Here is a 55,080-nt window from a genome sequence, read left to right as displayed (position 1 = left end):
CCGGGACTCGCTGTGGGCATCGGAGATGTCCATGCCGGTGGATCCGTCGCTCGCCCTGGGCACCTTACAGACGCTGGCAGACCGCCAGGGGACCGTGGTGGATCCGATCAGTGAGGAGGAACCGGGCAAGATCCTGCACGAGGTCAGGCTCGATGTTTCCAGCGGGTTGTCCTTGGGCGGGAAGCACATTTATTACGGCAGCGTCGACGCCACCCCGCTTTTCGTGACGATCCTTGGAACGGTGAGCCGCTGGGGCTTCGCCAAGGACACCATCGCTGCCCTCCTCCCCCATGCCGACCGGGCACTGGACTGGATCCGCAACTATGGGGACAAGGATGGAGACGGCTTTGTCGAGTATGAGCGGCTCAACCCCCGCGGCCTGATCAATCAGGGCTGGAAGGACTCCTGGGACGGCATCAATTTCGCCGACGGCCGCTTGGCCGAGGGACCCATCGCGCTCTGCGAGGTGCAAGCCTACGTCTATGACGCATACATGGCGCGCTCCTGGATAGCCTACGACGCCGGCGATGAGGCTTTGGCAACCCGGCTGGCCGATGAGGCAGCGCAGTTGAAGAGGCGCTTCAACGAACAGTTCTGGCTGCCAGAGCGCGGCTACTACGCCATTGCCCTTGACGGCAAGAAACGCCCCGTCGATGCGTGCGCGTCCAATATGGGCCATTGCCTCTGGGTAGGCCTCGTAGATAAAGACAAGGCACCGCTGGTGGCCGAACGGCTGCTTTCCCCGGAAATGTTCAGCGGCTGGGGTGTACGGACCTTGGCCAGCGATATGGGTGCCTACAATCCGGCGAGCTATCACAACGGGTCGGTTTGGCCCCACGACAACGCGGTCATTGTTGCCGGGCTCATGCGCTACGGCTTTGTGGAAGAGGCTCAGCGGATTTCCACTGCCCTGTTTGAGGCAGCCGATTATTCAGGCGGACGTTTGCCGGAACTGTTCTGCGGCTTCAGCCGGGAGCAGTTCGCTGAGCCTGTGCCCTATCCCACCGCGTGTTCCCCCCAGGCGTGGGCGGCCACAACACCCATCCAGCTCGTAACAAGCCTGATGCGCTACGACACGCATGTCTCGCGTGGCGGATTCTGGCTGGATCCGGCGCTCCCGGATTCCTATGGGGATTTGCACATTTCCAATGCCCCGATCGGCGGCGGCCGAGTCACCATCGACATCAATGATTCGGTACCCTCAGTCCAGGGATTGCCTGATGGAATGGTTTTCCATCAGGGTCATCGGCCCTGGCTGACTGAACTCGTGGAAGAGGCCGGGCTGGGATCGAAGGCAACCAAGATGTCCGGCGCCGGCCAGCAGGCCAGTAAACGGGTCTGAGCGATGCCGCTTTCCGCGATCGACGTCCGGCCGGCGACAAGGTTCGAGGACGTCAAAACAGTGGTGGGGCCCAAACGGCCGGACGCCAACGTGTGCTGGTGCCTGAGCTACCGCCTTCCCTCGAAGCAGAACATCGAGCTTCACGGGACGGCCCGGGGCGACCTGGTGAAGGAACTGGTGCGGGAGGACCCGCCGCCCGGAGTTCTGGCTTACGACGGCGGTGAAGTGGTGGGCTGGGCGGCTGTCCACCCGCGCTCGGACACGAGCTTTGCCCGCAACCGCCGGATTCCGCACGTCGACGACCTGGACGTGTGGTCCGTATGGTGTATCCGGGTCCGGCCCGGGCACCGCGGCACCGGAATCTCACACCATCTCTTGAAGGGCGCCGTAGACCTGGCCCGGAGTTACGGGGCGCCGGCCGTCGAGGGGTACCCGGTGGATAACAATGGCAGCAAAGTGGACCTGACCATGGCGTATGTCGGCACACGCAAGCTCTTTGAACGGGCCGGGTTTACCAAGGTGGCCGATACGGGTTCGGTGCTCAATGGATTCCCGCGCGTCTTGATGCGCCTTGACCTGCGCCGAGAGTGACCTGAGCCGGTCAGCGCCGGTCAGCGCTGATCAGCGCTTCTTCCGCCAGTGTTTCGGCCAGTCCTTGTCCACCAGCCACATCGCCAGGAGAAGCGAGTCAGCGGTCATAAGGAACGCAATGAGATACGCCCACCCTGTCATCCAACCCACGGCAATCTCCTGACCTGGTTAGCCCCAGCCACTCGATTGAGCTCAAGTGTGGCATGGAAAAGGCCAGGATGGAATGGTGCACTTCAGGCAGTTCAAGGCCGCTGCCCGGCGGCAGCTAGGCAGGACGCAGGACGCCGCTGCCGGCCGCGTGGAAAAGCGCTGACAGACGGCCGTGCGCTTTGGTTTCCAGGTTGAGCCGGTGGGTAAGCTTTTCCACCCTGTCGGAGAGCTCGGCACCGACCATCAGGCGGTCCCCGGGCCAGCTGGAGGACTCCTTGGAGTCAGCCAAGGCCTCGGCCAGCGCCTTCGCTGCGGCCCGGACTTTAAGAGCGTGGAAATACAAGCGGAGAAGTGCCCGGCTTTTGTCCACGCCCGCACACAGGAGCTCCCGCGTCCGTGACGGACGGCGCGCCGGTTCGAGCCCGCTGCTGAAATGTCCCATGTGGCTTCCCCGCCTTCCTCAAGCCGTCCAACGTCCGGGCCGGATTCAGGAGGCGCCCGGCCTGGATGTTGCTGCCTGATTCGAGTGTCACGGGCATTCCTCAACGTCTGCCCAAGCCAATGCCAAGATTTGCGCAAGATCAGCCATGCCGTCAGCCGCACCGGAAAAGTCTCCCGAAATGAAGACCGGCGTCCAGCCCACGCTCCTGCGCGCCAGGGTCAGCGCGTTCCATGCCAAGCCCCCGTTCGGCCCGATGGAACCGGGAACGCCCGACGACGATTCAGAGTCGGCCGCGGGCTGGCGCTGATCCAGGCGCTCGTCACCACGGTGACCTTTGAACGCCAGGACGGCACCAATACGTGGGTCCTAACCAGGACGTCCCAGGACTAAGGGTTTCCCCGTCGTCGTCCTTTAGCTCTCCAGCGGCTCCGGCGGGGTGAGCCCTAGGAAGGGCTCCAGGCGCGACTCGAATTCGCTGCTAGCGGCTCCGTTCGGGTTCTTCTCGTTCCCCAAACTTCCGGCGAGGCCGTGGCTCTTCCGCGATGTTACCGGGCCGGCCCGTCTATTGCTCCTGTAGTCTCTTGACACCACCGGCGCCGTCGACTTCAATATTACGTATGCTGAAATAACAGTTCCATGATGCGGAAGCTTCGAGTTGCGCGGGACCATATCCTGCCTGCTGAAGCCGCCGGATAGCCGGTCCTCCGCATAGCCGTCACCATGGATGCCAGCACCTGCAACGAGGAACCAGCCAGCATGAAGCTTGCCGAATTCAACAGCGCGGACACGGCTGCGGCCGCCGCCGCGCTGAGACCCTGCATCGACGTCCGGCGCTGGGTTGAGGCCATCACCAACGCCCGCCCTTTCGCCTCCCGGGCAGCACTCCTGGGCTTTGCCGCAGACGCCGCGTCGCCCTTCACGGCAGCCGAGGTTGAAGCAGCCCTGGCGCACCACCCCCGGATCGGTGAGCGGCCGGAGGCCAACACCGCCGAAGCCTCTATGTCCCGCTCGGAGCAGTCGGGCGTGGATCCCTCGGACAACGGGACCGCCGCTGCACTGGCTGCCGGCAACCGTGCCTACGAGGAGAAGTTCGGCAGGGTGTTCCTGATCCGCGCTGCCGGACGGACGGCAGCCGAAATCCTGGCCGCGCTCCACACCCGGCTCGCCAACTCACCGGCCGAAGAAGACGCCATTGTCGCCCAGCAGTTGCGTGAAATCGCCGTGTTGCGGCTCGAAGGAGTGATCAGCGAATGAGCGTTTCCCACGTCACCACCCATGTCCTGGACACCGGGGCCGGACGCCCGGCTGCGGGAGTCGCCGTCGTCCTTTTCCATCAGGATGGCGACACCTGGCACCAGCTCGCCGGCTCCGTTACCGATGCCGACGGCCGGGCGAAGGACCTTGGGCCCGAGCAGCTTGCGCCCGGGCGCTACCGGCTCAACTTCGGCACCGGTGACTACTACGCCGCCCTGGGCACGGCCACGTTCTTCCCTGAGGTTGACCTGGTCTTTGAGGTGACGGGCGTGGAGCACTACCACGTGCCGCTGCTGCTCAGCCCGTTCGCCTACTCCACCTACCGCGGCAGCTAATTCCTGCGAGTTTTTGTCCACTTCTGGCGACTTCGGAGCCCGTTTGGGGTCATTATGTGGACAAAAACTCAAGGGAAGTAGGCTTGATGGCATGGCTTTTGAAGAAACCCCCGCTGAACGCCGCGAGGTCACCGTCCGCCGGGCACCCAAATATGTGCCCTTCCTCATCCTCGGTGGCCTGGTGGGCGTCGTGGTGGCTGCACTTGTAGCGTACGGACTCCCCGGCGATGAGACCTTTGACCGCGGCTCGGTATTCGGGTTTTTCATGGTGATGTTCGGTGCCGGCGGTGCTCTTTTGGGCGCCGTAGCGGCCCTCCTCCTGGACCGGCGGAGCGTCAAGCGCCAGCAGCGCGCCATCGTGGAGGCCGTCCCCGACTCGGAGCCGGACGACGGCACAGCGCCGTAGGCACAAGCGCCGGCACAGTCACAAACGCCGCCGCGGAAAAGTCTTACCCCATGTCGTGAGATAATCGACCAGTGGCACGCGGCGATGGAAAACTTTCTCATGATCTTCTCCCTGGCGAAAAAGGCCCTCAGGACGCTTGTGGCGTTTTTGGGGTCTGGGCACCAGGTGAAGAAGTAGCAAAACTCACCTATTACGGGCTGTATGCACTGCAGCACCGCGGTCAGGAGTCGGCTGGTATTGCCACCAGCGACGGCAAGCGGATCAACGTCTACAAGGACATGGGGCTCGTTTCCCAGGTCTTCGACGAGACCACGCTGAACACCCTGACCGGGCACCTGGCGGTGGGACACTGCCGCTACTCCACCACCGGAGCCAGCCACTGGGCCAACGCACAGCCCACCCTCGGAGCCACGAGCACCGGAACCGTGGCCCTGGCGCACAACGGCAACCTGACCAACACGGCCGAGCTCAACGCCATGATCCTGGAGCGCAACGGCGGCCAGCTCAGCGGCGAAATGAAGCAGGGCAACACCTCAGACACTGCCCTGGTCACGGCGCTCCTGGAAGGCGAAGAGGGCAAGACCCTCGAACAGACCGCCACCGAGCTCCTGCCGAAGATCAAAGGCGGATTCTGCTTCGTCTTTATGGACGAAGGCACCCTCTACGCTGCCCGCGACACCTATGGCATCCGCCCGCTGGTCCTTGGCCGGCTGGAGCGCGGCTGGGTGGTCGCCTCCGAGCAGTCCGCCCTGGCCACCGTGGGTGCCAGCTTCATCCGCGAAATCGAGCCCGGCGAATTCATCGCCATCGACGAGGAAGGCGTGCGTTCGCAGCGCTTTGCTGAGCCGACGCCGGCCGGCTGCGTTTTCGAGTACGTTTACCTCGCGCGCCCGGACGCTGCCATCGCCGGCCGCTCCGTGTACGAGTCCCGGGTGGAGATGGGCCGGCAGCTGGCCCGCGAAAACACCCAGGAAGCGGACATCGTCATCCCCGTCCCGGAGTCCGGCACCCCTGCCGCCGTCGGCTACGCCGAGGAATCCGGCATCCCGTTCGCGCACGGCTTCGTCAAGAACTCCTACGTTGGCCGCACGTTCATCCAGCCGTCGCAGACACTCCGGCAGCTGGGCATCCGGCTCAAACTGAACGCCCTTGAGTCCGTGATCCGCGGCAAGCGCGTAGTGGTGGTGGACGACTCCATCGTCCGCGGAAACACCCAGCGGGCGATCGTCCGGATGCTCCGCGAGGCCGGCGCCGCCGCCGTCCACGTCAAGATCTCGTCCCCGCCCGTCCAGTGGCCGTGCTTTTACGGCATCGACTTCGCCTCCCGCGCGGAACTGATCGCCAACGGCGCTACGATCGAGGAAATCTCCCAGGCCATCGGTGCCGACTCCCTGGCCTACATCTCCGAAGACGGCATGATCGGCGCCACCCAGCAGCCCCGCGAACGCCTCTGCACCGCCTGCTTCACGGGCAAGTACCCCATCGAGCTCCCGGCCTCGGACAAGCTGGGCAAGAACCTGCTGGAGCGCACCGACCTCGGCGGCCTCACGCCGTCGCCCTCCGCCTTCCCCGGCGCCACGGCCGCACTGGCTGTTTCCTCCGTCGACGACGGTGCGGACCCGGCCGAGAAGTCCGGGGCCACGGGCTGCGACCCGGGCCCGGATGCCGAATTCGAGAACCTGCTCACCGAAGCCGACCTCGTGCCAGACGTACACGCCGCCACCACCGGCGCTGACAAGAAAGAGTCCGTATGACTTCCGCAACCCCCGCCGCCGGTAACGCTTCAAAGAGTCCCGCGGGCATCACCTATGCCTCCGCCGGTGTTGACGTCGAAGCCGGCGACCGCGCCGTCGAGCTGATGAAGGGTGCCGTGAAGGCCACCCACAACTCCTCCGTGATCGGAGGGGTCGGCGGGTTCGCCGGGCTGTACGACGTTTCCAGGCTGCTGACTTACAAGCGCCCGCTGCTGGCCACGTCCACCGACGGCGTGGGCACCAAGGTTGCCATCGCCCAGGCCATGGACATCCACGACACCATCGGCTTTGACCTCGTCGGCATGGTGGTGGACGACATCGTGGTGGTCGGCGCAGAGCCGCTCTACATGACCGACTACATCGCCTGCGGCAAGGTTGTCCCCGAGCGCATCGCGGACATCGTCCGCGGCATCGCCGCAGCCTGCTCCGTGGCCGGCACCGCCCTGGTGGGCGGCGAAACCGCCGAGCACCCGGGCCTGCTGGGCGAACACGAATACGACGTCGCCGGTGCCGCCACCGGTGTGGTCGAAGCCTCAGAACTGCTGGGCCCGGACCGCGTCCGCGCCGGCGATGTGGTGATCGGCATGGCCTCCTCCGGCCTGCATTCCAACGGCTACTCCCTGGTCCGCCGCGTCATCAACCACGCAGGCTGGGCCCTGGACCGCCAGGTTTCCGAACTGGGCCGCACCCTGGGCGAGGAACTGCTGGAGCCCACCCGCGTCTACGCCGCTGACTGCCTGGACCTGGCCCGCGCCTTCCCCGTCAGCGGCTCCGCCGGAGGTGCAGCCGTGCACGGCTTCAGCCACGTCACGGGCGGCGGCCTTGCCGCCAACCTGGCCCGCGTGCTTCCGCAGGGCCTGGTGGCCACCGTGGACCGTGCCACGTGGGAGCTGCCAGCCATCTTCAAACTGGTCTCCGAGCTGGGCAACGTCCCGCTGGCTGACCTGGAGCGCACCCTGAACCTCGGCGTCGGCATGGTGGCCATCGTCTCCGCCGAGGCCGCCGACGCCGCCGTGGCCCGCCTTAACGACCGCGGCCTGCCGTCCTGGATCATGGGCACCGTCACGGCCGACTCGGACTCCATCCTCAAGTCCGGCCCGGACTACGTCCAGGGCGCCAAGGGCGTCGACGGCGGCGCTGTCCGCCTGGTCAACGCGTACACCTAAACCCTCAACGGGTGCTCCACTGCCGCCCTTTTGAATCCTGAAAACGGCGGTTGGGGCACGCAGGCAGGGTTTCTTGGCCGAGCTTGCGAGCGAGGAGCCGGCCAGCAGCGCTCGATGGCTCTTAAGGGGGTCCCGAGCCCCTTGAGGGCTCCCCTAGAGCTGGGCCGGCGACGCTTGCCGTGCTGCGTTGGCATCGGTCCGGGTCCGCCCGTCCACGCGCGAACTGGTTCCCAGCCCTGCCAGTGCAACGGCCAGCACGGAGGCCAGGACGAGCGCGAGGGCCGGGGCGAGGACAGTCCACGGAGCGCGCTCCACGTAGTTGATGCCTTCAGCCAGGATTAGCCCCCACTCCGGAGTGGGCTGCTGGGGTCCAAGGCCCAGGAATCCCAAGGCCGCAAGCGCCAGCGCTATCCCGGGAAGTCTCAGCATCGCGTGGCGGAAGACGGGGCCCACTACGACGGGCAGGATGTAACGGACCAGCACCCCGCCCCGGCCGACGCCCAGCACCGGAAGGATCTGCACATAGGGCTGCGCTCTTGCTTCCTGCGCCAGGGCTGCCGTGTGGGCGGCAAGGGGCGCCCAGCTCACCGCCGCCACTGCGAGGGCCGCACCCTGTGCGGATGGTCCGATAAGGGCTGCGACAACCAGCCCGGCGAGGATGGGCGGGGCAGCATTGGTGACTTCCAGCGGACCCGTTGCCGCCAAAGGGAACAAACCAATAGCGACTCCCACGACCAGACAGACCAGAACCACCAGCAGCGCTGTCCCCAGCGTAGTGACCGCTCCATGCCCCACGCGGGCCAGGATGTCCCTCCCGCTCGCGTCAGCCCCGAAGGGTAGCGTCCAGCCAGGTGGGGCCAGCCGGGGGTGCGCGGACAGGAAGGGATCCCGGAGAAGGCCCGCTCCGATGATGAGCAGCAAGGCAGCGGCAGTCACAGCGGGCACGGCCAGATCACGGCGGGTCCGGAACCCCTGCGCTGCCGGAACGGGGACGGTTCCAAAGCGGATGGCCGGCCCGATCAGGAAGTACCTCAGACCCGCCGTTACGGTTCCCACCGCAACGGCCAGCCCCATCAGGGCCAGCATTCCTGCCTGCAGCGTCGGAATATCCTGGGCGCTGGCAGCGCCGAGGACGGCGCGGCCCAGGCCAGGGATGGCATACACCTTCTCAACGGCCACCGCACCACCGGTAAGACCGATCAGCACAAGCCCGATCTGGGGCAATACTGACGGCAGGGCCCGGCGGAATACCGCGCAAGTGATCTTCAACCTGCCGGCCCCGGCCATCGCCCAGCTGCCCACCCACCTCTCAGCAAACGCTGCGCGAAGGGAATCCGACAGGAGCAGCCCGATCAGCCCGCCCCCCGGGATGCCGAGGGACAGTGCCGGCAGGACGGCATGCTGCAGGCCCAGCCAACCGTAAGGCGGAAACCAACCCAGCCAGATGCTGCCCGCCACCAGCAGGACGGCGGCGAGAAGGAATTCCGGTACAGCCGTCAGCGCCGCCGCGAAGGCGCCGGATGCCGGTCTCTGCCGTCGCCGATGACCTGCGATCACGGCCGGGACGCAGATCGACAACGCAATCAGGACAGCGATGGTGATGGCGAATCCCATCAACGTGATGGAGACGCCCAGGGCAGCTCCGATGCCGGGACCCACCGGCGTATTGGTGATCCAGGAATTTCCAAAGTCGCCTGCCAGCACGTCCTGCAGCCACGAAAGGAAGATCCTCACGGGACCCTGGTCAAGGCCAAGTTCCTCGCGGATTGTTGCCAGCGACTCGGGTGTTGCTTCCCTGTCTGCATAGCGGGCACGGAGGATGGTGTACTCCGCCCCCCTGCCTGAAAGCCACGGCAGCAGGCCGACCAGGAGGACAAGGGCGAGAAGGGCAATGACCCGCGAGGCTGTGACCTTGATGAAGGCAGGTCCCATGCGCATTAGCCGGAGATGCCTGTCCGGCTGGTAACGAGAGCCCGTTCACGGGGATCCCGTTCCGCGCCGCGGACTTCGGCAGACTCGCCCTGGATGACACGCTCATGCAGCAGCGGAATTGCCGCATCCCGCGCAAGAATGAGGCTCTCGACGGCGCCAATGGCGGCCCTGCGCTCCGCACCCGCCGGGATCGCGGCGGCCTTGGTGAGCGCCGCATCAACATCCGGGTCGCAGAACTGCGAGATATTGAAGGAACCGGCGCAGGAAAAGTCGCTGTAGAGGTACGCCACCGGGTCTCCGGAATCGAGCACCGTTGCGCGTGAGAGGATAAACGCATCAAATTTGCCGTCCAGCGCATCGGCCTCAATATGCTGGTACTCGCGGACTTCCTGTTCCACGACGAACCCGGCAGTCTCCAACTGCTGTTCGAGCTGGACGGCAACTTCCGGAAGCTCTGCCCGGTCCGTGAACGTGCCCAGCCTGATGGGGGTCCCCTTGACCGCAGTGGCCGCCACGCGGCCCGCAAGGGCGGCGGTGTAGGCGTCATTGCCCCGTTCGTCTGCGGCCCAGGGCAGTGCCGGTCCAAGCAGCCCTTCCGCCCGGTCCGCCCGCCCTTCATAGACCCGGTCCACGATGGTCCCCCGGTCGACCGCCTCACGGGCTGAGGCGCGCAAGGCAGGATCTGCAAAGGGCCCTGAGGCGGTGTTCAGATACAGCGTATTGGTCCGCGGCATGGGAACTTCGTGGATCAGCTCCGGATCGATCTGCGCCGCCTGTCCCACCGGAATGGACTCAACAATGTCGGCGGTCCCGGTCCGGAGGGCTGCTGCCCGTGCAGTTCCGTCCGGCACGAACTGCACGTCAATCCCGTCCGCTTCGGCTTTCTCGCCCCAGTAACCGTCAAAGCGGTCCAGGCGTGCCGACGACGTTCCCTCCACGGACACGAGCTTGAAGGGTCCCGTCCCCGTATTGACAGGGTCCACCACTCCGCCCTCCTTGTAGGCTGCGGCAGCGAGGATGGCGAGCTGCGGGCTTGATAACCGCTGGGGCAGCAGGGGATCCGGCGTCTGTGTTGCCACAACTACCGCACCCGGCCCGTCCACGCGGACTGAAAGCTCCACCCCGTCCAGGATCCTGGGCTTGGGGCTCGCCTTGGCGGCGGCGGTGATAGAGGCAGCAACTTCGGCGGATGTCAGCAACGTCCCGTCGTGGAAGGTGACGCCGCTGCGGAGCTCAAACCTCCAGCTGGTCGCATCAAGCTGCTGCCAGGCGGTGGAAAGCGCAGGTTCCGCGTCACCCAGTTCGTTGAGCACCACCAGCGTTTCGGCCGTCTTCCAGCGTGAGAGCTTAAAGGCATCGTCGCTCAACGGCGTCAGCCCCGAGCGCGGCGGCTGCATCATGGCCAGCTTTATGCGTTCCGCGCCAGAACCAACGCTTCCGGCTCCCTCGTCGGCGCCGGCCGCGAAACAGCCCGTGAGGCCCGCCACCAGGACCAAAGCTGCGGCGCTGGCCGCAACGCTTCTAAATCGAACTTCTACCAACGGATGTACCTGATCTTTCTGTTGAATCGCTAATTCTGTACGGGCTTCCAGGACCCAATGAGCCAGGGCCTATTGAGCCTTAGGCGCCTATTGATGCTGCGCTGGCCTGGAGAAGGGCGGCTGTTGCCTGGTGGGCGGGATGGGCCAGTACTTGCGGCGTTGCCCCGTGCTCCACAACTTCTCCTTCGGAAAGAACGGAGGTCCGCCCGCACATCCCGGTGGCCGTGGACAGATCGTGCGTAACCAGGACAAGCCCAAGCCCCTCCCGGTGGACCAGGCTGTCCAGCAGCGAAACCACCGCATTCCGCAGCGGCAGGTCGAGCCCGCTCACCGGTTCGTCCGCCAAGAGGAACTTCGGCGACACCACCAGTGCTCTTGCTATCGCAACGCGCTGGTTCTGTCCGCCGGAGAGTTCTCCCGGCCTGCATTCCAGCAGTTCAGCAGGAACCTCGACCCGTTCAAGGACCTGCCTGATCAACTTTTTATGGTCTCCAGGCACGGCGAGCTGCCTCAAGGGCTCCGCCAGCAGCTGGGATACACGCATCCTGGGGTCCAGGCTGCCACCGGGGTTCTGTGGGATGTATTGAACCGCCCGCCGGTACCACCGAAGCCCGGAAGCCCGGCCTGGCACAACCGCCTGCCCGCCCAGGGTCACCGTCCCTGCCGACGGCCTGGCCAGAGCGAGCATAATCCGCAGGAGGGTGGACTTGCCCGAGCCTGAACTGCCCACCAGCGCCACGCTTTCCCCGGCTGAGACCTGCAAGGTTACATTCCGGAGAACCTGGGGTGGTTGCGGGCCGCGGACGCTGCGTCGGGGATAGGCGAAGGAGACGCCACTGGCCAGGAGCGCTCCGGTCACGCGGCAGCTTCCAGATTCCGGACGAAGGGCCCTGCGGCTGCCTCTACCAGGCGCTGGGAATAGGGGTGTTGAGGGCGTCGCAGCAGGTCCGTCATGGGAGCCTCCTCCACGACGCGGCCGGACTCCATCACCAACGCCCGGCTGCAAAGGGTGGCGGCCGCCGTCAGGTCGTGTGTGATGAAGAGGAGCCCGCGCCCCTCAGATCCCCAGCTGCGGAGCGCCTCCAGCACCCTGTGTTGGTTGACCGGATCCAGGGCGGTAGTTGGTTCGTCGGCGATAAGGAAGGGGCTCCGGCAGGCCAAGGCCATGGCGATGCAGACCCGCTGGATCTGGCCCCCGGACAGCTCACCGGTATAGCGCTTCAGGATCTGGCCGGGCTCCCGCATTCCCACCCGAGCCAGCAGCCGTGCGGCTTCGGCCTGGGCTTCAGGCCGGGGTCGGCCGGCCCGGCGCAAAGGGATGACCAGCTGCTGTCCAACGGGAACCAAGGGATTAAGGGCCGTCGAGGGGTCCTGCTGGATCATCGCCACAGTGTTGCCGGCGGGCCGTCCGTGCCGGCCCGCCTCAACCCCGCTGTAACTTACGCGGCCCGTAAGGCAGAAACCTGCCGGGAGTTCACCGGCAAGCGCTCCGGCGGTCAAGGACTTTCCCGACCCCGACGCGCCCAAGAGGGCTACGCGTTCGCCGGCTTCAACGGAAAAGCCAGCGTGATGGACGAGGGTCCGGTTACCGCTTGTGACCGTAAGGTCTTTCACCATAAGTGCGGGAGCGGGCATGCGGAATTCTTTTCACTGGTAGGCAGACAGTCGACGCACCAATGCTATCAATAATCATTCGCGATAAGGAATCCGCGAACACACTAGACCTCCAGCAGGCTGAACACGCCTCCCTGGGGATCCCTCAGGGTCGCCGTGGCCCCGGGAGCATCGGGGTCGGAAACGTCGGGTTCGATCAGCACTTCCGCGCCGGCCGCCACCGCCCTGCGCACGGTCTCGGCGACGTCCGTGGCTCCGAAGTAGATCTGCCAGCCGGCTTCCTCCTCTGCCGCGGCGATCCCGGCCACCTCCGCACCGCTCACCATCAGCGTGGTGTACGTGCCGCCGTCGTCCTGCGGATACTCGGTGACCTCGTGGCCGAAGAGCTGCTGGAAAAATCCGACGGCGGACTGCGGCTCGGGCGTGAGCAGTTCCGCCCACGACAGCGCGCCGGGCTCGTTGTACCTCCCGGCACCAATGTGCGTACCGGGCTGCCACACGCCCGTGGTGCCGCCGCCCGGCGGGCCGATGAAAACCATCACTCCGGTGTCAGCGACCTGCTCCGGGCCGAACTGGACGGCGCCGCCCAGGTGCGTGGCCTCCTCAGCTATCGCCTTCGCGTCGTCGGCCGCGAGGTAGATGTTCCACTGCGCCTCGGTGCCGAGGGACTCCTGGTGCGGGTTCTGCGGAGCGATGGTGGCTACAAGATCCTGGCCCAGGAAGGCCTTGGCATAACTTCGGCCGTCCGGAGTGGGCAGGTCCTCGAACCTCCATCCAAAGACTGCACCATAGAAGTCTTTGGCTGCCGCAACATCGCAGGTCTGGACGTCCGCCCAGCACGGCTCGCCGTGCCGGTACGTGGGTGCACTGGAGTTTGGGGGCATCGGGGCTTCCTTACGCAGCGGCATTGCGCGAACGTACAGTTGGGGCCCCTGGGAACGGGGCCACAAGTGTACGTTCGCGCCTCATCACCACCAGTCAACACCAAAAAGCCCGTTGGCTGCGCCGGATGTCCGGTACAGCCAACGGGCTCAATAAGTAAGATCAGCCCAGTATGGCCGAGGTCAACGCTGTATAGCTAAGTCAGCCCTGGGTCCGTCCGGGTCCTGGGTGCTGCAAAAGAAGCGCTGTACTGACGGATAAGTTACGACATCCGATCGTACTGCGGCGTCACCAGCCCGGGGCCTTGCGGCAACAACGGCTTGCGACAACTAGCCGATCCGACGGCTGTCTACGTCGTCGTCGTCTTCTTCCAAATCGTCCGCGTACTTATCCACATAAGCCGAATAATCCGGTTCGACCGGTTCATTCGCGAAACGGCTCGTGGCACGACTGCCCGGACCCGTCAGCTCACGCTGAAGTGCCGAGTAGTCAGTGTTCGGGGAGTAGTACTTAATATCCCGAGCCTGCTTGGTAGCTTTTGCCTTTTGACGGCCGCGCCCCATGGCGTGACCCCCTTTTGTACTTGGACCGGAGGTGGTCACCTTGGCTATCGGTGAGGCCCCGGAATGTTTGGTCAATTTGTCGTACACCTAGATTACATGCTTTCGGCACCACCTGCTTGCCAGCGAACACCCCTGACGGCATGTCGGGTAACGCTGATCGCCCCGGACAACACGTTTCCCACGTTTTTTGTTCGGTAGAGTCACTTTATCAACTGCTGAACACCGGCCACGGACCGGGGGCTATCAACCAAGGGAACGCAGGAGGGTGCAGCCCAGTGAACCAAAAGGACGAGGCAACAGGACCCGGGGGCGGAGGCCAGGATTTCGCTGCCGGCCGGACCGTGCGCCCGCCCAAACCGGCCGCGCCGCCCACGGCGGGGTTGCCCCTGGTTCAGCCGCCGGGCCCGCCGCCAGCGCAGCCTCCCCGGAGGCCTCGGAGCGTGGGCCAGATCGTCCTCAAGGCGGTGTTTGTGCTGGTGCTGGTCGGCGTGGTGGGGTCCCTCGTCTGGTGGGCTCTGTGGCTCGGCGGCTTCGGACAGAACAGCGGGAGTTCCGGCTCGGACGGCGCAGGAGTCATCGAAATTTCGCCGACAGCCCCGGCCAGCGCGCTGCCGCTGCCGCGCGAAGGCGTGCCACCCGCGGACTTCCAAGTCGGTGACTGCTTCAAGGACTTTGACCCTGAAGCACTGAAGTCTTCCGTTGTAGCCTGCGATACGGGCCACTCGGCCCAGTTGGTGGCCGTCTACCGCTATCCCGCCGAAGGCTCCTATCCGGGCGCCGAAACCCTCAAAGCCAAGGCGCTGGAGGCCTGCCAGGCAGCGAAGCTCGCCCCGGCGGCCAATGACTTCACCTTGAACTACGAGCGGGCCTATCCCAGCAGCACCAGCTGGGAATCCGGTGACCGGCGCGTGGACTGCTACGTCACAGCACCCGGCGGGAACGTCATCACGGCTTCCGTCCTGCCGTAGCGGACACTGGGCGAGCCGGTCATCCTCAGGCCCGCCGGCGCTTGAATCGGCCCAGAGCCCCGAAGCAACCGGACAAAACTGGACCGCCAGGAGGACAATAAGGGTACTGGTCGGCACAGCCACTCAGAGATGCACCCTGAGGACAGGTCCCGCCGCATACTTCCTACTACAACGGTGCACGATATGGCGCAGGTCAAGGCCCAGATTTTGGAGACTACTCGGCCCCTGACGGCGAGGGAGAGCGAAGTCGCAGTCCTCCTCTCCGAGGGTCTGGGCAGCGCCGAAATTGCCGCTCGGCTTAACATCGCGCCTAGTTCGGCAAAGTGGTATCTGCGTCAGGTCTTCCATAAGCTCGGGGTGCACACGCGCGAGGATGCAGCGCTACGGGCACGTCAATTGGCCCTGTCGGACCCGGCAGACGCACCCGTCGGGCCTGAGCCCCGTCCTCCCGGCGCCGCTCCCCGGCCCCTGACAAGCTTTGTCGGTCGGGAGCGGGAGACGCTTGAACTGTTGAGCTGGCTGGACGAGGGGGCAACCCGCCTGCTCACCGTCGCCGGGACCGCGGGTTCCGGAAAGACACGCCTGGCGCTCACTGTGGCGGCGAAGGCCGGTGAAGGTTCGCGTCGGCCTGTCTACTGGACCGATCTCACTGCCACCGCCAGCCCGCAACTCATTGGATCAACCATCGCATCAGCACTTGGCGTCTTCATCAAACCCGGCCAAAGCGAGACCGCGGCAATTGCTGAACATATCGGAAGTACACCGGCATTGCTGGTGCTGGACAACTGTGAGCACATGGCCCGTGACTGCGCCAAAGCCAGTGTGGGCCTACTGGCCGACTGTGGGGCTCTGCACATCCTCGTCACCAGCCGGGTGCCATTGCCTGTGGAGGCATCCAGAATTTGGCTGCTTGACCCTCTCCCGGTACCGGCTTCCGAAGAACTTCCGCTTGAGGAGATCGCCGCGTCTGAGTCCGTCAGGCTCTTCACCGAACGGGCGTCTCTGGCGCTTCCGGGGTTCGCCGTAACCCGGCAAAACGCCGCCGCCGTGGCACGCGTGTGCCGTAGGCTGGACGGCCTGCCTCTCGCCATCGAGCTGGCCGCGAGCCGGGTGAGGCTTCTGACGACGGCGCAACTTGCTGAGCGCCTGGAGGACGCCCTGGGACTCCTGACCGGAGCCGGGTCAGTTGGCGCACAGAGACATGCCACACTTCGTGCGGCCCTGGACTGGAGCCACGGGCTCCTCTCGCCATCTGGGCAGGCACTGTTCAGGCGGCTCTCCGTCTTTGCGGGCGGCTGGGCGCTGGAAGACGCGGAGGCCGTCTGTCCGGGCGGGATGTTGGAACCGGCGGACATCCTCCCCGCCCTCTCCGAACTGGTGGATCAGTCTCTGGTGGCGGTGGAACGGCCGAGTGGCGGCACGCGGCGATTCCGGCTGCTCGAAGTCATCCGCCAGTACGCTGACGAGCGGTTGAGGTCGGCCGAAGAAAGATCCTTGCTGCGCAGATCCCACTCAGCCCGGTTCGCTGCCGTTGCCATGGAGGCACGCGGAGAACTGACCGGCCCAAAGCAGCCCGCGTGGACCCAGCGGCTGGAGCAGGACAAGGGCAACCTTAGGGCAGCCCTGGCATGGGGCCTGGACGCGCCCGAAGGGCTTGAGTCCGGAGCCGAGATCACTTGCACCCTAGCCCAGGTGTGGCAATTGCGCGGTGAATTCGCAGAAGGGCTGATGTGGCACCGGCGATACATCGCACGCAGCCATGCCCTTCCGCGCCGAGTCCAGGCAAATCTCCACGAATCGACAGGTTTCCTCGCTGTCCATGCCGGACTGGGCGACGAGGCGCGATCCCATTGGGAGCAGGCTGCGGCCATTTTCGCTGAGGTTGATGATCCGGCGGCTGTGGGACGGCAGCTGCACTATCTGGCCCATGCAACCATGGGCATCGACGCGCCCCGGGCCGCAGTCCTGGCTGCTCGGGGGCTGGCGCTGGAACAGGAGGCAGGTGACCAGTGGTGGACGTCAGCGTGCCTCTTCGCGTTGGGAGACGCCTCGTTCATCCTGGGAGACGTTGACAAGGCGGCCGACTGCTATTCGAAAAGCCAGGTACTCGCCCGCCGGCTCGGCCACGCATTCGCCATTGCCCGGCGCTTCGTCAGGCTGGGACAGGTGGCCAGGACACGAGGAGACCTGGAAGGAGCCCGTCGCCATCTTGGCGAATCAATGCGGGTGGCCCAGACCGGAAGCGATGATTGGGGCGTCACGATGGCATTGGCCGCCTGGGCTTCCATGGCCGCATCTGTCGGCTCGCCCCGTACGTCGGCGATGCTGCTTGGCGCCGCGCAAGGACGGCTCGACCAGTACGGAGCGGTGCTCTGGGCGCTTGACCGGGCCGAGTTCGCCCGCACCGCGTCCACAGTCGGTGCTCTGTTGGGAGAAGACGCCTTCCGTGGCTGCCTCGCGGCTGGCCGGACCCTGACTCCGCAGGAGATCGATTCCCTGGTGAATGAGCTGCTGGAACCGCAGCGGCCGGAAGCCTTGGCAGGATACGCCGTTTCGCCGGCCATTCGCCTCACACCACGCGAAGCCCAGGTGCTCCACCTCATTGCCGGAGGCATGAGCAACCAATCCATCGCCCAGGATCTGGGGCTCAGCGTGCGCACGGTCGAAAGGCATACCGCCAACCTTTACATGAAGATTGGAGTGGAGGGCCCGGCAGCCCGCACAGCTGCGGCCAACTACGCGTTCCGCCACGGTCTCGGGCCCGAACAGGACAAATTGGCGATCCCCCGCCAAAGCCCTCCCCTACGCCGCTGAATTCCCCCTCCCAACTGGGTGCGCGCACGGAGTTTGGCCGTCCCGCATGAACCTAGTCTGTGCTTATCCGGAGCATCCCGGATAAGCACAGAAAGGACCAATCCACATGACAACTGACCAGAACAAGGAAGTGGTACGCAGGTTCTTCAGGGCCTTTGAGGACCAGGACGAAACCGCGATGACCAGCGTCCTTTCGCCCGACCTCCAGGCGTACGTGCACGGGAACGCCGAACCGGTGGACCGCGACACGATGCTGCAGGCGATCAAAGGCTGGAACACCGTGTTCAGCGGTACCAGCTTCACCCTGGAGGACCAGGTCGCCGAAGGGGACCTGGTCGCCTGCCGGGTGACCATGCACGCGGTGCACAGCGGCGGCGAGTTCCAGGGAATCGCCCCGACCGGCGCCCCCATCACCAGCGAGAGCCTGACCCTGGAGCGGGTGGTGGATGGCCTCATCGTGGAACGCCGGGTGGCGACGAACTGGGAGGACATCAGGCAGCAACTGACCGCCGTGTCCTCCCAGCCACAGGCCGCAGGTTAGCCCAACGCAGCTACTCCTTCCGCCGGACCACCAGGCCCGTGCCGTCGGGCGCACCACGGTCGGGAGCACCGCCATCGGGAGCGGACAGTGCCTCCAGGCCCGCGATGGTGAGTTCGTCGACGTCGGCCGCCGTATCCACCAGCACGGTGTCGCCGTCGGCAATGTCGCCGGACAGGATGGCCTTGGCCAGGCGGTCGCCGATCTCCCGCTGCACCAGCCGGCGCAGCGGCCTGGCACCGTAGGCCGGGTCGAAGCCGGACATGGCCAGCCAGGCGCGGGCACCCTCGGTCACCTCGAGGGTGAGCCGGCGCTCGTACAGCCGCCTGCCGAGCTCGGCCACCTGCAGTTCCACGATCCGGGCCAGCTCATCCACGGACAAGGCGTCGAACAGCACCACCTCGTCCAGCCGGTTCAGGAACTCCGGCTTGAAGGAGGCGTTCACCGTGGCCATCACGGCGCTCCGCTTGGCCTGGGCGTCCAGGCCCTGGTCCACCAGGAACTGGCTGCCCAGGTTGGAGGTCAGGACCAGGATGGCGTTGCGGAAGTCCACGGTGCGGCCCTGGCCGTCGGTGAGTCGGCCGTCGTCGAGCACCTGCAGGAGGATGTCGAAGACCTCCGGATGGGCCTTCTCCACCTCGTCCAGGAGGATCACCGAGTATGGCCGGCGGCGGACGGCTTCAGTCAGCTGGCCACCCTCCTCGTAGCCAACGTACCCCGGAGGCGCACCCACGAGCCGCGCCACCGAGTGCTTCTCGCCGTACTCGGACATGTCGATCCGCACCATGGCGCGCTCGTCGTCGAACAGGAAATCCGCCAGTGCTTTGGCGAGCTCCGTCTTGCCTACGCCCGTGGGGCCCAGGAACAGGAACGAACCCGTGGGACGGTGGGGATCGCTGATGCCGGCCCTGGCGCGCCGGACGGCGTCGGACACGGCCGCCACGGCCTTGGACTGGCCGATCAGCCGCCTGCCGAGCTCCTCCTCCATGTGAAGCAGCTTCTGGCTTTCGCCCTGCAGCATGCGCCCGGCGGGGATTCCGGTCCACGCCGAAATCACCTCGGCGATGTCATCCGCCGTGACCTGTTCCGCCACCATCTGGGCCGGCTTGTCCGTCACCTCGGCCTCGGCTGCGGCGGCGGCATTCAGCTCGCGTTCCAGCGCAGGGATCTCCCCGTAGAGCACCCGCGACGCAGTCTCCAGGTCTCCTTCGCGCTGGGCCTTGTCGGCGGTGGAGCGGAGTTCGTCGAGCTTGGCCTTCAGGTCACCCACCCGGTTGAGGCCTGCCTTCTCGGCTTCCCAGCGCGCGTTGAGGGCATCCAATTCCTCGGTCTTGTCCGCTTTATCGGCGCGGAGGGCAGCCAGGCGCTCCACCGAGGCGGCGTCCTTCTCGTTGGCGAGGGCCAGTTCCTCCATGGTGAGCCGGTCCACGGCGCGGCGAAGCTGGTCGATCTCCTCCGGCGCGGAGTCGATCTCCATCCGCAGCCGGGACGCGGCTTCATCCACCAGGTCGATCGCTTTGTCCGGCAGCTGGCGGCCGGAGATGTAGCGGTTGGACAGCGTGGCGGCGGCCACCAGCGCGGAGTCGGCGATGGTGACTTTGTGGTGGGCTTCGTAGCGTTCCTTCAGGCCGCGGAGAATGCCGATGGTGTCCTCAACACTCGGCTCGCCCACGTACACCTGCTGGAACCGGCGCTCCAGGGCGGGGTCCTTCTCGATGTTCTCGCGGTATTCATCCAGCGTGGTGGCACCGATCAGGCGCAGCTCTCCGCGCGCCAGCATGGGCTTGAGCATGTTGCCGGCATCCATGGAGGATTCCCCAGTGGCCCCGGCGCCCACCACTGTATGGATCTCGTCAATGAACGTGACGATCTGGCCTTCCGAGTTCTTGATCTCCTCCAGGACAGCCTTGAGCCGTTCCTCGAATTCGCCGCGGTACTTGGCGCCGGCGACCATGGACGCGAGGTCCAGGGCGATCAGGGTCTTGCCGCGCAGGCTTTCGGGGACGTCTCCGGCCACGATCCGCTGCGCCAGGCCCTCCACGACGGCGGTCTTGCCCACGCCGGGTTCGCCGATGATCACCGGGTTGTTTTTGGTGCGGCGGCTCAGCACCTGGATGATGCGCCGGATCTCGGTGTCGCGCCCGATGACCGGGTCCAGCTTGCCGGAGCGGGCCATCGCCGTCAGGTCGGCGCCGAACTTCTCCAGTGACTGGAAGGTGTTTTCCGGGTCCGGGCTGGTGACTTTACGGTCCCCGCGGACACCCGGCAGGGCGGCGAGCAGCGCCTCATGGGAGGCACCGGCGTCGCGCATTAACCGCCCGACGGCGTCACTCCCCGCCGAGAGCCCCAGCAGCAGGACTTCGGTGGAGACGAACGTATCTCCCAGCCTGTCAGCCTCATTCTTGGCGTTCTGGATGGCCTGCAGCGCCGGCCGCGAAAGCTGGGCCTGCTGCGTGGACCCTCCCGACGTTGCGGGCAACGCTTTGATGGCGCTGCTCGCCTGGACGCTCACTGCGTCCGGATCTGCGCCGGTGGCACGGAGAAGTGCGACGGCGACGCCCTCCCGCTGATCCATCAGCGCCTTGAGCAGGTGGGCGGGTTCCACCTGCGGATTCCCTGCCGTGGAGGCGTTCATGGCCGCAGCCGAAAGAGCCTCCTGGCTCTTGGTGGTGAATTTGACGTCCAAAGAGAGCTCCTTCCGGGGTTTCGCATTTTGCTAACTTGAGTCTACTGCGCTCAACTTTGCCGCATGCTGCTCCGGCATGATTTTTTGCCCACAGCGAACTGAGGGGCTTTTCGACGTTCAGGGTTCCACAAATGGTTACCCCTGCACTGTATCCCCGCGACAGTGGCCACCCCTAGGATCGTGGTGTGACCGGGGACCACGGTTCCGCCGGCGCACTCGAGCGGAGGATGCCATGAAGAATTTCGTTGTTCTGTACCTCGGACCGAAGGCTGCCCAGGAACAAATGCTGGAGAGCACGCCCGAGGCGGCCCAGGAGGGCATGAAGGCCTGGATGGAGTGGGCGGACCGCGCCGGCAGCGGCATCGTTGACATGGGAAGCCCTCTGGGCGAAGGCCGGGAAATCTCCGCCGCGGGAACCTCTACCCCCAACAGCACCAGCCACATTGGCGGGTACGGCATCCTCCAGGCGGAAGACCTGGACGGCGCCCAGGCGCTTTTGGACGGCCACCCGCACCTCATGATGCCCGGGGCCAGCATCCAGGTTTACGAATCTTTGGACCTGCCCGGAATGTAGTGCGGCCCCAGGCTTTAAACATCCCGGGCGGGTGACTCCCCCAAAGAGCCACCCGCCCGAGGGCCTGCTTACGCCGATTGGCTCAGATCAGTGGTTGGACCGGCATGGATGCGCTGCGATCCACCCACAACTTTACTGGCCGGCGTGATGCTTGTCACGGAAAATGACAAATCAGTCAATGTGCTTCACGTGGAGTTTTTGTCCAGGTAATGACAGTTCGACGGCCCGGAAACCGCCATAAGTGGACAAAAACTCAGGGGTAGCCGGCGGCAGGCGCCTGCTCCACGTAGTTGATGACCAGGAACTCACCCGCCGGGACAAGTTCCACATACCAGCGCGTGGGCTTGTCCCAGTCCTCCCAGTTGCCGCCAGGGCCGGCCGCAGCGGGCGTGAAGACGGCATCGAACTTCAGGAACGTGCCGTTGTCCGTGGAACTCGAGTCGATCTCCTTCAACAGTTCAAAGGTGCCGCGTTGTGCCGCGCCGGGCTCCTCCGCCCGTATGCCCTGCAGGGTTTGGGCATTCATCCGTTCGACGGTGCGGAAGTACTGCTGCCAGGCCACGTCGCTGTGGGTGGTGAAAATGGTGGTGGCGTAGGCCTCGCTGTTTGCTGCGGCCAGGCTGTCCACACATTCCCCAGGGACCGTCCCGCCCGCCTGCCACGAGGACAACACCTCGGACCCGGCGTTGAGCCACGCCCCGTACGCATTCAGCACACCACCGATTGTTTCCCTGGGCGTGCCCTGGGGAATCCTGACAGGGCGAACGTCCTCCTGCCCCAGGAACGGGCAGTTGGCGGGAAGCAGTGAGATGGGGGCGGCCGGAACCGGCGGCGGCGGGTGTGATGGAAAGAGACTGCACCCGGCCAGTCCCGCCGCGAGCAAAAGCCCGGCGCCCGCCGTCGTTATTTCCCTGATTCGTCTCTTCACTGCACTCCCCCATCCGCGGCCGGGCAGCTGATCCGGCGCTGACCAGCCTAGCCAAGGCAGCCGCGTGCAGGTTCAGCCCAGGGGATGATTTCAGGCCGGGTAGATGGAGACAGCGGCGGCTTTGACCACGAAATACACTTCCATCCCGGGGATGAGGCCCAGGTCCGCCGCCGCTTCCGGCGTGACGTCGGCGCTCAACCGCCCGCCGTCGCCGGCCCGGACCCTGATCCGGTCGCCGTACGGTTCAAGGTCAGTCACCGTAACGGCAAAGGAGTTCCGCGGACTGCCGTGCGCCTCGGCGAGAAAGACGGAAACGGCCGACGGCGGGAAGACCGCCACGCCGGGCTGGCCGGCGGGCAGCTGCCCGGGCAGTTCGTCGTGCTGGCCGTAAATCTCCAGGTCGCCGGCCACCAGCCCATGGCCGGCAAGGGTGCCGGGGACGAGGTTCAGCCCGGCCAGCCCGGCGGCGAAGCGGCTCTTTGGCAGCTGCAGGACCTCGCGCGTGGGACCCTGCTCAGCAATCCGGCCGCCCTCAAGGATCACCACCCGGTCTGCCAGCATCAGGGCGTCCAGGACGTCGTGGGTGATAATGATGGCTCGGCGGCCGACCAGCACGCGCTTGAGCAGCCGCCGGAGCAGCGGGGCGGCATGGATATCCAGCGCTGACATGGGTTCGTCGAGGAGCAGGAGCCCGGGGTCTGTGGCGAGCGCCCGGGCCACGGCCACGCGCTGGGCCTGCCCGCCGGACAGCTGCGCGGGACGGCGGGCCTGCAGTTCCGCAGCGTCCACTTCGGCCAGCCACCGCAGGGCTGAGTTTCCGGCCGCGCGCTTGGATACACCGGCACTGCGCGGGCCGAAAGCCACATTCTCCAGGACACTCAGGTGCGGAAAAAGCAGCGGTTCCTGGGCCAACAGGGCGGTGCCGCGGCGGTGCGGAGCGATCCACGTACCGCGCCCGGCGGCCAGGTTGAACAGTGTCTTGCCGTCCAGCTCAGCCTTGCCTGAGTCCGGATGCAGCAGGCCGGCGATGACGTTCAGGAGGGTGGATTTGCCCGCGCCGTTGGGGCCCATGACGGCCACGGTTTCGCCAGGTCCCACCGTCAGGGAGAGGTCGAAGCCGCGGGCGGCCACGGCTGCCTGGACCGTAAAGGTCACGGGACACCACCCCCGGCGACGGGCGCCGCCGTCGGGCTTTCCCTGTCTCCCGAGGCGCCTTCCGGGACACGGCCAGCGGGACGCGGCCTGCGGTAGGCCAGTGCCACCACGGCTGCCGCAACGGCCACCAGGACCAGGGAAAGGGCGACGGCGGCATCGGCGTCTGTCTCCCGCTGCAGGTAGATTTCCAAAGGCAGGGTCCGGGTCACCCCCTGCAGGCTTCCGGCGAACGTGAGGGTGGCGCCGAATTCGCCCAGGCTGCGGGCAAACGACAGTACCGCCCCTGATGCAAGACCGGGCAAAACGAGCGGGATGGTGACACGGCGCAGCACTGTGGTGGGCCGGGCACCAAGCGTTGCGGCCACCGCTTCGTAGCGGTTCCCGGCCGTGCGCAGGGCGCCCTCGAGGCTGACCACGAGGAACGGCAGTGCCACAAAGGTCTGGGCGAGGATTACGGCCGACGTCGAGAATGCGATCTGGATTCCGGCGACTTCCAGCGTCCTGCCCAGGAGCCCTTGCCGGCCGAAGGTGTACAGGAGCGCGATGCCGCCCACCACCGGCGGCAGGACCAGCGGGAGCAGCACGAAGGAGCGGAGCAGGCCCTGGCCGGGGAAGCGCCCGCGGGCCAGGACCAGCGCCAGCGGCACACCCAGGACGAGGCACAGCGCCGTGCTGGCCGCCGATGTGCGCAGGCTCAGGCCGAGGGCGGTCAAGGAGGATTCCGACGTGACCAGCGGGATGAACTGCGGCCAGTTGACCTTGGCCACCATCGCGGCGAGCGGCAGCAGAACCAACAATCCTCCGGCACCGGCCATGACGTAGATCCAGCGCGGGATGCCGCCGTACCCGCCGTTCCTCGGCTGCTTCATGGTCTCCTTGGGGTGGTCTGCTTCGGTGCTGGGTTACAGTGCTGACTGCTTACGGCGCGCCGAAGCCGGCCTCGCTGAGGGTCTTCCGGCCTTCGGCTCCGGTCACCATGGCGATGAAGGCTTCGGCCAGTTCCTTGTTCCGGCTCGGGCCTGTTGTGGCGATGGGATAGGTGGTGACGGCCTCACCGGATTCTTCGAACGGGATGCCTTTCACCTTGCCGCCGGCGCCGTGGACGTCGGTGACGTAAACAAGGCCGGCGTCGGCCTCGCCGGACGTCACCTTGCCCATGACGTCCGTGACGGAGGATTCCTCGCTGACCGGGGACAAGGTGACGCCCGCGGCTTTTTCCACCGCGTCCGCGGCCGCGCCGCAGGGGACCTGGCTGGCGCAGGCCACCACCTTGACGCCGGGTTTGGCCAGGTCGGCGAAGGAAGCGATCGACGCCGGATTGGATGGCGGGACGGCAATCTCCAGGACGTTGGTGGCGAAGTTCCTGGCGGTCCCGTCAAGGAGTCCGGCTTCCGCCAGTTTGGTCATGTTCCTGGTATCAGCGGAGGCAAAGACATCGGCGGGCGCACCCTGGGTGATCTGCGTGGCCAGGTCCGAGGATCCGGCGAAGCTCAGCCTGACCTTTGTGCCGGGATTCTTGGCCTCAAAATCGTGTGCCAGCCGGGTGAACGTGCTTTTCAGGGACGCTGCCGCGAAGACGGTCACAGTTCCTGACAGCGGGGAAGAGGCCCCCGACGGAGCGCTGCCCCCAGGCGCGGCGCATGCGGTGAGGGCGCCGGCCAGTCCGAGCGCAGCCACCGCCAGGATGCGGTTGGTTCGCGTGACGTTCCTCAAATGATGCCCTTTCCCTGCGGGGTCTCGATAATGACGGTGGTGGCCTTGACCACGGCCGTGGCTACGGAGCCGAATTCCAGCCCTAATTCGCGGACCGCTTCGCTGCTCATCAGCGAAACCACCCGGAACGGACCGCACTGCAGTTCAACCTGCGCCATGACCTTGTCCATGGCGATCCCGGTGACCAGGCCGACGAAGCGGTTCCGGGCCGAGCTTCCGGTGCGGTGGGGGTCCTCGGGAAGCTGCGCGAGCTGGCGGGCATGCTGGGCGAGCTCCAGGCCCTCCACGGCCAGCCGGCCGGCGTCGTCCTTCACGGGCGTCAGCGTGCCGTTCTCCGTCCAGCGTCGGATGGTGTCATCACTGACGCCAAGGAACCGGGCAGCTTCTGAAACGCGAATCGTGGGCATTCACCAAGTTTAGACCGCATCTGCGGGAGATTGGGGGGTTTTCTGCCGCTGGAACGGATGTGGAAAGAATTTCCTGTTCCCGCTGGCAGGACGCAGGGAGGCTCTGCCTGTAGAACACCCGCCCCCGTCGTCCTACGCTATGTGGAGGGGAAGAGCCGCACCCGCTGAGGAGCGTTGTGATGAAGTGGATCAGACCTGAAAGCCCCGACTATGACCCTGCCCGCAAGGTGTTCAACGCCATGATTGACCGGCGTCCGGCGGCGATCGCCCAGTGCTCCAACGACGCCGACGTTGCGGAAGCCCTCCGCTACGGCCGGGAGAATTCCCTCGCCATTGCCGTGCGCGCCGGGGGTCACTCAGTGGCGGGAATGTCCATGAACGACGGCGGGCTGGTGATCGATGTCCGGCCCATGAAGTCCATTGACGTCGACCCTGAATCCGGCATTGTCACAGCCGGCGCGGGCCTGACCTGGGGTGAGTTCGACCACGCCACCCAGGAGCACGCGCTGGCGGTGACCGGCGGGCGCGCCTCCACCACCGGCGTCGCCGGCTTCACCCTGGGCGGCGGGTCCGGGTGGCTGGAACGGTCCTATGGTTTCGCGTGCGACAGCCTCGTCTCCGTGAACCTGGTGACGGCCGACGGTGAGCGCGTCACCGCGAGCGCCAGGGAAAACCCTGAACTCTTCTGGGCGCTCCACGGCGGCGGCGGGAATTTCGGGGTGGCCACGTCCTTCACCTTCCAGGCGCACCGGCTCGGTCCGGTGGTGCATGCCGGGATGTGGCTGTGGCCGGCGGATGCCGCCACAGACGTTTCCCGGGCGTTCAGGGATCTCGCCCTCGCAGCACCCGACGGCGTGGGGCTGGCGCTTCTTTACGTAACAGCACCGCCCGAGCCATTTGTGCCGGAGGGGATGGTGGGAAAGATGGCCACACTCGTGGTCTATCTTTATGCCGGCGAGCCCGAGGAAGGCTCAGAGCACGCCAGGCCCTTCCGCGAGCTCGGGCCGGCCGTCGACCTGGTGGGTGACACCCATTACGCCGATTTCCAGTCTTCCCTCGACGATCCTGCGGACCACTACAACTACTGGAGTGCCGACTATCACGACGAATTGCCCGATGACGCGCTGGACCTCTTTGTGGAATCGGCCCACAACCTCCCCGATGCCACTTCCCAGCAGCTCATCGCGCGCTGGGGCGGCGCCGTCGGAGGGAACGCGGGGGCGGCCACACCGCTGATCAACCGGAACGCCGCCTGGGTGAGCCACCCCTATGGCATCTCCCCGACGCCGGAAGGCGGCCAGCTGGCCAAGGCCTGGGTCAAAGACTTCCGCGCAAAGATTGCCCCGTACGCCACCGGAGGTGTGTGGCTCAATTTCATCGGCGATGAAGGGCAGGACCGCATCCGGGCTGCCTTCGGCAACGGGAACTACGCACGGCTGGCCAGGGTCAAGCGCGATTTCGATCCGCAGAACGTCTTCCGCGGCAACCAGAACATCCTGCCGGCCGGATCCTGACCGGCGCCGGATCCCAACCAGGTAGCAGCAGATGTCCTTATGAGGCGCCATAACGACATCTGTTGCTACCTGGTTGGGGAGGGTACGACGGCGGCAGCTCGGTGACCGGGTTCCCGCCCACAAACGATCGACGTGGCAGCAGCGTCCCTGGCCGGGGAGCCCGGGATTAGACTTCCACCATGGCCATCTACCTCGATCCTCCGCTCTGGCCTGCGCACGGAACGCACTTCTCGCACCTCATTTCGGACACCTCCCTCGAGGAACTCCACGCATTCGCTGCCACGGCCGGGATCCCGGACCGGGCTTTCGACTGTGACCACTACGACGTGCCGGAGCGTCGGTTCAAGGACCTGGTGGCTGCCGGCGCCGTTCCCGTGGAAGCCCGGATTCTGGTGCGCAAGCTCCTGGCCAGCGGGCTGCGCATCCCGGCCCGGCAGCGCAGCAAGTCCCTGAAGGTGCCGCTCCTGAACCGCTGGGAAAACATCATGCCCAGCCACGACGCCCTCTTCCTGGACCTCCTAGACCGGTGGGGCGAGGAGCACCGCAAGTACCACGGCCGCACCCACCTCCTGGCCGTACTGGAGGCCCTGGACCTGCTCTCCGAACCCGGCAAACCTTCGCGCACCGTGCAGCTGGCCGCCTGGTTCCATGACGCCGTGTACCGCGGAGCAGCCGGCCAGGACGAGGAGGACTCGGCCAGGCTCGCCGAGGAACGGCTGGCCCACGAAGGACTCCCCGCCGCGGACGTCGAGGAGGTGGCGCGGCTGGTGCGGCTCACCTCGGACCACTGTCCGGAACCAGGGGACGACGACGGCGCCCTCCTCTGCGACGCGGACCTGTCAGTCCTCGGCGGCGAACCGGAGCCCTACGCCAGGTATGTGGCCGCCGTCCGGGAGGACTACGCGCACATCGGTGACGCTGACTTCGCGGCCGGACGCGCCGCCGTCGTACGGCATCTGCTGGAACTGGACCCGCTCTTCCACAGCGAGCGCGCACGAGAGCTGTGGCTCGCCGCCGCCCACCGGAACCTCCGGGGCGAGCTCGCCTGACCGCATTGCCGCGCAGGGCAGAGCCTTTACGGCTTCGGCAGCCGGTGGAAGACTGCTCGGATGAACCTGCGCATCCAAGCCCTCAGCATCGACTCCACCGACCCCGCGGTGCCGGCCAGTTTCTGGGAAAAGGCTTTGGGATGGCGCCGGACCTTCCAGGATGGGGACGAAATCGTGCTTGAACCGCCGGCAGGCAGCCCGCAGGACGGGATCTCACCGGACCTGCTCTTCGCCAGGGTGCCCGAGCGCAAGGAGGTCAAGAACAGGCTGCACCTGGACCTTCGTCCGGACGACCAGGCCGCGGAGGTGAAGCGGCTGGAAGCCCTGGGCGCCACCCGCGTTTCCGTCGGGCAGGGGCCGGAAGTGACATGGGTGGTGATGGCAGATCCGGACGGCAACGAGTTCTGTATCCTGCGGGCAGCGCGCTCCGACGAACTGGAAGCCCAGGGATTGGTTCCCGGCATTGAGCGTCCGTCCGTGGATGGCAACACCGTGGACCGGCCGCCCGCAACCTAGTACCTATAACCCGTCTGTTGGGTCAACGTTCGGCAGTATAAACGGATCGCCCGGCCTGGTCCGCTACCCCCTTGTACATGCCGGCATCGAGGTTTACCGTCATCCCATGGCTCGTCGAATTCGGGCAGATGCGGCATCGGCGCCGACCGTCATGATAGCGGGATCGGCGACCTTTCTCGCTGGCGCCTTTATGCCCATCTCGCGGGTGTATGTCGAAGGAGATCCTCAGCGCAAACTGGCTATCCTGCTGGCGGACCCCGTGCAGTGGAGGGCCCAGCAACTGCTCCTCGCCGCGGGCACGGCGATGTTGCCCGTTGGCGTCGTGATGCTCGCCCGTCGCTGGGGCGCGGAAAGCGAACCGGGCAGTCAGGAGCCCTTAGCGGGCAAGCGGCTTGCCATGAGCGCTGCACTTGCGTTGGGCGCGGGAGCGTGTCTGTTCCTGGGTCACCTGGAGGAGCGATCCAGGGACCCGGAGGCCTTTGCCTTGGGGGCCCAGCCCATGTGGCCGTTCCAGGGGTATATGTGGCTGAGCCTGGCCGGCATGGCTGCCCTGGGTGGGGCGTTGCTGGCGCGGGCGCCCGCCCACGAAGCGAGCACAGGCGTTCTGCCCCGGGACCCGCGCTGGCCGGGCTGGCTCAACCTGGGCGGGGCCGCGGTCTTCGGCGGCGTCCTGGCCACCACCGGTGACTTGCCGCCCCTGTTGGTTTATGGCGTAGAACTGGCCACCGGGGCGGCGCTGATACGGCGGCTCCGCCGGTAAAGAATTCCCGGCGTGGCCTAATGGTATGCAGTAACGAACGGGCTGTTGGTGGGCACGATCTGCTTGCCGAGCGGCATCAGGCTCACCGGGATGAGCTTCAGGTTGGCGATGGCCAGGGGAATGCCGATGATGGTAATGGCCATGGCGAAGGCGGTGACCACGTGGCCGATCGCGATCCAGATGCCCGCGACCAGCAGCCAGATCACGTTTCCCAGCAGTGAAAACACGCCTGCTCCGCCCGGCTTGTCAACCACCATCCGCCCGAACGGCCACAGCGTGTAGGCGGCAATGCGGAACGACGCGATGCCCCAGGGAATGGTGACGATCAGCAGGCAGCAGATAATGCCGGCGAGGAAATAACCCAGGGCCAGCCACAACCCGCCGAAAACCAGCCAGATGATGTTGAGCAGTGTCTTCATCTGTCCATTGTGCCCCGGCGGTCCGACAAAAACCTCGGGGACTGCCCTGATTCGCCCCTGAACCCGGAGGCCCTCGCTCGCTGGTTACCGGCCAGAGGGCGCCACGGTCAGGCCTTGGCGGCCTTCACGAAGGCACGGATCTTGTCCAGGTCCTTCACCCCCCGCGAGGCCTCGACGCCGGAGGAAACATCCACGCCCCACGCGCCTGATGCTGCCGCGGCATGCGCCACCGTGTCCGGATCCAGTCCGCCGGCCAGCAGCCACTTACGGTCCTGGAGTGCCGTCACGTCCACCATGGAGGCGTAGTCCCAGGCTTCTCCGGACCCGGGTACGGCCGCATCAATTAACAGGAGTTCCTCGCCCCAGTCGGCGAACGTGTCCGCGGTGGCTGCCATGGTGACCGCCCTGATCAGCTTCATGCCGGCGTCGTGCACCGTCCTGACGTCTTCCGGGGTGAGGTCCCCGTGGAGCTGGACCCATCCGAGTCCGGCCGAACGGGCGATGGCAATGGCATCGGCAACAGGTTCATGCCGGAAGACGCCGACGGCGGCCACCCCCTCCGGCACACCGCCCAGAAGCACCTTAACCTGCGACGGTGTGACCACGCGCGGGCTCGCCGTGAGGACAAAGCCGACGGCGTCCGCCCCGGCTGCCACGGCCTCGCGGACTGATTCGGGCGTACTGAGACCACAGACTTTGACGAACATTCCCGGCTCCTTGAGGCTGTCTTTGTGATGTCCCCCCGGGGAGGAGATTAGCAGGGAAGCGCTCCCCGCGCCGATGTGACGCCTGCCTTCAGCGGCCGGACAGTACGCGCTCCACCATGGCCCGCCCGGCCTGTTGGAAGGCGGTGTCCCCCATCTGGTGGGCCCACACCACCGTGCCGATGGCCTGGTTCAGGTTTTCCAGCCGCCACAGCTCAGCCTCGGCCGGTCCGACGGTCTTGCCCAGTCCTGCATGGAAGGCGTCAGCCAGCCCGGGCCTGTGAAGGAACTGCTGGTGGCTGAGCCGCACAAGATCGTGCACCCATGGACGCCGTTCCGCCCGGCCGAAGTCGATGACCTTGACTTGCCCGTTGTCCTGCAGCCAGTTCCGTGGCTGGTAGTCGCCGTGCGTGGCAACGAGCTGCACCACGCCAGGATCCAGGTCGTCCAACTCGTGCGCCAGGTCGGTGAGCTGGGTTTCCGGCAGGAGCCCGTGGGCGCGTTCCATCCACGCGCGGGTCTTTGTAGCCAGGGCTTTGGCGTAGTGAGGGGAGGCCCCGGCTGGCCGGTGGAGGCTCCCCAGCAGCTCCCCTGCCTGGCGGTACGTTTCCGGATCATTCTCTGCGGGTGTCCCCTGCAGGGGCCAGGAGTAGTCCCGCACCACCGTGTAACTCCCCAGCCAGGACGTCAGCAGCCGGCTTTGTTCGTCGGTGATCCCCTGGCGCATCCACCCAGCATCCCACGCGTCCTGCATGGTACAAGGCCGGGCCACCCAGGGGACCAAGCCTCGACGGACTTGTAGTCCAACAAACTAGGCTGGTCGGATGGAGATCATCCGCTTTGCAGAACTCAGGTCCGAACCGTGGCGCAACGGCGGCGGGGTGACCCGCGAACTCGCCAGCCATCCGCAGGCGGCCTCCGCGCAGGACGGGGCCTGGGACTGGCGGGTCAGCATTGCCGAGCTCACCAAAGCCGGGGACTTCTCGCCGTTTCCCGGCATGGAACGCGTCCTCACGGTGATCGAGGGTGAGCTGCTCCTGCTGACCGTGGACGGTGCAGAGCATCCCCTGGAGAAGTACCGGCCGTTCAGGTTCTCCGGCGAAGCCGCTGCCCACGGCGCCCTCCCCACCGGCGACATCCGGAACCTCAACGTCATCACCAGGACGGATGCGTTCAAGGGCTACACCTCCATCGTCGAACTTTCCAAAAAGCGCGCGCACCCGGTCTTCGAGGGCCAGTTGGCGGTGCTGCTGCAGGGCCAGGGCACTGTCAGCCCCGGCGCCGCGGCCGATACCGACGGCGGCACGGAAGGGGCTGAAGCAGGCCCGGCAGCCGAACCGGAGGCACTGAGCCGCTTCGACGCCGTCGTTGGTTCCGACGTCCGCTCCCCGGAAATCCTGGGCCGCGGGTTCCTGGCCGTGGTTTCGGTTGACAGGGTGGCAGGCTAGGCTCGCCTTCGTTATCTGAGCCTTTCCACACTGGTCAGCCGCAGGTGCCGCTCCTAGACTCGGGCTATGACCTCCACATCCTTCAACACGCTTCTGTCCACCCAGATCGGCAACGAGTTTGCCGCATCGCAGCAGTACATCGCCGTCGCCACCTGGTTCGCCAACCAGGACCTTCCGCAGCTGGCCCGTTACTTCTACCGGCAGTCGGTGGAGGAACGGAACCACGCCATGATGATGGTGCAGTACATGCTGGACCGCGACATCCCCTTCACCATCCCGGGCGTCCCCACCGTACGCAACGACTTCTCCACGGTGACGGAGCCGCTGGCCCTTGCCCTGCAGCAGGAGAAGGAAGTGACCGGCCACATTGAGGCCCTCTTCCGCGCAGCACGTTCCGAGGACGATGCCCTGGGCGAACAGTTCATGCTCTGGTTCCTCAAGGAGCAGGTGGAGGAAGTCGCGTCCATGACCACGCTGCTGAACATCGCCGAACGCGCGGACAACCTCTTCGACATCGAAAACTTCATCGCCCGGGAAACGATCGGCGACGGCGGCCGCGACTCCTCCGCCCCGGAAGCCGCCGGCGGCACCCTCTAAACGTCCGCCGCCCCCAACTAAGTCGCAGCAGATGTCGTTATAAGGGCTCAAAACGACATCTGCTGCTACCTAGTTGGGCGGGGACCCCGGCGGTGAGGTTGGCCACCAACGTGGCCACACCCCGTCGGGCGTTGCTACGCTGGAACCAAGGCTCCGCAACGGACCCTCCGGACGACGGTTCAGTACCCGGCACGCGACAAGACTGGCCAAAGGATCTGTCATGTCGTGGTTAATCCTCATTCTTTCCGGGGCGCTGGAAGCCGTCTGGGCCGCCGCCCTGCACCGGACCTTCCAGGCGTCCGGCCGGCGCCGGCTCGCACCCGGACTCCTCTTCCTGGTTGCCGTCCTTGCCAGCATGGCAGGCCTGGCCATCGCCATGCAGGCCATCCCCACCGGAACCGCCTACGCCGTCTGGGTAGGCGTGGGCGTGGTGCTGACGTCCGCCTACGCGATCATCACCAGGACGGAACGTCCGACGGCGGCGCGCCTCCTGCTGCTCACCGGCATAGCCGCGTGCGTGGTTGGCCTGAAGGTGGTGGCGTAATGAACAAGCGTTCCGCGGCCTGGCTGATGCTCCTGGCCTCCGCCGTGCTGGAAGCCGTCTGGGCCACTGCCCTGGGCCTGTCCGACGGCTTCACCCGCCCCCTCCCCACTATTGTCTTCGCTGTGACGGCCACGCTCAGCATGGTTGGCCTGGGGCTGGCCATCCGCAGCATTCCGCTCGGGACCGCCTACGCCGTCTGGGTAGGGATCGGGGCTGCCCTGACGGTGGCCTGGGCGATGGCCACCGGCGTCGAACCCTTCAGCGTCCTGAAAGTGCTGTTCATCGCCGGGATCGTGGGCTGCGCGGCGGGGCTGAAGGCGCTGCCGTCGAAATCCGCCGCCGCCGACGCCCCGGTTTAGGCTTTTGCCATGGACTCCCCCGAAGTACAGCAGGCGCTCGCCGCACTCAGGCACCGGCTCGACGGCGGTCGCCGGACGCTGCTGGGCATCACCGGTTCGCCCGGCTCCGGAAAGTCAACCTTCGCGGCCTGGCTCCAGCAGCAGTTCGGCCTGGCCGTTGCCGTGGTGGTGCCGATGGACGGCTTCCACTTGGGCAACTCGATCATCGACGGCACACCGCTGCGACAGCGCAAAGGGGCAATGGACACGTTCGACGTCGGCGGGTACCTGTCGCTGTTGCAGCGCCTGGTGCGGCGGGACGAGCCGGTGGTGTACGCCCCAGAATTCCGGCGCACCCTGGACGAGCCGGTGGCCGCGTCGATCGCCGTCCCCGCGTCCGTGCCGCTGGTGATTACGGAAGGCAACTACCTGCTCGCGGAGTCACCGCAGTGGAAGGACGTCCGGGCGCAGCTGGATGAGGTCTGGTTCATGGACACCCCTCCGCCCCTGCGGCTGGGCCGGCTGGGGGACCGGCACGTGGAGTTCGGCATGGAGCGGACGGCGGCGGAAGCCTGGGCAACGGGCCCGGACGAGGCCAACGCGGCGATGATCGAGGCCACGCGGCAGGCCGCGGACCGGATCATCCCCTGGGGCTAGGTAACACCAGCGAGGGGTGAGATCCCGGCGCCAAGCCCTGGCCGGAGCGACGGGAACCCACCCCTCGGCGGCGGGGCGCGGCCGCCCGGCAGGGACCCGGCACGGAATACGGCGGCCCGGGGCGGGGTTCTTGGCTGGGACACATCCACAATGAACGGAGCGCACTCATGACTGCACCACTGGTTCACCTTGGCGACGGCCTCAAAGTCAGTCCCCTGGGCTTCGGCGGGATGGCACTTACGCCGGTCTACGGCGGGGTTGACCAGCGCGAGGCGCTCACAACCCTGCACCATGCCGTGGATGCCGGCGTCAGCTTCATCGACACCGCGGACATCTACGGCGGGGGCAGCAATGAGGAACTCATCGCGCAGTTACTCAAGGACCGCCGGGGCGAGGTGCAGCTCGCCACCAAGTTTTCGCTCGTGGGCACGCCGGCGGAAGGCTACACAGACATCAGGGGCGACGCCGCCTACGTCAGGCAGGCAGTGGACGCCAGCCTGAAGCGCCTCGGCACGGACGTGATCGACCTCTACTACATGCACCGCCGCGACCTCCGCGTTCCGATTGTGGAAACCGTGGAAGCAATGGCGGGGCTGGTGCAGCAAGGCAAGGTCAAACATCTTGGCCTGTCCGAAGTGACGGCGCAGGAACTCGCCGAAGCCCACGCGGTGCACCCCATCGCCGCCGTCCAGAGCGAATGGTCCATCTGGAGCCGCGACGTGGAACGCCACGTTGTTCCGGCCGCGGCCGGCCTGGGCGTGGGGTTTGTGCCGTATTCGCCACTGGGCCGGGGATTCCTCACCGGAACGGTGGACGCTTCCGCCCTCGGAGCCAATGACTTCCGACGCCGGATCCCCCGCTTCGCCGAGGACGCCGCCAACGCAAACCGGGGAGTAGTGGCTGCCGTGCAGAAGGTCGCCGCCGAGTTGGCCGCGACGCCAGCCCAGGTGGCACTCGCGTGGCTGCTGGGGCAGGGAACGCGGCTGGGCCTGTCAGTGGTCCCGATCCCCGGCACCCGCAAGGCCCACCGGATCGACGAAAACCTGGGCGCCCTGTCCCTGGACCTGACCCCGGCGCAACTGGACGCGTTGGACCAGGCCGCGGACGCCGTCGTCGGCTCCCGTTCTGCGGACCCCACCTGGGTGTCCCAAGGCCGTGAATAGCCGGGCCTTGAATAGGCTGAAGCCCATGGACACGCTCATTCACGACTTACAGTACGTTACCGTCCGCCGCATTTCGGTCAGCGAGATGGACAACAATGTGTATCTGCTGACCGCCAAAAAGTCCGGCGCGCAACTGCTGATTGACGCAGCGGACGACCTTCCGGCCATCCAGGGGCTGCTGCAGGACGCCGCCACCGACGCTGCGGCGACGCCCAAACTGGAACTTATCGCCACCACGCACCAGCACTGGGACCACGTCCGCGCCCTGCCTGCCTTGGTGGAAGCAACCGGGGCCAGGACGGCGGCCGGAACGGACGACGCCCCGGAGCTCCCGGTGAAGGTGGACGTGCTGCTGAACCACGGGGACGTCGGCAACTTCGACGGCTTCGACGTGACGGCAGTGCACCTGCGCGGACACACGCCCGGGTCCGTCGCGTTGGTCTACCAGGATCCCAACGGCCCGGCCCACATCTTCTCCGGGGATTCACTCTTTCCCGGAGGCGTGGGCAACACCCAGAAGGATCCTGACCGGTTCAGCCAGCTGATCAACGATGTGAGCGAGCGGCTGTTCGATGTGTATCCGGACGACACCGTGGTGCACCCGGGCCACGGGAAACCCACCACCCTTGGCGCGGAACGCCCGCACCTTGAGGAGTGGCGCGCCCGCGGCTGGTAGCTTTCAGGTTCGCGCTGCACTTGGTGATTCGCGCTGCGCATAATGCCGGACGCTGCGGATATACCCGTAGCGCCCGGCATTCTGCGTAGCGAAGAACCGTACCCCTAGCGGCCGCGGCGTTCGTTCGACGCCGGTGCTGACGCGCGGCGGGGGCCGCTGCGCGCCGGACGGCCATCGCTCGACCGACCACTGCCGCCGTTGCCGGCGTAGGATCCGCCGGACGTTCCACCGGTGTTGGAGGACCAGACGGCCTTGTTGCCGCCCGTTGCACTGGCACCTGCCGAGCGCTGTCCGCCACCCGTGCGGGCACCGGCACCGGCTGCGGCGCGCTGGCCCGTTGCCGGGCGTCCGCCACGCTGTCCGCCGGAGGAAGCCGGACGACCGGTGCCACCACGGGGGGCATCGCTGCGGGTGACACGCGAATCCGGACGACCGTCCGAGCCGCGGCCAGCCGATGCACGGCCACCTGCCGCGGGGACGTCGTTGCGGTGCGTGGAGGCTGCAGTACCACGGCCACGGGCGTTGCGGCGTGCAGCGGCTGCGGCGATGGCGCGGTCTTCGTTCTGCTCGATGACGCGGTCTGCGGCGTTGCGGGCAGCGGCCTGGCCTTCGTAGGCCACGGCGCGGCGCTCGGCACGGGGCAGGTCGGTGCGGGGAGCCTCAGCCGAGACCCGTCCGCGTCCGCCACGTCCGCCGCGGCCACCCGTGGTGGGTGCGGCCTGGCGGCGTGCCCGCTTGCGTTCGGCGTTGGCACCGGTGGAGGTGCCGCCGCCCTGCTGCTTGGCTTTGGTGGCCAGCAGTGCAGCGCGGGTGCGCGGATCGATCTTGTCTGCCATTTCGCCAACGAGCTCAGCAACCAGCGGGGAGTTGGCGGTGACGCGCTCGAAGTTGACCTCGACTCCGGCAGCCTTCATCAGCTTCTTCACGTCGCTCTGCTGCTCCGGGAGGGTCAGCGTGACAACGGTTCCGTCAGAACCCGCACGGGCCGTACGGCCGGAGCGGTGGAGGTAAGCCTTGTGCTCGGTGGGCGGGTCCACGTGGATCACCAGTTCGACGTCGTCCACGTGGACGCCGCGGGCTGCGACGTCGGTGGCCACCAGGACGCGGACGTCACCGGAGGAGAACTCTGCCAGGTTGCGGTCACGGGCGTTCTGCGAAAGGTTGCCGTGCAGGTCGACGGCGGGGATCCCGGCGTCGGTCAGCGTTTTGGCCAGCTTGCGGGCGTGGTGCTTGGTGCGCATGAAGAGCACGCGGCGACCGGCGCCGGAGGCGAGCTCAACAATCAGCTGCTTCTTGACGGTCTGGTCGTTAACCACCAGCACGTGGTGTTCCATGGTGGTCACCGCGGCCTGCGGATCGTCCACGGAATGGGTCAGCGGGTTGGACAGGTAACGCTGGACGATCTTGTCCACGCCGTTGTCCAGGGTGGCGGAGAAGAGCAGGCGCTGGCCCTGGCTGGGGGTCATGTCCATGAGCTTCTTCACGACCGGCAGGAAGCCGAGGTCGGCCATGTGGTCGGCCTCGTCCAGGACGGTGACCTCAACGGCTTCGAGGGTCAGGATGCGCTGGCGGATCAGGTCCTCCAGGCGGCCCGGGCAGGCGATGACAATGTCGACGCCGGCGCGCAGCGCCTTTTCCTGGCGTGCCTGGGAGATTCCGCCGTAGATCACGGTGGTGTTCAGGCCCATGGCCTTGGCCATCGGCTCGATGGTGGCGTTGATCTGGGTGGCCAGCTCGCGGGTCGGTGCGAGGACCAGGCCCATGGGGCGGCCCGGCTTGCGGAAGTGCTTGGCTTCCCGCTCAGCGAGTCGTGCTACAAGCGGGATGGCAAAGGCAATGGTCTTGCCGGAGCCGGTGCGGCCACGGCCCAGGACGTCGCGTCCGGCCAGGGTGTCCGGGAGGGTCTTCACCTGGATGGGGAACGGTTCAACGATTCCCTGTGCGGTGAGGGTCTCGGCGAGTGCTTTGGGCGTGCCGAGGGCAGCGAAAGTAGTCATGTAGTCAAAGGTCTTTCAGGCGGTATCCGTGCGGATATCGGCCCCCGACGCCGGTTGGCTCAGGGGTTCGCCGAAGAAAAGTCAGGTGATCAACCAGCCTGCTGCCGCTTATTCAAAGCGACGGCCGGGACCAAATGGAACGCGTTCATCGACGCAGGATGTGCCTCTCACATGAAAAAAGCCCAGTCCCTAAATGAAGGGAAACCCGGGCATCACTGCACATCAAGTTCCACCAGTCTAGCACCCCGCTGCGCTCCGCCCCGCCGTCGGCCCTCTGCGCCCGCCCCAACTGGGTAGCAGCAGATGTCGCTACGAGCGCTCATAAGAACATCTGCTGCTACCCAGTTGGGGGTGGACAGCGGATGAGGGGCGTTGCCATCGGGCGCCCTCCAGGAGCACGCTTGAGGCATGACGCAACAGGGCGAAGACCACCACCACAAATCGGACGACGGCGGCACCCGGCTCAGTGACGAACCGCCCCAAAGTGCCGCAGAATCCTGGGACGAAAGGTACCGCAGCAAGCCGAAGCTCTGGAGCGGCAAGCCCAACCCGCAGCTGGTCCGCGAAGGAGGCGGGCTGCGGCCGGGCAGGGCCCTGGACCTGGGCTGCGGCGAAGGGGCCGACGCCATCTGGCTCGCCCAGCAGGGCTGGACCGTCACCGCCGTCGACGTTTCCGCCGTCGCACTGGAACGCGCCGCCGCGCATGAGAAGGCCGCACTGGAGCGCGAGAGCGTGCACGCCCAAGGACCGGGCGAAATTCCCAGCCGCATCCACTGGGAACAGTGCGACCTTGAGGAATGGGAACCCGCGGGAACGTACGACCTCGTGTCCTCCCAGTTCCTGCATTCACCGCAACTGGCGTGGCAGGGTCCGCTGCGGGCGGCCGCAGCCGCCGTCAAGCCTGGCGGCACACTGCTGATCGTGGGCCACCATCCGCACCAGCTGCCACCGTGGGGAAACCACACCTCACCGGAGATGTTCTACACCCCTGCGCAGCTGGTGCAGGAACTCGGCCTGGACTCTTCGGAATGGCAGGTGGAGGTGAACACCATCCGGGAGCGGGTGGTTGCTGGCCCCGACGGCCGCGAAGCCGTCATCGGCGATACTGTGCTCCGGGCCACCCGGCTGTCCTGACCCGCACTTTTCCTGGCCTAACCCCACAGGGAGGACTGCACCATGGCAAGGCTCATCGCAGAAATGACCATGTCGCTGGACGGGTTCATCGCCCTGCCGGACGACTCCATCGGCGGACTGTTCGACTGGTATGACAACGGCCCGGTGGAGGTTCCCACGGCCAGGCCTGACATGACCTGGCACGTCACGGAAGCCAGCGCTGAGCATCTCCGGCGGACCACGTCCACCGCGGGCGCGCTCCTGGTGGGGCGCCGCGTCTTCGACATCACCCACGGCTGGGACGGGCAGCATCCCATCAATTGCCCCGTTGTGGTGCTCAGCCACTCCGTCCCGGACGGCTGGCCGCGCGAGGGCGTGCCGTACACGTTCATCACCAGCGGCTTCCAGGAGGCTGCGGCGGAAGCCCAAAAGCTCGCCGGGGACAAGGACGTTGGCCTCGCCGGCCCGGACGTCATCCGGCAGGCGATCGACGCCGGCCTCCTCGCCGAGATCCGCGTCAACCTGGCGCCCTGGCTGCTGGGCTCCGGCATCCGCTTCTTCGATCACCTGAATGCCGCGCCGGTGAAACTGGAACGGACCCGCGTGATCGAGGGCGACGGCGTCACCCACCTCTACTTCAACGTCCTCCCCCGCCCGGACTACTGACCATTACATCCGAGTTTTTGTCCAGATAACGCGACTTTGCCGGGGCAATAGCGGCATTATCTGGACAAAAACTCCGGGGGGCTACCGCGAAACCCGCGGGGCCACGGCGACACCGGCCGCGGCGAGGACGGCGGCGAGGGCGAAGACGCCCGTGAACGATCCCGCCGTCGTCGTAAATGCCGCGAACACGATGCCCGTGGCGGCCAGCGCCAGCGCGCCGCCCAGCGAGTCGGAGATGGACATGGCCGAGCTATTGAAGCCCTGGTTGTCCTTGGTGGACAGCGCCAGTGTCATCACGCTCAGCCGCGGGTACAGCAGACCCATGCCGCCGCCGGCGAAAATCCAGCCTGAAATCGCGACGGCGGCAGGCCAGTTGAGTGCCGTGGTGGCCAAGGCCAGGCTGATGGCCGCAAGCACTAGCACCGAGCCGATGCGCACCGCTTTGCGGTGGTCCAGCCGGGTGCCGAGGCGGCCCTGGATGGCGGAGGCGGCGGCCCATGCCAGTGCGCCGCCCGTGAGGGTGAGGCCGGCGAAGGTGGGCGAGAACGCGTACTGCTCAATCAGGAGGTAGGGCAGGTACACCTCGGCGCCGAAGAACGCAGCCGACGCGAGGCCGCGGGTGAGGATCACGCTCGGCAGGCCACGGCGGGCAGTCAGGGTTCCGCGCGGCACCAGCGGGCGGACGGCCACCATGGCGACCGCGACGGCGGCCACCGCCAGGATCGCGGGCGCGGCGGGGATGGCGGCGACCCGGACCTCCGCGGACAGGTTCAGCCCCAGGACAGCCAGTGCGGCGAGCGCAGCCCAGGCGAGGCGGCCCACCGCCCACGGCGGGGTTGCTGCTTCCCGGGGTTGCCGGTCGACGCCGCGGAGCACCGGAGCGATCATCACCAGGGCGGGAACCACCAGTCCCACCACGCCCAGGAACACCCAGTGCCAGCTCAGGAGCTGCGCCACGATGCCGGCCGCGAAAGGACCCACCAGCGACGGGATCACCCATGCGGCGGCAAACGCTGCGAAAATTTTCGGGTGCAGGACGGCAGGGTAGACCCTGGCCACCACCACGTAGAGGGCAACGGTCATGGCTCCGCCGCCGAGGCCCTGCACCAGGCGGCCGGCCACCAGCGCGGGCATGGACGCCGCGGTGCCCGCGATCAGTAGGCCCACAACGAACAGCGCCACGGAGGCGTACAGCGCGGCGGTCGGGCCGCGCCGGTCCGACCAGTTCCCCGCCGCCACCATGCCGATCACGCCGGTGGCCAGCGGCCCGGCGAAGGCCAGCGCGTACAGGCTGGCTCCGTCCAGGTCGCGGCTGACTACCGGCATGATGGTGGTCACCGCCAATGATTCGAATGCTGCCAGGAACACCAGGGCGCACGCGCCGATGGTCACCCACAGGTAGGGACGCTGCAGGATCCCGGCGGCGGGGTCGGTGGCTGGGAGGGTGGAATCGCGCACGGTAACGGCCTGATCAGAAGTCATGGACGCTAACCTAGGACCTCAACTAAGGTTGAGGTCAAGGCGGGCGGCCGGGTTGCGGAAGGGCCGGATCCCCGGCCCGGAACACCGTTGATCCAACAGGGGGAAGCATGCCACAGGTGGCGGCAGGGGCGCACCATGCCCTCAGCATCGGCGAGTTGTCCGACCGGAGCGGAGTGGCGCCGTCGGCCCTTCATTTCTACGAACGCAACGGGCTTATTTCGTCCGAGCGCACCTCCGGAAACCAAAGGCGGTACCGCCGGGACGCGCTCCGCCGGGTGGCGTTCATCCGGGTGTCCCAGCGGGTGGGCATCCCGCTGAAGGACATCCGCAGCGCCCTGGACTCCCTGCCGGAAGGGCGTACACCCACTAAACGGGACTGGTCGCGGCTGTCAAGGCTGTGGCGCGCGGAACTGGACGCCCGGATTGAGGCGCTGGAGCACCTCCGGAGTGACCTCGACGGCTGCATCGGCTGTGGCTGCCTGAGCCTGAAAGCGTGCCGGCTGCAGAACCCGGAGGACAGCCTGGGCGACGGCGGCACGGGCGCCCGTGTTTGGGACCCTGCTGTCAGCCGGCGCGGCAGCTAAGCGTCCCGCCTCCCCAACTGGGTAGCAGCAGATGTTCTTATGGGCGCCCAAAACGACATCTGCTGCTACCCAAACCTGCGCCCCAGGACGGGCGCGAGCGGCGCAAATACGCCCAGGAGGGTGACGGGAACGGTTGTCAGTGCCACGACGGCCCAGCCGGGCAGACCGGCGTCAGACCTGGCCAGCGCGCGGCGGCTGCCGGGGCCGCCCGGAAGCGTCGTGCGAGGCGCCGCGGGAACGTCGTCGATCTCGGCGTCAACCAGGAGGTCCGGTCCGTCGGCGGGCTTGGCTGGAGTCACGCGACCCATTGTGTCAGGGTGCGGTCCGGCTTCACCGTTGGGCGGACTTATCCACATATGAGCTTCGGCTCTGGTTGGGAATAGGGCGGTTTTCCTAGGCTGGAGACGTTCCGCGGGTCCCTGCAACGATTGGAAAACATGAACGCTCCACAGCACGTCCCACCGCCGGAGGGGCCGTCCCCGCCGCAGATGCAGCCTTCACCGTCACCTGGCGCCGGGGCTGCCCGAGCGGCCAAGTGTGGCGTCGCGAGCCTGATGTTCGCTATAGCGGCGCCACTTAGCCTCGGCGGCACCCTCCCGGTGGCTGCACTTTTCACCGCAGCGTCCTACTACCTCGCAGCACCCATGTACGTCTATCGGTATACACCACTGGTCATTTTGAGCCTGCCGGTTCTTTCCGGCCTTGCGTCTGTGGGGCTGGCCATTGCCGCGTTATGGGGCACGCGTGCAGGATCGAAGAGCCGCCGGGCAGCCGTTGCCGCCCTGTGCGTTGACGGCGTGGTCTTTACGCTTGGTCTGGTGATCCTCCAGGGCTGGTGACGCTTTGGCCCGAGGCCTATGCCAGCTCCTCCACCGAGACGCATGCCAGTTCCGAAGGACTCTGCTGGAACAGGCGGCGCACCGATCTCCTCTATTCTGGAAGGGATGAGCGAAACCCCAGAAACCCCCCAGTCTCCGCATGTTCCGCGGCCGGTGACACCCGGCACGCAGGCGTCATTCGGCACCTACGGCGGCAGGCCGGTCAGCTTTGTTCGGCGCGGAACCCGGCTGCAGGGCCGCCGCCAGGCCGCCTGGGAAGAACATGCCGGGCGTTGGGCCGTGGATGTGCCCCGGCACGTGGCGAATACGTCGGTGCATCCCGATTACACGTTCGACGCCGAAGCAGAGTTTGGGCGCCTGGCGCCCCTGGTGGTGGAGATCGGCTCCGGCCTGGGCGACGCCATCTGCCACGCCGCCGAGCAGAACCCGGACACTGACTTCCTGGCCGTCGAGGTTTACACGCCCGGCCTGGCCAACACCATCATCAAGATCAACAGCCGCGGACTTAAGAACGTCCGTGTGGTCGAGGCCAACGCCCCGGAGGTGCTGGCCACCATGCTGCCCGCCGGCTCCGTCACCGAACTGTGGGTGTTCTTCCCGGACCCGTGGCATAAATCCCGGCATCACAAGCGCCGCCTGATCCAGCCGGAATTCGCAGACCTCGCCGCCCGGGCGCTCAAGCCGGGCGGTCTCTGGCGGATTGCCACGGACTGGTCCAACTACGCCGTCCACGTCCGCGACGTCCTGGCGGGTTCGGCGGCTTTTGAGAACCTGCACACCGGCCAGCGCCGTGGGCCGGAGAGTCCCCTGACGCAGGTGTGGCAGTCCGGCGTCGAGTCGCTGGTGGGCGGCGCACCGGTCCGTGAGGGCCGTGCACCGGTGAGCACCGAGCACACCGGCCCCAACGAGGGCATCGATGAAACCGGCGGCTGGGCCCCGCGCTTCGAAGGCAGGATCCGCACCAGCTTCGAGGCCAAGGCCCACGAGGCTGGCCGGCTGATCTTCGACCTCTGTTACCGCCGCCTTTAGACACCAGCCTTCAAGCTGGCAGGCCGTAATGGGCAGCACCTGACGGACAACCCGCGTCAGGCCGGCCGGATGGAGGAGACGATCTCCTTCAGGAGGTCCACGCGCGGTTCGATCTCCGGATTGACGTAGGGCCAGATGACCACGACACCGATGAACCTGCTCTCTTCCCAGATGCCCACGGTGGCGGCCACCTTCGCCGAACCCCGGGCGTCCGTGTAGCCCACCAGGACGGCGTACGCGGACCTGCCCGGAAGGTTCAGTTCACCTTCGGTGATCAGGGTCCCGCTGCGCTCTTCCAGGTAGAACTCGGACATCAGGTGCGCCCAGCCGTTGGCCTGCGGCGCGTCCTGAACGGACGTGTCGTCCTTGATGACGGTGACCAAAACATCGCCAAGCAGTCCGTACTGTTCGCTGTTGGGACCGGCCGACGAGTCTTCGAGGACCTGTGTGTGCTCAGGGAAGTCGGCGGTAAAGCCGAGCGGCGATTCGATGTGGACTGACATTATTGCTCCTTCAGCAGAAAGTCTTGGCTTGGCCGGCACCAGTAACGGGCACCCGCGTCAGAGCCTTTCGAGCTTCGTGTCGTTGGGGACCTTATAGTACGTGGACACATTGGTAGTGGCCTTGTTCTCGGTCTTGACCTCCACCTCGCCCAGCTTGACGTCAAACCCGGCTTGGTTGGACGCCGTCACTACGGTGTTGACCTGTACTGTGGCGGAGCCGGCCTCGTACAGCCTGGCGGCGTCGGAGGCCGCTGCGACGTCGTTGCCCGACGCCACATTCCTCATGTAGCTGTCGATCACAGCCTTGTTCTCGGCGGAGTAATCCACGTTGATCTTCACGGTGCCCTGCATGCCGGCAGTCACGGTGGACTCGACCTTGGCAGCTTTTACGTCGCCGCCGGCCGTGACGCCTTCAGCCACCGTGCCCTCCAGGGAGATGGAGACAGAGTCGATGTTGCTGCCCCTGTCCAGGTTTACTTCCAGTCCGCCCTTGCCCGACGCTTCAAACACGCGCCCGTCAAGGTCCAGTTTGCCCTGGGCTGACACTTCACCGGTGGCGGTGGCAGTACCGTCCGTCAGGTTCCGTTCGTAGGCAAGATCCAGCTTGGCCGAGCCTGATGCGGGACCGGAATCGCCCTCGGCTTCCAGCGACAGCGTTCCCTTGGCCTTGTCCGTCTGGCCGGTTGAGCCGTTATCGCCGGCTGCATCGTTGATGGTGTCCAGGATGTAGCCCGGCGGATTGCCGGCCACGTCCTTGATTTCGCCCACGCTGTCCGGCGGGAGGTCCCTGTACATCTGTTCCCGGGCGGCCATGGCCTCCTCCACGCTGGCGAAGGTGTACTCGCGGGAGACCTCGCCGCTGAGCGTGACCCCGGCCGTCCCGGTGGTGTCGTTGACGCCCAGCCCCATGTTTCCGTACACCTTCATGGTGGCGGAACCGTCAGCGTTCTCAATCACCTGCGTGCCCACCTCGGCTCCACCGTGGACCCACGCAACCCTCGCGTCGATGGAGGCCTTGCCCGACTCCGTATAGACAGGAATGTCTTCCTTGGCGAGTTCCTGCAGGTGCTGTCTGGCCTGCTCCTGGGCGGACTCCGGGATGCCCCCGTCCATCCGCATGAGGTCCTCGGCGAAGGGGCCGTCCTCCCCTTCGCCTTCGATCAGGTATTTCCGGTCTTCAGCGGACAGGCCGGCCCACCACGTCGCCTGCTCTTCCGGGCTTGCGTCCAGCATCTTGTCCAGACCCTGCTCAAGCTCCTTGCGGTGGGCGGCCAGTTCGGCTGCCTTCTCCGCCTGCTCCTTCAGCCAGTCCTTTGCCTGGTTCACAAGGGCCTGGAACTTGTCCCAGGTGCTGCCACCGGCACCGCCCCCTGTTGAGCCGCCTGACGCCTTTTCCTGCTCGTCAGCGTGCTGCAGCAGGATTCTCGAGTTCTCCCGGAGGCTGGTCACCACGCGTTCCAGGCTGGGGCGGTGGCTGCTGGTCCAGTCTTGGCGGAAGTGTTCACCGTCAGCACCTTTCCAGGTGGCGGCCTGGATCTGGTTCTGCAGTGACGTTGCCCTGCTGCTGAGCAACAGGGCCGCCTTGTCCACCGCTTTGGCCAGCTCCCGAAGCTCGCTGACATCAGCGCCGTAAAAGGTCATGGTGGCTCCCCCAAAGAAGTTGCGCAGTTCAAGGCCTGCATGGACCATATCGTTGCACAGCATCCCTGACGCGGCGATGGGCATCACTCCCCATCGCCGCCGGGCTGTTCGGGAGCGGCAACCCGTGGCACGATTGGCCTTGTGGTGGGGGCACGCACATTTGCGCTCCCTGGGCGCTTGCACAAAGGAACGGCCATCAAAAAAGAACTAAGGCAAGCCGCAGATGCGGCGGAGGGCGTCACTAATTCACGCACATTCGAGCTGCTTGCCAGGGCCGGGTTTGCAGCCAGCGGTGTCCTGCACATCCTGGTAGGCCTCATCGCCATCCGGCTGGCCTCGGGCGGAAGTGGAAGCGCCGATTTCAGCGGTGCCGTGGCGGAGCTCGCCAGCCAGCCTGCCGGGCCCTTCCTGTTGTGGGGCAGCTTCGCGGCGTGCGCGGCGTTGGCCATCTGGCAGGCCAGCGACGCGATCTTCGACTACGGCCGCCTGCCCACCAAGGAAAAGGTGGGAAAGAAACTCAAGGCCGCGGCACAGGCGCTGGTGTTCGCCGGCCTGGCGCTGACGCTTGCCTCCTTTGCTATGGGAACCGGCTCCGGCGGCGACAACCAGCAGTCCGCGACTGACCTGACCGTCACTGTGATGAAGGCACCCGGGGGCGTGGCACTCCTGGTCCTGGTGGGAGTGGGAATCGCCGTCACCGGAGTGATCTATGGCATCCGCGGTGTCAAGAAGTCCTTCGAAAAGCACCTCAAGATGCCGGCAGATCCCAAGGCACGCACGGCTGTTAAGGTGCTGGGCGTGGCGGGGTATGTTGCCAAGGGAACCGTCCTGTTCCTGACTGGCCTGCTGATCGCCATCGCCACCCTCCGTGCGTCCCCGGAGGAATCCACCGGCCTCGACGGCGGACTCAAGGCTCTGCGGGACCAACCCTTCGGCATCTACCTCCTCGCCGCAGTAGGCGCCGGGCTGATCTGCTACGGCGTCTACATGGTGGTCCGGGCGCGCCTGGCCAAAATGACCCAGTAACGCCGTTGCCGCCCCGGCAGAAACCGCCCCGGCAGAACCGCGTGGGGCGGCTTCCGGCAGGGAGGCTGCTCCGGCCCGACCGGGCTAGGGTGGAGGCATGCCCCAGGTACACGCCGAACGCCTCATCCGCCTCGATCCGGAGACAGCCTTCGCCTTCTCCCAGACCACCGGCGACTTCCGGCTGAAATGGGATCCGTTCATCTCCGCTCAGGGATGGCTTGACGGCGCCACCGCCCCCGGAAAAGGGGTCCGGACGCGGACGGTCTCCCGGATGGGCCTGGTCATGGTGAGCGAGTACGTCTCCTTCGCCCCGCCCAAAAACGTGGGGATGACCATGGTGTCCGGTCCGTGGTTCTTCGAAAAATTCGGCGGCGGCTGGCGTTTCACCCCGGACGACGGCGGCACCCGGGCCGTCTGGAAGTACACCTTCTCCTGCCGCCCCGCGTGGCTGCGACCTCTGGCCGAGAGGATGGGCACCTGGCTCCTGGGCAAGGAGATCAACAAACGGATCGACGCGTTCGCCCGGGCCTGCGAGGACCAGGAGCTGGTGGCCGAATTCCACGCCCTTTCGGCAAGGAATCCCCCGGCTCGCCCTGGTCGCCTGGTTTAGGCAGACCCGCTACGGCACCGTGATCACGGCAACGGCGTGCTGGGTTCCGTCCCGCAGTTCAACACTGGCAATGCTGGCAAGCTGAACCGGTGTGGCGCCGGTGACCCGGACCCTGCCGCTCGGCGTGGCCGTCCAGGCACATGCCCGGTCCTCGCCGCCGTCGCGGTCCCGGACCCACAGCGAGAGCGTCCCGTCCAGCGGCATGCTGCTGCCGTTCACGGCCACTTCGGTCCCCCAGGTCTTGCGGGCCAGGTCCACGCTGAGGCGCAGGCCGTCACCGGACTGGACCGAGTAGCTGGCGTCCGGCTGCGGAGGCCGGTTCAGGACCGGCCCCGCGGCCAGGCCCAGGGCGAGGCACGCGGCGGCCACTGCGCCCACCAGCGCCGCCCACCGCCGTCGTGATGTCCGACGGCGGGTGGCCAGTTCGTCCAGGACAGCGCGGGGCGGGGATGCGGCAGGCTCCGTCTGCACGGGTATGCGGTGGGCCGCCGTGAGCGCCACGGCGTCCGGAACCGGGACCACATCCAGCAAAGCGGGCAGGCTTTCCAGTTCGGCGAGGTCCGCCCGGCAGTCCGCGCAAACCTCAAGGTGGGCCTCGAAGCGCTGCGAATCGGCGGCGTCCAGGCCCCCGATCAGGTAGGCCCCAAGCAGGTGGTGGGGATCGGAGGCGTTCACCGCTCCACCCCCATTTCGTCCAGGATGGTGCGCAGGGCACGGACCGCGTAGAAGGCGCGGGATTTTACCGTTCCGCTGGGGATGTTCAGCTGCACCGACGCCTCGTTGACGGTGAACCGCCGGTAGTGCAGGGCCACCAGGACGTCCCGGTGTTCACTGCTGAGGCGGAGCAGCGCCTCCTCCATCAGGACGCGGTTGAGGAGCTCGTCCACACGTTCCACTGCGTCCGCGGGATCGGCGAGGTCGCGTTCCAGGGCTTCGGCGGGCCGCCGCTGGGCCTTGCGGTAGTTGTCGATCATGATGTTCCGCGCCGTCCGGAACAAGTAGCTGCGGAGGCTGCCGGTGATTTCCGGAGCCTGCTGCCAGACCCGCAGCACGGTTTCCTGAACCACGTCCTCGGCCAGTTGCGGGTCACGGGAGGCGCTGAGGACAAAGCGGCGCAAAGCCGTGCCGTGGTCGCGGTAGATCGCGGCCACCACGTCCTCGTCGAGGGGCATGCCGGAGCCTCCTGTCCTGATACACCTGCCGGTTCGGCTGATACGACGTGCGCTGTCCGTAAATGGTTCATGGCCGGCAGCGACGCCAAAACGGGTAGAAGTCCTTTGAACCATTCTTCACCCTGGCGCGTCGTACCGGTTAGCGTCCGGTGATCCGACGCCGGGCCCCAGCCGAGGAGCATTCCCATGAAACAGCATCTGGGTACCGGTCTTGCCGCATTGGCCCTTATGGCCGCCCTGGCAGGGTGCGGGGGCAGCCCGGGAACCACCGGCACCAGTGCCGCAGTCACCAGCCCGGCAGCCACCAGTCCGGCAGCCACAACCGCAGCGCCGACCGGCGGCTCACCAACCGCGGCAGCCGCCGTCGACCTCAAGACCGCATCCTCCAGCGCCGGCAACATCGTGGTGGACGCCAACGGCATGAGCGTCTATTTCTTTACCAATGACGTCAAGGATTCCGGCACCAGCGCCTGCACGGGCGCGTGCCTGGGGATGTGGCCGCCGGTCCTCACCACAGCCGCAGCGCCGTCCGCAGAGGGAGTCAGCGGAACCCTGGGCACCATCACGACGCCGGACGGTGCGAAGCAGGTGACCCTGAACGGACTGCCGCTGTACTACTACGTGCAGGACAAAAACCCGGGCGACATCCTGGGGCAGGGTGTGAACGACGTCTGGTACCTGGCGAACCCCGCCGGCGAAATGATCAGGACGGCATCAACCGGCTACTGACGGTTCGGGCTTTTACGGGTGGTGGAACGCCTGAACGAGGCTTCCGCCTGCTAGGGGTGAACGCCGGGCACCGGGACCGGAGGTGTGGCGGGCAGAGGCAGTGTTGGGGGCTGTCCCTCGCCGTTCAGCGGTCCGCCTGGAGTACCCGGCGTGACATCGTCGGGCACGGGGAGATCCGGCAGGGGAACGGCAGCGGGATTCGTGGGAGCGGGCGTGTGCTGCGGAGCGTGGCTGGGCCCGGATTCTGGAGCGGCCGTGGCTGGCGTCGTGCCGGCGGGCGCTGGCGGCACAGATGCTGGAGAGTCCGGTTGCGCCGGGGCAGGAGCGGGGGCCTGAACCGGCATGGGGGCAGGACCTGCACCCGCTGTGGCCACGAACGACGACACGGCGTGGTGCAGCTGGCCGATGGAATCGCGGATGCCCTGGTCTGAGGCAACGGCAACTGCTCCGCCTGCTGCCAGGGACGCAGCCAGGGACAACGTGGTGAAAGTGATCCTGCGCTTGGCACGGCGCCGGGCTGCCAGCTCGTCGGTTACGGGCTGAGCGGCTGCGGGTGACACGGCTGCCTGTGACGCGGCTGCCGGCTGGGTCGCCGTTGCCGGGGGCGCCATCAGCGCTGCCACGGCGGCAGAAGCCTGTGGGTGCCCGGCGTCGAGGCTGCGGAGTTCCAAGAGAGCGGACCGGAGCGCAACGTCGTCGTCAAAACCTGCTTCGTGGAGCAGCCTGTCGACCGTACCCTCGTTGCGGGCGCCTGCGGTGTCACTCATGATCTGCCTGGTTTCTTCTAAGAGTCTGGTCCTTGAGGTTTTGCAGTGCCCTGCGTTGCAGCTGCTTGATGGCACCTTGGGACTTGCCCATGATGCCGGCCACCTGTTCGATGGAAAGATCGGCCACAACGCGCAGTGCCAGGACTTCGCGGTGGTCCTCGGACAGGCCTTCCAGCAAATCGGCTGCACCGCCGGCGGCGTGGCCCAGGGCGTGGTCTTCCGCCGAAGCGGTGCTCCGCCCGTCCTGCAGGGGGTCGTACGGCGTGAAGTCGGGCCTGCGCGCCACCCGCCGGTAGTAATCCACCATCCGGGCGTGGGCGATGGAAAAGACCAGTGACTTGGCGCCCTGCAGCCCGCCGGTCAATTCGCCGATCTTCGGGTAGAACGCCAGGAACACGTCCTGGGTGACAGCTTCGGGATCGTCCACGCCGCGGGCTTTGAGGTAGCCCAGCACAGCGCCGGAAAAGGTGCGGTAGACAGCGCCGAACAGCACGGCCGGATCAGCGCCGGCTGTGTCTGCGAATATCTGGATATTTTCTTCGGCCAAAGTGTCTAGCACCAGTGGCTCCTCCATCCCGGGCGGTGGACCACTGCATCCCGGTTTCCGGAGCGGACGGTTCCGCTGCCTGTGTGGACTGCCCTGCGGGCTTGCCCTATGTGGACTGCCTCTCGAACGGCGTCCCGGACTGCGGGAAATCCGGCCCGAAGGGGCCGTTTCCCGCAGTCCAGACTATCCGACCGGGTCCTAGCGGGCCGAAACGGCGGCGGCGTCCACGACGTCCCCGGCCTCGGCGGGCACGGCCGGAACAGCCGGAACGGCGGGAACTGCAGGCTCGCCGTCGACACCCGGAACGGCGGGAACTGCGGGCACTGCGGGCACTGCGGGGACAGCGGGAAGTTCGGGGCGCTCGGCCTTGACGGCGGCGGAGCCCTCTGCGGTGGCGGCGGCGTCAGCGGAAGCGGCACCCTGCGCGATGACGTCCGCGCAGAAGGCGTCAACGTTGGTTTCGCCTTCAGCGGCGATGACCAGCGAGGCGAAGCCTTCCGAGCCTGCGTTGAGTCCGCCGTTAGTGAAGGCGGTGCAAAGGCCGAATGCTGCGGCACCGGCGGCATCCACTGCGGTTTCGGCTGCTGCGGACGCGTTCGCTTCTGCAGCAACTTCGTCGCCGGACACGGCTGCTTCGCCGGTCACTGCTGGACTGCCGGAAGCGTTGGCTTCTGCCGACTCGTTGGCGTCTGCTGCCAGCTGTGGTGCCGGGGCGCCGAGCAGCTCGTGGGCTGTCTGCTGTGCTTCCGCCGGGAGGGCACCGGTTGCGGCGGCAACGCCCGTTCCGCCGACGGCCAGGGTGCCTGCTGCCAGTACTCCGGCTGCGACTTTGCTGGTGGCGAGAACAGTGAACAACGACATAGAGACACTCCAAAACTTAGGGAACAATTCAGATCCGGTTCCGTGGGGAACCCATCACCACCTACATCGCCGGCCGGAACGGAAAAGTTACGGGTGCGCCAAAAATTCCTTCAACAAGGTCCGGGACCCGGCATTACGATCGGACCATGCCCAATACGCAGGAGCCCCGGAAGACCGCCAGGACCTGGCAGGCAATGGTGGAGAGCAACCAGGCGCTGCTGCTGCGGAAGACCGGCCAGGACGTTGCTTTCTGGGCCGCACAAGCACGCGCCGCCGGGATGCAGAACGACGCCCAGCTCCGCGCCTGGATGCGTGATGAGCACGGCGTCACGGGCTACGCGCAGTACGCCGTATCCTGGGAGTTGTTCGGCTACCCGGAATTTATGCTCCGGGACGCCGACGAGCTGATCGACGGCCAGTACGCCAACCACCCGCAGCTGCGGCCCATCGCGGACGCCATCCTCGCCTGGGCTTCCGCCACCGACGGCGTGGAGATCCAGATGCGCAAGGGCTACGTCTCGCTGCACAGCACGAGGCGCAAGTTCGCGCAGGTCACCCGGGCCACGAATAGCGCTGTGGATGTGGCACTGCGGCTGGACGCCCGGCGCCGGGACGCGTTGGGCCTGGACGCCACTGCTGTGGGCCGCCTGGAAGCAGTGAAAGTCCGCGCCGGCGACGCCTTTGACCGCCGCGTCCGCCTCACCTCCGCGGACCAGGTGGACGAGGAACTGTTGGAAATCCTGGCTGCGGCACTGGAGCAGAACCGCTAACTCAAGCACGACGGCGGGGTCCCGGCTCGATCCTGCGGCGACCCCCGCCGTCGAAATGCCGGAAGCGTGCCGGATCGCGGGAAATTTCCCGCGCCCCGGCACGCTTCCGGCGAGCCCGGCGAACCCGCACCCACCGGAGCAGGCTCCTGCGGACCCAGCCGGGCCGACCCGGCCCGCGACCGCAGCGAGGGTCCCTACGCGTCGACCATCTCGCCGTCGGCCTCTGCAAACTCGACGGCGGCGACGATTTCCTGGGTCCCGGGGTCGATCATGAAGGCTTCGTCGTCGTCTTCGACCATGATGAAGTCGCCGTGATCGGTGCTGAAGTGCCAGGCCAGCGTCTTCCCGCCGTTGTGCAGGTAGTTGGGGTCGCCCATGGTGATCTTCTGCAGGGCGTAGCCGGCGATGTTGCACAGCTCGCGGATGATGATTTCGAAGTCCGGCGCATCCTCCAGCGCGTCGGCGTCGGCCTTGGCCCGGCGCTCGGCAATGTCGGGGATGAGGGCCACGAGACGCCCGATGTGCGCCGTGAGTTGCTCGTCGTCCAGCGCCAGCAGCCCATCCTGTCCGCGGAGCCACGCCGCGTTCAGGGCGGTGATGTTCTCGGTTTCGAGGAGCTCCTCGAACTCGCCGTCGAGCTCTTCCATGGCGCGCACGCCTTCGGTGGGTTCCTCGTCGTCGTCCAGGGCGCCGTCGAGGTAGCGCTCGACGTCCTCCTCGGACAGGTCATCGAACGCCTCAACGGTCCGGTTGAACAGGTCCAGGTGGGCGGTGGCACCCATGCCGGCCATGCCCTCGCGGACCAGGGTGTCCGTTTCGTCCCGGTCAAGGGAGGTGAAGACGTACTGCGCGAAGCCGCCCTCCAGGGACTGGGTGAGGTAGAAGTCCACGTAGTAGCTGCGGATTGCCACCGGGGACATTTCGTCAGTCTGGAGCAGTTCCCGGTGCATGGCATCAACCACCAGGACGTTCGCGTCCACGACCTCCTCATCGGTTGCTTCGATGCTGCCGGTGGTCAGAACGACGGGCTGCTGGCTCGCGGTCATTAGTAATCCTTACGGCTGAAAGCGGGTGGTGCTCGGAACACTTTTCACGCTACGTGGACGGGGTGCGCGCCCGGTCGAGGCTCAGGTGAACGTCAGGCGAAGTTTGGGCGCCCGTTCCGGCGAACTAAGATGGATCAGATAACCATTGATCGGACACGGGCCCACCGTGCCCAGCTGAAAGTAGCGCGCACCATGCCATCCCAACCGGACGAGAGTGCGGCACTGGCAATACAGACACCCGCTATCAACGACCGCTCCCTCGCGGCCGGGCTGGCGTATGCCATGGGCAGCCGGGTTTCCGGGATCTCCTTCGACGCCGCCACCGGGCTGATGCTCGGCAAAGTCCGGGGAGGCGCCGACGTTCCCTACTCCACCACCGCGAAGCTGGTCCGGAAAACGGGCGGCTGGAGCTGCACCGTTGGCGTCTGCAGCTGCCCTGTCCGCAAGGACTGCAAGCACGTGGCCGCGCTGCTCTTCGCCGCCGAGGACAGCCCCGCCATCCGCGTCCAGCTCCTGGCCCCGGCCGAGGTTTCCCGGCTCTCCCGCCAGCCCTCCAGCCTGGACCTGGCCGACTGGGAGCAGGCCCTGAGCCCGCTTATTTCCCAGCCCGGCATCACGCAGTCCAGCAACGGCATCCCGCTGGCCCTCCAGTTCGAGGTCGAGGAACCCGCACCGCACTTCTCCTACACAGGCCGCCGCGACCCCCTGCGCAGTGTGCGCCAGCTGAAGGCCCGGCCGGTGATCATGGGGACCAAGGGGAAGTGGATCCGCGGCGACGTCTCCTGGAACACCCTCAGCTACCTGAACTTCCGCCGCGAATGCAACGAGGCGCACATCGAGTGGATGCAGACGTTCCTGGCCGCGCACACTGCCGCTGCCAACCGGCTGCACAACTCCTCCGCACTGTGGCTGGGCCTGAACACGTTCGCCGGGAAAAACATGTGGGGCCTGCTCGCCGACGCCAAGAAGATCGGCCTTGCCCTGGTCCACAGCCGCGGCACTGAGCCGGTGCGGCTCGCGGAGTCCCCCGCCGCCGTCGGGCTTAATCTGAGCCGCTATGGCTCTCCCGTGAGTGGCGACGCCCCGGGTTCTGCTGCGGTAACAACGGACGACGACGGCGGGCTGGAGCTCGCGCCCACCATCACCGTGGAGGGGGAAGAGGTTGATCCGGCGTCGGTGGGGACCATCGGCCGGCCGGCGCACGGCATCTTCCTGACCAGCGGCCTGGCCACGGGCGGCGAAACGCTGCCCGGAGTGCCCGCGGACAGCGTGATCACGCTGGCTCCGCTGGAAAGCGGGCTGAGCGAGGAACTGCTGACATTCGTCACCGCCGGCAGCACCCTCCACATCCCGGCGAGGGACGAGACCCGATTCCTCACCGGTTTCTACCCGAAACTCAAGCAGGCCGCCCGCGTGACGGCGAAAGACGAATCGGTGGAGCTGCCTGCCCTGGCCGTCCCTACCCTGTCGCTGCTGGCCAATTACGGCGCCGACCACCGGGTCCGGCTGCACTGGGAGTGGCATTACAAGACCGGAAACCTGGTCACGGCCCAGCCGC

59 protein-coding genes, 2 pseudogenes and 1 riboswitch (2 of these 62 only partly in view) are annotated in these 55,080 nt (G+C 66.7%); of the genes and pseudogenes, 34 read left to right on the top strand and 27 right to left on the bottom strand.

Annotated elements, in window-relative coordinates; genetic code table 11:
* Both AU175_RS12820 and AU175_RS12815 read left to right on the top strand, forming a co-directional pair.
* A protein-coding gene (locus tag AU175_RS12820; RefSeq protein WP_066289416.1) for an amylo-alpha-1,6-glucosidase crosses the window boundary here: on the top strand, nt 1–1,342 show its 3' portion. Its footprint begins 863 nt before the window's first position; 1,342 of the gene's 2,205 nt are visible here — the last part of the coding sequence; its start codon lies off the left edge, out of view; it ends in the stop codon at nt 1,340–1,342.
* Nucleotides 1,343–1,345: 3 nt separating this feature from the next.
* Nucleotides 1,346–1,933 (top strand): GNAT family N-acetyltransferase, encoded by a 588-nt coding sequence (locus AU175_RS12815; RefSeq protein WP_066289414.1) that lies wholly within the window; start codon nt 1,346–1,348, stop codon nt 1,931–1,933.
* 265 nt (nt 1,934–2,198) lie between these two features.
* Here the strand turns inward: AU175_RS12815 and AU175_RS12810 are convergent, their stop codons facing one another.
* Nucleotides 2,199–2,525, bottom strand: coding sequence for a hypothetical protein (locus AU175_RS12810; protein ID WP_231938547.1), 327 nt, complete (start codon nt 2,523–2,525; stop codon nt 2,199–2,201).
* A gap of 145 nt (nt 2,526–2,670) precedes the next feature.
* Between AU175_RS12810 and AU175_RS22405 the strand changes: the two genes are divergently transcribed.
* From AU175_RS22405 to purM, 6 genes are all read left to right on the top strand, one after another.
* On the top strand, nt 2,671–2,832 hold the full coding sequence (locus AU175_RS22405; RefSeq protein WP_231938546.1) for a hypothetical protein: 162 nt from the start codon (nt 2,671–2,673) through the stop codon (nt 2,830–2,832).
* Between the two features lie 449 nt (nt 2,833–3,281).
* Nucleotides 3,282–3,779, top strand: coding sequence for a 2-oxo-4-hydroxy-4-carboxy-5-ureidoimidazoline decarboxylase (gene uraD / locus AU175_RS12800; protein WP_066291064.1), 498 nt, complete (start codon nt 3,282–3,284; stop codon nt 3,777–3,779).
* Nucleotides 3,776–4,114 carry a hydroxyisourate hydrolase gene (gene uraH / locus AU175_RS12795; protein WP_066289413.1) on the top strand — a complete coding sequence of 113 codons (339 nt, stop codon included), beginning with the start codon at nt 3,776–3,778 and terminating at the stop codon, nt 4,112–4,114. Before uraD ends, uraH begins: the two co-directional genes overlap by 4 nt.
* Before the next feature lie 91 nt (nt 4,115–4,205).
* Nucleotides 4,206–4,520, top strand: a complete 315-nt coding sequence (locus tag AU175_RS12790; protein ID WP_066289409.1) for a hypothetical protein — start codon at nt 4,206–4,208, stop codon at nt 4,518–4,520.
* 71 nt (nt 4,521–4,591) lie between these two features.
* Complete coding sequence (gene purF / locus AU175_RS12785) at nt 4,592–6,274, top strand: amidophosphoribosyltransferase (protein WP_066289407.1); 1,683 nt, start codon at nt 4,592–4,594, stop codon at nt 6,272–6,274.
* A complete protein-coding gene (purM, locus tag AU175_RS12780) occupies nt 6,271–7,440 on the top strand; it encodes a phosphoribosylformylglycinamidine cyclo-ligase (RefSeq protein ID WP_066289405.1) in 1,170 nt (389 codons plus the stop codon). The genes purF and purM overlap by 4 nt, the downstream gene beginning before the upstream one ends.
* A 153-nt stretch (nt 7,441–7,593) precedes the next feature.
* Here the strand turns inward: purM and AU175_RS12775 are convergent, their stop codons facing one another.
* The 6 genes from AU175_RS12775 to AU175_RS12750 all read right to left on the bottom strand — a co-directional run bounded on the left by AU175_RS12775 (nt 7,594) and on the right by AU175_RS12750 (nt 13,972).
* Nucleotides 7,594–9,378 (bottom strand): ABC transporter permease subunit, encoded by a 1,785-nt coding sequence (locus AU175_RS12775; RefSeq protein WP_082979138.1) that lies wholly within the window; start codon nt 9,376–9,378, stop codon nt 7,594–7,596.
* The gene (locus tag AU175_RS12770) at nt 9,378–10,772 is read right to left on the bottom strand and encodes an ABC transporter substrate-binding protein (protein WP_082979230.1); all 1,395 of its coding nucleotides are present in this window, start codon (nt 10,770–10,772) and stop codon (nt 9,378–9,380) included. Before AU175_RS12770 ends, AU175_RS12775 begins: the two co-directional genes overlap by 1 nt.
* Nucleotides 10,773–10,992: 220 nt before the next feature.
* A complete protein-coding gene (locus AU175_RS12765; RefSeq protein ID WP_066289400.1) occupies nt 10,993–11,772 on the bottom strand; it encodes an ABC transporter ATP-binding protein in 780 nt (259 codons plus the stop codon).
* Entirely contained in the window at nt 11,769–12,548 is a 780-nt protein-coding gene (locus AU175_RS12760) for an ATP-binding cassette domain-containing protein (protein ID WP_066289398.1), read from the bottom strand. The genes AU175_RS12765 and AU175_RS12760 overlap by 4 nt, the downstream gene beginning before the upstream one ends.
* An 83-nt stretch (nt 12,549–12,631) precedes the next feature.
* Complete coding sequence (locus AU175_RS12755; RefSeq protein WP_066289395.1) at nt 12,632–13,411, bottom strand: VOC family protein; 780 nt, start codon at nt 13,409–13,411, stop codon at nt 12,632–12,634.
* Nucleotides 13,412–13,738: 327 nt separating this feature from the next.
* A complete protein-coding gene (locus tag AU175_RS12750) occupies nt 13,739–13,972 on the bottom strand; it encodes a DUF3073 domain-containing protein (protein WP_066289394.1) in 234 nt (77 codons plus the stop codon).
* Nucleotides 13,973–14,412: 440 nt separating this feature from the next.
* Between AU175_RS12750 and AU175_RS22400 the strand changes: the two genes are divergently transcribed.
* The 4 genes and pseudogenes from AU175_RS22400 (at nt 14,413) to AU175_RS12735 (ending at nt 18,295) form a co-directional block, all read left to right on the top strand.
* Nucleotides 14,413–14,940, top strand: a complete 528-nt coding sequence (locus tag AU175_RS22400) for a septum formation family protein (RefSeq protein WP_231938545.1) — start codon at nt 14,413–14,415, stop codon at nt 14,938–14,940.
* Between the two features lie 129 nt (nt 14,941–15,069).
* Nucleotides 15,070–15,315, top strand: a pseudogene (locus AU175_RS22805) (helix-turn-helix domain-containing protein); the annotation flags it as partial.
* Between the two features lie 135 nt (nt 15,316–15,450).
* A complete protein-coding gene (locus AU175_RS12740; protein WP_231938544.1) occupies nt 15,451–17,754 on the top strand; it encodes an ATP-binding protein in 2,304 nt (767 codons plus the stop codon).
* 106 nt (nt 17,755–17,860) lie between these two features.
* Nucleotides 17,861–18,295, top strand: a complete 435-nt coding sequence (locus tag AU175_RS12735) for an ester cyclase (RefSeq protein WP_066289390.1) — start codon at nt 17,861–17,863, stop codon at nt 18,293–18,295.
* Nucleotides 18,296–18,305: 10 nt separating this feature from the next.
* On the opposite strand, the gene clpB is transcribed toward AU175_RS12735, so the two are convergent.
* Nucleotides 18,306–20,978, bottom strand: a complete 2,673-nt coding sequence (gene clpB, locus AU175_RS12730; RefSeq protein ID WP_066289389.1) for an ATP-dependent chaperone ClpB — start codon at nt 20,976–20,978, stop codon at nt 18,306–18,308.
* 232 nt (nt 20,979–21,210) lie between these two features.
* Here clpB and AU175_RS12725 point away from each other — a divergent pair, with 232 nt between their 5' ends.
* Nucleotides 21,211–21,552: a YciI family protein gene (locus AU175_RS12725; RefSeq protein WP_066289387.1), complete on the top strand. Its 342-nt coding sequence runs from the start codon at nt 21,211–21,213 to the stop codon at nt 21,550–21,552.
* 253 nt (nt 21,553–21,805) lie between these two features.
* Here AU175_RS12725 and AU175_RS12720 read toward each other — a convergent pair whose 3' ends face one another.
* From AU175_RS12720 to AU175_RS12700, 5 genes are all read right to left on the bottom strand, one after another.
* Nucleotides 21,806–22,480 (bottom strand): hypothetical protein, encoded by a 675-nt coding sequence (locus AU175_RS12720; RefSeq protein ID WP_156642297.1) that lies wholly within the window; start codon nt 22,478–22,480, stop codon nt 21,806–21,808.
* 90 nt (nt 22,481–22,570) lie between these two features.
* Nucleotides 22,571–23,635: a sulfate/molybdate ABC transporter ATP-binding protein gene (locus AU175_RS12715; protein ID WP_066289382.1), complete on the bottom strand. Its 1,065-nt coding sequence runs from the start codon at nt 23,633–23,635 to the stop codon at nt 22,571–22,573.
* Nucleotides 23,632–24,504: an ABC transporter permease gene (locus AU175_RS12710; protein WP_066289379.1), complete on the bottom strand. Its 873-nt coding sequence runs from the start codon at nt 24,502–24,504 to the stop codon at nt 23,632–23,634. The genes AU175_RS12715 and AU175_RS12710 overlap by 4 nt, the downstream gene beginning before the upstream one ends.
* Before the next feature lie 49 nt (nt 24,505–24,553).
* Nucleotides 24,554–25,348: a molybdate ABC transporter substrate-binding protein gene (modA, locus tag AU175_RS12705; RefSeq protein ID WP_066289376.1), complete on the bottom strand. Its 795-nt coding sequence runs from the start codon at nt 25,346–25,348 to the stop codon at nt 24,554–24,556.
* On the bottom strand, nt 25,345–25,755 hold the full coding sequence (locus AU175_RS12700) for a TOBE domain-containing protein (RefSeq protein ID WP_066289374.1): 411 nt from the start codon (nt 25,753–25,755) through the stop codon (nt 25,345–25,347). Before AU175_RS12700 ends, modA begins: the two co-directional genes overlap by 4 nt.
* A gap of 179 nt (nt 25,756–25,934) precedes the next feature.
* On the opposite strand from AU175_RS12700, the gene AU175_RS12695 reads away from it, so the two are divergent.
* The 4 genes from AU175_RS12695 (at nt 25,935) to AU175_RS12680 (ending at nt 29,594) form a co-directional block, all read left to right on the top strand.
* Nucleotides 25,935–27,269, top strand: coding sequence for an FAD-binding oxidoreductase (locus AU175_RS12695; protein ID WP_066289372.1), 1,335 nt, complete (start codon nt 25,935–25,937; stop codon nt 27,267–27,269).
* 179 nt (nt 27,270–27,448) lie between these two features.
* Nucleotides 27,449–28,318 (top strand): DUF4031 domain-containing protein, encoded by an 870-nt coding sequence (locus AU175_RS12690; RefSeq protein WP_066289367.1) that lies wholly within the window; start codon nt 27,449–27,451, stop codon nt 28,316–28,318.
* 60 nt (nt 28,319–28,378) lie between these two features.
* The gene (locus AU175_RS12685) at nt 28,379–28,834 is read left to right on the top strand and encodes a VOC family protein (protein ID WP_197497097.1); all 456 of its coding nucleotides are present in this window, start codon (nt 28,379–28,381) and stop codon (nt 28,832–28,834) included.
* 106 nt (nt 28,835–28,940) lie between these two features.
* Nucleotides 28,941–29,594, top strand: coding sequence for a hypothetical protein (locus AU175_RS12680; RefSeq protein WP_066289364.1), 654 nt, complete (start codon nt 28,941–28,943; stop codon nt 29,592–29,594).
* A 17-nt stretch (nt 29,595–29,611) separates the two neighbouring features.
* On the opposite strand, the gene AU175_RS12675 is transcribed toward AU175_RS12680, so the two are convergent.
* The 3 genes from AU175_RS12675 to AU175_RS12665 all read right to left on the bottom strand — a co-directional run bounded on the left by AU175_RS12675 (nt 29,612) and on the right by AU175_RS12665 (nt 31,444).
* A complete protein-coding gene (locus tag AU175_RS12675) occupies nt 29,612–30,013 on the bottom strand; it encodes a YccF domain-containing protein (protein WP_066289361.1) in 402 nt (133 codons plus the stop codon).
* Between the two features lie 107 nt (nt 30,014–30,120).
* Entirely contained in the window at nt 30,121–30,720 is a 600-nt protein-coding gene (locus AU175_RS12670; protein WP_066289360.1) for a phosphoribosylanthranilate isomerase, read from the bottom strand.
* An 88-nt stretch (nt 30,721–30,808) separates the two neighbouring features.
* Nucleotides 30,809–31,444, bottom strand: a complete 636-nt coding sequence (locus AU175_RS12665) for a phosphotransferase (protein WP_197497095.1) — start codon at nt 31,442–31,444, stop codon at nt 30,809–30,811.
* Nucleotides 31,445–31,541: 97 nt separating this feature from the next.
* Between AU175_RS12665 and AU175_RS12660 the strand changes: the two genes are divergently transcribed.
* The 7 genes from AU175_RS12660 (at nt 31,542) to AU175_RS12630 (ending at nt 36,140) form a co-directional block, all read left to right on the top strand.
* Complete coding sequence (locus tag AU175_RS12660; protein ID WP_066289358.1) at nt 31,542–32,165, top strand: HutD/Ves family protein; 624 nt, start codon at nt 31,542–31,544, stop codon at nt 32,163–32,165.
* A gap of 66 nt (nt 32,166–32,231) precedes the next feature.
* The gene (locus AU175_RS12655) at nt 32,232–32,762 is read left to right on the top strand and encodes a ferritin (RefSeq protein WP_066289355.1); all 531 of its coding nucleotides are present in this window, start codon (nt 32,232–32,234) and stop codon (nt 32,760–32,762) included.
* Nucleotides 32,763–32,907: 145 nt separating this feature from the next.
* Nucleotides 32,908–32,973, top strand: a riboswitch (guanidine-III (ykkC-III) riboswitch).
* Between the two features lie 9 nt (nt 32,974–32,982).
* A complete protein-coding gene (locus AU175_RS12650; protein ID WP_066289351.1) occupies nt 32,983–33,306 on the top strand; it encodes a DMT family transporter in 324 nt (107 codons plus the stop codon).
* Nucleotides 33,306–33,665, top strand: a complete 360-nt coding sequence (locus AU175_RS12645) for a DMT family transporter (protein WP_066289349.1) — start codon at nt 33,306–33,308, stop codon at nt 33,663–33,665. The genes AU175_RS12650 and AU175_RS12645 overlap by 1 nt, the downstream gene beginning before the upstream one ends.
* 9 nt (nt 33,666–33,674) lie before the next feature.
* Nucleotides 33,675–34,301, top strand: coding sequence for a nucleoside/nucleotide kinase family protein (locus tag AU175_RS12640; protein ID WP_066289347.1), 627 nt, complete (start codon nt 33,675–33,677; stop codon nt 34,299–34,301).
* A 167-nt stretch (nt 34,302–34,468) separates the two neighbouring features.
* On the top strand, nt 34,469–35,464 hold the full coding sequence (locus AU175_RS12635; RefSeq protein ID WP_066289343.1) for an aldo/keto reductase: 996 nt from the start codon (nt 34,469–34,471) through the stop codon (nt 35,462–35,464).
* A gap of 25 nt (nt 35,465–35,489) precedes the next feature.
* A complete protein-coding gene (locus tag AU175_RS12630) occupies nt 35,490–36,140 on the top strand; it encodes an MBL fold metallo-hydrolase (protein ID WP_066289341.1) in 651 nt (216 codons plus the stop codon).
* 104 nt (nt 36,141–36,244) lie between these two features.
* Here AU175_RS12630 and AU175_RS12625 read toward each other — a convergent pair whose 3' ends face one another.
* The gene (locus AU175_RS12625) at nt 36,245–38,137 is read right to left on the bottom strand and encodes a DEAD/DEAH box helicase (protein ID WP_066289339.1); all 1,893 of its coding nucleotides are present in this window, start codon (nt 38,135–38,137) and stop codon (nt 36,245–36,247) included.
* A gap of 408 nt (nt 38,138–38,545) precedes the next feature.
* Here AU175_RS12625 and AU175_RS12620 point away from each other — a divergent pair, with 408 nt between their 5' ends.
* Both AU175_RS12620 and AU175_RS12615 read left to right on the top strand, forming a co-directional pair.
* On the top strand, nt 38,546–39,271 hold the full coding sequence (locus AU175_RS12620) for a class I SAM-dependent methyltransferase (RefSeq protein ID WP_066289338.1): 726 nt from the start codon (nt 38,546–38,548) through the stop codon (nt 39,269–39,271).
* 42 nt (nt 39,272–39,313) lie between these two features.
* The gene (locus AU175_RS12615; RefSeq protein ID WP_066289336.1) at nt 39,314–39,916 is read left to right on the top strand and encodes a dihydrofolate reductase family protein; all 603 of its coding nucleotides are present in this window, start codon (nt 39,314–39,316) and stop codon (nt 39,914–39,916) included.
* Nucleotides 39,917–39,997: 81 nt separating this feature from the next.
* On the opposite strand, the gene AU175_RS12610 is transcribed toward AU175_RS12615, so the two are convergent.
* Nucleotides 39,998–41,398 carry an MFS transporter gene (locus AU175_RS12610; RefSeq protein ID WP_066289333.1) on the bottom strand — a complete coding sequence of 467 codons (1,401 nt, stop codon included), beginning with the start codon at nt 41,396–41,398 and terminating at the stop codon, nt 39,998–40,000.
* Between the two features lie 107 nt (nt 41,399–41,505).
* On the opposite strand from AU175_RS12610, the gene soxR reads away from it, so the two are divergent.
* Nucleotides 41,506–41,982, top strand: a complete 477-nt coding sequence (soxR, locus tag AU175_RS12605; RefSeq protein WP_066289329.1) for a redox-sensitive transcriptional activator SoxR — start codon at nt 41,506–41,508, stop codon at nt 41,980–41,982.
* A gap of 68 nt (nt 41,983–42,050) precedes the next feature.
* Here the strand turns inward: soxR and AU175_RS12600 are convergent.
* Nucleotides 42,051–42,290: pseudogene (locus AU175_RS12600) on the bottom strand (MFS transporter); the annotation flags it as partial.
* A 129-nt stretch (nt 42,291–42,419) separates the two neighbouring features.
* Here AU175_RS12600 and AU175_RS12595 point away from each other — a divergent pair.
* Both AU175_RS12595 and trmB read left to right on the top strand, forming a co-directional pair.
* Nucleotides 42,420–42,821, top strand: a complete 402-nt coding sequence (locus tag AU175_RS12595; protein WP_156642296.1) for a hypothetical protein — start codon at nt 42,420–42,422, stop codon at nt 42,819–42,821.
* 105 nt (nt 42,822–42,926) lie between these two features.
* Complete coding sequence (gene trmB / locus AU175_RS12590) at nt 42,927–43,850, top strand: tRNA (guanosine(46)-N7)-methyltransferase TrmB (RefSeq protein ID WP_066289322.1); 924 nt, start codon at nt 42,927–42,929, stop codon at nt 43,848–43,850.
* Nucleotides 43,851–43,906: 56 nt separating this feature from the next.
* On the opposite strand, the gene AU175_RS12585 is transcribed toward trmB, so the two are convergent.
* Both AU175_RS12585 and AU175_RS12580 read right to left on the bottom strand, forming a co-directional pair.
* On the bottom strand, nt 43,907–44,353 hold the full coding sequence (locus AU175_RS12585; RefSeq protein ID WP_066289320.1) for a hypothetical protein: 447 nt from the start codon (nt 44,351–44,353) through the stop codon (nt 43,907–43,909).
* A gap of 57 nt (nt 44,354–44,410) precedes the next feature.
* A complete protein-coding gene (locus AU175_RS12580) occupies nt 44,411–46,078 on the bottom strand; it encodes a hypothetical protein (protein WP_231938543.1) in 1,668 nt (555 codons plus the stop codon).
* Nucleotides 46,079–46,171: 93 nt separating this feature from the next.
* On the opposite strand from AU175_RS12580, the gene AU175_RS12575 reads away from it, so the two are divergent.
* A complete protein-coding gene (locus AU175_RS12575) occupies nt 46,172–47,020 on the top strand; it encodes a DUF1206 domain-containing protein (protein WP_066289317.1) in 849 nt (282 codons plus the stop codon).
* Between the two features lie 97 nt (nt 47,021–47,117).
* Nucleotides 47,118–47,630, top strand: coding sequence for a type II toxin-antitoxin system RatA family toxin (locus tag AU175_RS12570; protein WP_066289315.1), 513 nt, complete (start codon nt 47,118–47,120; stop codon nt 47,628–47,630).
* 9 nt (nt 47,631–47,639) lie between these two features.
* Here the strand turns inward: AU175_RS12570 and AU175_RS12565 are convergent, their stop codons facing one another.
* Entirely contained in the window at nt 47,640–48,305 is a 666-nt protein-coding gene (locus AU175_RS12565) for an anti-sigma factor family protein (protein ID WP_066289313.1), read from the bottom strand.
* Nucleotides 48,302–48,802, bottom strand: coding sequence for a sigma-70 family RNA polymerase sigma factor (locus tag AU175_RS12560; protein ID WP_066289311.1), 501 nt, complete (start codon nt 48,800–48,802; stop codon nt 48,302–48,304). The genes AU175_RS12565 and AU175_RS12560 overlap by 4 nt, the downstream gene beginning before the upstream one ends.
* A gap of 186 nt (nt 48,803–48,988) precedes the next feature.
* Between AU175_RS12560 and AU175_RS12555 the strand changes: the two genes are divergently transcribed.
* Entirely contained in the window at nt 48,989–49,531 is a 543-nt protein-coding gene (locus AU175_RS12555; protein WP_066289304.1) for a COG4315 family predicted lipoprotein, read from the top strand.
* Nucleotides 49,532–49,581: 50 nt separating this feature from the next.
* Here the strand turns inward: AU175_RS12555 and AU175_RS12550 are convergent, their stop codons facing one another.
* From AU175_RS12550 to AU175_RS12540, 3 genes are all read right to left on the bottom strand, one after another.
* Nucleotides 49,582–50,298 (bottom strand): hypothetical protein, encoded by a 717-nt coding sequence (locus AU175_RS12550; RefSeq protein ID WP_066289302.1) that lies wholly within the window; start codon nt 50,296–50,298, stop codon nt 49,582–49,584.
* Nucleotides 50,291–50,857, bottom strand: coding sequence for an RNA polymerase sigma factor (locus AU175_RS12545; protein WP_442855299.1), 567 nt, complete (start codon nt 50,855–50,857; stop codon nt 50,291–50,293). The genes AU175_RS12550 and AU175_RS12545 overlap by 8 nt, the downstream gene beginning before the upstream one ends.
* A 186-nt stretch (nt 50,858–51,043) precedes the next feature.
* The gene (locus AU175_RS12540; RefSeq protein WP_066289298.1) at nt 51,044–51,706 is read right to left on the bottom strand and encodes a protein tyrosine phosphatase; all 663 of its coding nucleotides are present in this window, start codon (nt 51,704–51,706) and stop codon (nt 51,044–51,046) included.
* Between the two features lie 146 nt (nt 51,707–51,852).
* Between AU175_RS12540 and AU175_RS12535 the strand changes: the two genes are divergently transcribed.
* On the top strand, nt 51,853–52,476 hold the full coding sequence (locus tag AU175_RS12535) for a DUF5655 domain-containing protein (protein WP_156642294.1): 624 nt from the start codon (nt 51,853–51,855) through the stop codon (nt 52,474–52,476).
* 194 nt (nt 52,477–52,670) lie between these two features.
* Here AU175_RS12535 and AU175_RS12530 read toward each other — a convergent pair whose 3' ends face one another.
* Complete coding sequence (locus tag AU175_RS12530; protein WP_066289286.1) at nt 52,671–53,522, bottom strand: DMP19 family protein; 852 nt, start codon at nt 53,520–53,522, stop codon at nt 52,671–52,673.
* 192 nt (nt 53,523–53,714) lie between these two features.
* Here AU175_RS12530 and AU175_RS12525 point away from each other — a divergent pair, with 192 nt between their 5' ends.
* Nucleotides 53,715–55,080, top strand: the start of a protein-coding gene (locus AU175_RS12525; RefSeq protein ID WP_066289284.1) for a DEAD/DEAH box helicase. 2,177 nt of this gene lie beyond the right edge of the window; the window shows 1,366 of its 3,543 coding nt (coding positions 1–1,366); it begins with the start codon at nt 53,715–53,717; its stop codon lies beyond the right edge, outside the window.

Origin of the sequence: Arthrobacter sp. B6 (genome assembly GCF_001663775.1) — a bacterium.
Taxonomy (GTDB): domain Bacteria; phylum Actinomycetota; class Actinomycetes; order Actinomycetales; family Micrococcaceae; genus Arthrobacter.
Note: the sequence above shows the minus strand (reverse complement) of the source record. Positions and strands in the feature narration are given on the sequence as shown.

Coding starts and splice junctions, on each gene's coding strand:
- AU175_RS12695 (WP_066289372.1), top strand. CDS start 25,935: ATGAAGTGGATCAGACCTGAAAGCCCCGACTATGACCCTGCCCGCAAG.
- AU175_RS12700 (WP_066289374.1), bottom strand. CDS start 25,755: ATGCCCACGATTCGCGTTTCAGAAGCTGCCCGGTTCCTTGGCGTCAGT.
- AU175_RS12640 (WP_066289347.1), top strand. CDS start 33,675: ATGGACTCCCCCGAAGTACAGCAGGCGCTCGCCGCACTCAGGCACCGG.
- AU175_RS12735 (WP_066289390.1), top strand. CDS start 17,861: ATGACAACTGACCAGAACAAGGAAGTGGTACGCAGGTTCTTCAGGGCC.
- AU175_RS12535 (WP_156642294.1), top strand. CDS start 51,853: ATGCCCAATACGCAGGAGCCCCGGAAGACCGCCAGGACCTGGCAGGCA.
- AU175_RS12725 (WP_066289387.1), top strand. CDS start 21,211: ATGAAGAATTTCGTTGTTCTGTACCTCGGACCGAAGGCTGCCCAGGAA.
- AU175_RS12615 (WP_066289336.1), top strand. CDS start 39,314: ATGGCAAGGCTCATCGCAGAAATGACCATGTCGCTGGACGGGTTCATC.
- AU175_RS12670 (WP_066289360.1), bottom strand. CDS start 30,720: ATGTTCGTCAAAGTCTGTGGTCTCAGTACGCCCGAATCAGTCCGCGAG.
- AU175_RS12770 (WP_082979230.1), bottom strand. CDS start 10,772: ATGATGCAGCCGCCGCGCTCGGGGCTGACGCCGTTGAGCGACGATGCC.
- AU175_RS12620 (WP_066289338.1), top strand. CDS start 38,546: ATGACGCAACAGGGCGAAGACCACCACCACAAATCGGACGACGGCGGC.
- AU175_RS12570 (WP_066289315.1), top strand. CDS start 47,118: ATGCCCCAGGTACACGCCGAACGCCTCATCCGCCTCGATCCGGAGACA.
- AU175_RS12810 (WP_231938547.1), bottom strand. CDS start 2,525: ATGGGACATTTCAGCAGCGGGCTCGAACCGGCGCGCCGTCCGTCACGG.
- AU175_RS12540 (WP_066289298.1), bottom strand. CDS start 51,706: ATGTCGTTGTTCACTGTTCTCGCCACCAGCAAAGTCGCAGCCGGAGTA.
- AU175_RS12630 (WP_066289341.1), top strand. CDS start 35,490: ATGGACACGCTCATTCACGACTTACAGTACGTTACCGTCCGCCGCATT.
- uraD (WP_066291064.1), top strand. CDS start 3,282: ATGAAGCTTGCCGAATTCAACAGCGCGGACACGGCTGCGGCCGCCGCC.
- purM (WP_066289405.1), top strand. CDS start 6,271: ATGACTTCCGCAACCCCCGCCGCCGGTAACGCTTCAAAGAGTCCCGCG.
- AU175_RS12550 (WP_066289302.1), bottom strand. CDS start 50,298: ATGAGTGACACCGCAGGCGCCCGCAACGAGGGTACGGTCGACAGGCTG.
- AU175_RS12675 (WP_066289361.1), bottom strand. CDS start 30,013: ATGAAGACACTGCTCAACATCATCTGGCTGGTTTTCGGCGGGTTGTGG.
- AU175_RS12790 (WP_066289409.1), top strand. CDS start 4,206: ATGGCTTTTGAAGAAACCCCCGCTGAACGCCGCGAGGTCACCGTCCGC.
- AU175_RS12755 (WP_066289395.1), bottom strand. CDS start 13,411: ATGCCCCCAAACTCCAGTGCACCCACGTACCGGCACGGCGAGCCGTGC.
- AU175_RS12585 (WP_066289320.1), bottom strand. CDS start 44,353: ATGTCAGTCCACATCGAATCGCCGCTCGGCTTTACCGCCGACTTCCCT.
- AU175_RS12635 (WP_066289343.1), top strand. CDS start 34,469: ATGACTGCACCACTGGTTCACCTTGGCGACGGCCTCAAAGTCAGTCCC.
- AU175_RS12645 (WP_066289349.1), top strand. CDS start 33,306: ATGAACAAGCGTTCCGCGGCCTGGCTGATGCTCCTGGCCTCCGCCGTG.
- AU175_RS12685 (WP_197497097.1), top strand. CDS start 28,379: ATGAACCTGCGCATCCAAGCCCTCAGCATCGACTCCACCGACCCCGCG.
- soxR (WP_066289329.1), top strand. CDS start 41,506: ATGCCACAGGTGGCGGCAGGGGCGCACCATGCCCTCAGCATCGGCGAG.
- AU175_RS12655 (WP_066289355.1), top strand. CDS start 32,232: ATGACCTCCACATCCTTCAACACGCTTCTGTCCACCCAGATCGGCAAC.
- AU175_RS12530 (WP_066289286.1), bottom strand. CDS start 53,522: ATGACCGCGAGCCAGCAGCCCGTCGTTCTGACCACCGGCAGCATCGAA.
- AU175_RS12595 (WP_156642296.1), top strand. CDS start 42,420: ATGAACGCTCCACAGCACGTCCCACCGCCGGAGGGGCCGTCCCCGCCG.
- uraH (WP_066289413.1), top strand. CDS start 3,776: ATGAGCGTTTCCCACGTCACCACCCATGTCCTGGACACCGGGGCCGGA.
- AU175_RS12760 (WP_066289398.1), bottom strand. CDS start 12,548: ATGCCCGCTCCCGCACTTATGGTGAAAGACCTTACGGTCACAAGCGGT.
- AU175_RS12680 (WP_066289364.1), top strand. CDS start 28,941: ATGGCTCGTCGAATTCGGGCAGATGCGGCATCGGCGCCGACCGTCATG.
- AU175_RS12660 (WP_066289358.1), top strand. CDS start 31,542: ATGGAGATCATCCGCTTTGCAGAACTCAGGTCCGAACCGTGGCGCAAC.
- AU175_RS12650 (WP_066289351.1), top strand. CDS start 32,983: ATGTCGTGGTTAATCCTCATTCTTTCCGGGGCGCTGGAAGCCGTCTGG.
- AU175_RS12610 (WP_066289333.1), bottom strand. CDS start 41,398: ATGACTTCTGATCAGGCCGTTACCGTGCGCGATTCCACCCTCCCAGCC.
- AU175_RS12555 (WP_066289304.1), top strand. CDS start 48,989: ATGAAACAGCATCTGGGTACCGGTCTTGCCGCATTGGCCCTTATGGCC.
- AU175_RS12815 (WP_066289414.1), top strand. CDS start 1,346: ATGCCGCTTTCCGCGATCGACGTCCGGCCGGCGACAAGGTTCGAGGAC.
- AU175_RS12710 (WP_066289379.1), bottom strand. CDS start 24,504: ATGAAGCAGCCGAGGAACGGCGGGTACGGCGGCATCCCGCGCTGGATC.
- AU175_RS12560 (WP_066289311.1), bottom strand. CDS start 48,802: ATGCCCCTCGACGAGGACGTGGTGGCCGCGATCTACCGCGACCACGGC.
- AU175_RS22405 (WP_231938546.1), top strand. CDS start 2,671: ATGCCGTCAGCCGCACCGGAAAAGTCTCCCGAAATGAAGACCGGCGTC.
- AU175_RS12775 (WP_082979138.1), bottom strand. CDS start 9,378: ATGCGCATGGGACCTGCCTTCATCAAGGTCACAGCCTCGCGGGTCATT.
- AU175_RS12580 (WP_231938543.1), bottom strand. CDS start 46,078: ATGCCCATCGCCGCGTCAGGGATGCTGTGCAACGATATGGTCCATGCA.
- AU175_RS12625 (WP_066289339.1), bottom strand. CDS start 38,137: ATGACTACTTTCGCTGCCCTCGGCACGCCCAAAGCACTCGCCGAGACC.
- AU175_RS12665 (WP_197497095.1), bottom strand. CDS start 31,444: ATGCGCCAGGGGATCACCGACGAACAAAGCCGGCTGCTGACGTCCTGG.
- AU175_RS12690 (WP_066289367.1), top strand. CDS start 27,449: ATGGCCATCTACCTCGATCCTCCGCTCTGGCCTGCGCACGGAACGCAC.
- AU175_RS12750 (WP_066289394.1), bottom strand. CDS start 13,972: ATGGGGCGCGGCCGTCAAAAGGCAAAAGCTACCAAGCAGGCTCGGGAT.
- trmB (WP_066289322.1), top strand. CDS start 42,927: ATGAGCGAAACCCCAGAAACCCCCCAGTCTCCGCATGTTCCGCGGCCG.